Here is a 54,039-nt window from a genome sequence, read left to right on the forward strand (position 1 = left end):
ATCTTGCCCTCGCATATGCTCAGAAAGCCAATCAACTTGTCCTGACGGGGCGTCCCAAGGAAGCGCCTCCGCTGGTGTTGAAGGCGATCAGACTCAGTCCCCGCGATCCCGCCAGGAGTGTATTTTCCTGGGTCCTGGGGCGCGCGTACTTCGCGATGGGAAACTACGACGACGCAATTGTTTGGCTTCGAAGAGCGGTTGAGGAGAGACGCACGGTTTGGTTCAGTCGGGCGCATTTGGTGAGCGCCTTTGCGCTGGCCGGAAAGCAAACCGAAGCGGTCGACGCGTTGAATGATTTCAACGGCGCACTGCCGGGTTACACACTGGCGCGCATCCGCGACATCTATTCCCAGGAAATTCCAAATCAGCATCAAGCGTTTCAGAGTACATTGAATGAACTCTTCAAGGGATTGCAGCAGGCGGGGATGAAATAACCGCAGTCGATCGACAAGGTCGGCTCATGGGTACTCATTCTGCTCGCGGCGCTACGAGTGCCGTCCAGAGCAGCACCCGAGGGATGATTGCGGATAAGGTGCCGGGCTGACATCTCTGCATGTGGCCGCTGGTGCGGTGCTCCGCCGTATCAAGCCTGTACGCTCAGCTCAGCTCGAATTTGAGGATTTGATCAGCCGGTATCAGGAGACATTCAATGCTTCAGATATCATGTCGGAAACTTTGCATTGTCGTGTCAGTTGGGGCCTTGTGGGCAGTGTTCGCTTCGGCGCAACCAATCTCGTCGCCAGTGCATACGAAGACTCTCATCGCGGTGATGCATTCCGATCTGCGCATCCTGGACCCGGGCTTCACCGGCGCGTATATCACGCGCGATCACGGCTACATGATCTTTGACACTTTGCTCGCCACCGACTCCGACTTCAAGATCCGGCCTCAGATGGCGGATTGGAAGGTCTCGGACGACAAGCTCACCTACACCTTTACCCTCCGCGACGGACTGAAATGGCATGATGGCAGCCCGGTCACCGCGGAAGACTGTGTTGCGTCGCTCAAGCGCTGGAGCAAGAACGAGACCATGGGCCAGACGCTGATGGACTTCACGGCCAGCATTGAGGCCACTGACGACAGAACCATCACGCTGAAACTGAAAGAGCCTTACGGGTTAGTGCTGGAATCGATTGGAAAACCTTCATCGATTGTTCCGTTCATGATGCCCAAGCGTCTGGCCGAAACGCCGCCGGGCCAGCAAATCAAGGAGCAGGTCGGCTCCGGTCCCTTCAAGTTCGTTCAGTCCGAATTCCAGCCTGGCGTAAAGGCCGTCTACGAGAAAAACACGGACTACGTGCCGCGTAAGGAGCCGCCGAACTGGACGTCGGGCGGTAAGGTCGTGATGGTCGATCGGGTCGAATGGATCCGGATGCCAGATGCACAGACCGCCGTGAACGCGCTGGAATCCGGCGACATCGACTTCATGGAGAATATCCCCTTCGATCTCGTGACGAAGTTGGCAGCCAACAGGGACTTGAAGCTTGAGACCCTCGACAAGCATGGCTTCCAGGTCGTCGGACGCATGAATTTTCTTTACCCGCCGTTCGATAACGTCCTGGTGCGCCGCGCGGCGTTGCTGGCGCTGAACCAGAAGGATGTGCTGGACGCACTGGTCGGTAATTCAGAATACTACCGGCTGTGTGGCGCGGTTTTCGGTTGTGATACGCCGCTGGCCACCGACGCAGGCTCGGAATCGCTGGTGAAAGGCAATGGCATCGCACAAGCCGCGAAGCTGCTTGCCGAGTCCGGCTACGACGGTACGCCTGTTGTGATCATGGCGCCCGGCGACGTCCTGGTTTTCAAGGCACAACCGATCGTCGCGGCGCAACTGCTGCGTAGGGCTGGTTTCAACGTGGACCTGCAGGCGACCGATTGGCAAACAGTGGTCTCCCGTCGCGCCAGCCAGAAGCCGCCGAAAGAGGGCGGTTGGAACCTGTTTTTCACCAACTTCATCATTGCCGATGTGGTGGACCCCGTCGTCAACATATTGGTCAACGGTCGTGGCAGGAACGGTGGTTGGTTTGGTTGGCCGGAATCGGCCCGGCTCGAAGCGCTGAAAGACCAGTTCGTGCGTGCATCCACGCCGGCCGAGCAGCAGAAGATCGCCGCAGATATCCAGGCGGTCGTCTATGACCAGGTGATCTATGTCCCCCTCGGGCAATGGCGCGGGGTCAGCGCGTGGCGAAAATCGCTCTCAGGCGTGCTTGACGGCCCTGCCACGCCGATCTTCTGGAACGTCGACAAGTCGGAGTGAAGCGCGAATCTCATGGTTCATTCTTCGTTGTGCGATCAGGCAATTGAAGTGAGCTGTGGCCGTCGTTACGTGGGTGGTTGATCGAGGGCTGCAATGCATTCTATCTGGTAGGATGGATCGGATCGTGATCGTTCGCGTTCTCGACGGCCGCAGGGATATCGAACGAGAGTTTTCTAAATGACCTTACCCCATATCGACGGCGCGATCCGCGATGGCCGACACCACATGCAAGTCCGTGTCTATTACGAGGACACCGATTTTTCCGGCATCGTCTACCACGCCAATTACCTGCGCTTCATGGAGCGCGGCCGCACCAATCATCTCCGATTGATGGGCGCCGAACAGAACGCGCTGTTCGAGGAGGCGCAAGAGGAGACCGGCGGCTTCGCCTTTGTGGTGCGCTCGATGACGCTGGACTTCCTGAAGCCCGCGCGGATGGACGACATGCTCGATGTCGTGACCTGGCCGATCGCGGTGAGGGGCGCCTCCATCATGCTCGCGCAGGAGGTCAGGCGCGGCGATGACGTGCTTGTGAAGGCGCAGGTGCGCGTCGCCTTCGTCAGTCAGGGCCGGGCGCAACCGATTCCGAAGTCCATTCGTGCGTTGATGAAGGCCGATCTGGCTTAACTATTGGCCGATAGGAAACGCCCCATCGACTCTGCGCGGCACGGCGATAGATTTGCGCGTGACAAAACAACCGCGAGGGATCGCCGATGTCACGCCCGCCGCTGCCCCCCTTCACCCGCGAGACCGCCGCGCAGAAAGCGCGCATGGCGGAAGATGCCTGGAATTCGCGCGACCCGGTTCGGGTTGCCGGCGCCTATACCGAGGACAGCCGATGGCGTAACCGATCCGAGGTATTTCAGGGCCGCGAGGCGATCGTGGCCTTCCTGACCCGCAAATGGGAAAAGGAGCTGGAGTATCGCCTGATCAAGGATCTCTGGGCGTTCGACGGCAACCGTATCGCGGTGCGCTTCCAGTACGAATGGCACGACGCCGCCGGCAACTGGTTTCGCTCCTACGGCAACGAGCAGTGGGAGTTCGACGAGCACGGCCTGATGCGCCGCCGCGAGGCCTCGATCAACGACATTGCGATTGCCGAGAAGGACCGCCGCTTCCACTGGCCCGCGCCGGGCCCGCGTCCGGCCGACGTGCCTGGGTTAGGGCAGGAGCCGTTTTGACCGCTGGGTAGCCCGGATGGAGCGAAAGCGAAATCCGGGGGCGGTATCGCCGCGGAGCAGACTGCCCCGGATTTCGCTGCGCTTCGTCCGGGCTACAGAAAGCGTTTGCAGGCCTCGATGAGGACTGGTTTATGCTGGTCGGCGTTGCAACCTCACCGCTTCCGCCGGACCCATTCCATGCCGATTGAACGTTCTGCCGCCATCGCGCTCGCAGGCTACCTGTTTGCGACTGCCTTTGTCGCTGTCCCGATCCAGCCAAGTGCCGCGAAAGATAAAATGAGCGGACCCGAGACCTGGGGGGCGATGTTCACACATCAAGTCGAGAGGTGTTGGAGGAAACCAGCACGCGTCGGAAGCGATGCAGAAAACATAAAGGCTGAGTTCATGATCGACTTGACGCGAGAGGGCAAGCTCGAGGGGCAACCGGTGGTGCTGCCAGGGAATGGCCCGGCCACATCCGATTATGCTCGGGCCTACCAAGCGAGCGCGCTGCGAGCGATCACTGAATGCCAGCCGTACCATTTGCCGGCCGAATATTACGATCAATGGAAAAAATTCCAGCCAGTGTTCACGGAGCGACCGTTCGCTCCGACACCGGCGGCTGCGCCAGCCGGGGAGCCCGCAGACAAGCTATCCAACACTCGCGCGCTTTCGATTTGCAAAGGCTGCTGACCGCGGCATCCGTGGCTGCGCTGAAGGCGAGGCGCGAGCCGGGCCGTCGTGCTTCGAGACGCGCGTTCCGCGCTCCTCAGCATGACGGGGATGAGAATGAGTGTGCAGCTAGAGTTAAGTGCGCAGATTTTCGCTCCGTCACCCCTGCGCAAAGGCTTCGTCTTTGTCGCTGGAGGTGCGAGCGGAGCGAGCCTCGAAGGGTGGACGGCCCCGTGCTCGGGGGCCGCCACCTTATTGCATCTTACGCCGCCGCCTTGTGCCGCGCGATCTCGGCCTTGTAGAGCTCGAACTCCTCGGCGACCGCCTTGGCAACCGACGGCCTCGTGCGCAGGCGCTCGTAATAGGCCTTCAGCGCCGGCCATTTCGCGAGCTCGATCGGCGGCGTCGCCATGGTCCAGTTGATCACCGTGACGAGATAGGCGTCGGCGACGCTGAAATGATCGAGCAAATACTCGCGGCCCTTCAGGTGATCCTCGACATAGTCGAGCCGCGACACGTATTTCTCCAGCGCGTAGGCCTTGGCCTCGGGCGGCGCCTTCTTGTCGAGCAGCGGCAGGAACAGGCCCTTGTGCAGCTCGGTGCCGATGAAGCACAGCCATTGATGCAGCTTTGACCGCTCGGCGTTCGACGCGGTGCCGATGCCGGCCCGCGGGAACTGGTCGGCGACATATTGCAGGATCGCCGCATTCTCGGTCAGCACCACGCCATCGTCGGTGCGCAGCGTCGGCACGAGGCCAAGCGGGTTGACCTTGTTGAAGTCTGTGCCGTCGCTGCGCACCTGCTTGGTCTTCGGGTCGACCTCGAGATAGTTGGCCGGCTGGCCCGCTTCATAGAGCGCGACGCGGGTCGCCATCGAGCAGGCGAGCGGCGAGAAATAAAGGTCCATGGGTGCCTCCTTGGCGGTGTCCGGCGCGGGATGTCCGGCCGTTATTGATTTTTGTACTGTCTTGGATAATATTGGCGTCGTCAACGAATTAAATGCGAAATGGTACAAAAAAATAACAAGCCGCCATCTGCTGCCAAGATCGCAGCCCCCACGGCGCCGAAGCGCCGCGGGCGGCCGCGCGCCTATGAGCCCGAGGTCGCGCTCGGCAAGGCGCTCGATCTGTTCAGGCGCGACGGCTTTGCCGCGACCTCGCTCGATGATCTGAGTGCCGCGACCGGCATGAACCGGCCGAGCCTCTATGGCGCGTTCGGCGACAAGCGCGAGCTCTACATCAAGAGCTACCAGCGCTACCGCGACGACGCGCGCGCGGCGATGGTCGACATCTTCCGTGCCGACGCGCCGCTGCGCGAGCGGCTCGAGCGCATCTATCGCATTGCGCTCGACATCTATCTCTCCGGCGAGTCCGGCCCGCGCGGCTGCTTCACGGTGATGACCGCGGCGTCGGAAGCGGTGTCGGATCCGGGTATTCGCACCATGGTGGTGGAAGGGCTGACCGAGCTCGACAAGGCGTTCGGCATCTGCTTCCGCCACGCCAAGGAGCGCGGCGAACTGCCTGAGGGCGCAGATCCGGCGTCGCTGGCGCATCTTGCCTCCGCGACCATTCACACCATCGCGATCCGCGCCCGCGCCCGCGTGCCGCGCAAGGAGCTCGAGGCGATCGTGAAAGGCGCCCTCGACGTGCTGTGCGCGGCCAAATAGCGGCGGCGAATTTTCTTACTGATCAAATGTCGGGTGCTGTTTTTCCCGCCCGTCTTCCGTAAGGTCCCTCAACCTACGGAAGTGGAATATCATGGGAAAAGTCAGGACTTCGGCATTCTCGGTCTCGATCGACGGATTTGGCGCTGCGCCACGGCAGAGCCTCGAAAATCCATTTGGCGAAGGTGGCATGGCGCTGCCTGCCTGGTTCCTCGGGACGCGGACGTTTCGCCAGACCTTCGGCCAGGATGGCGGCAGCACTGGTCTCGATGACGAGATCGCGCGCAAATCGATGGAAAATATCGGTGCCTGGATTCTGGGCCGTAACATGTTCGGCCCGATCCGCGGGCCGTGGCCGGATCATGCCTGGAAAGGCTGGTGGGGCGACAATCCGCCGTATCACACGCCGGTGTTCGTGCTGACCCATTACGCGCGGCCTGACATCGAGATGGAAGGCGGCACGACGTTTCACTTCGTGACCTCAGGCATTGCCGAGGCGCTCGAGCGCGCGCGCGATGTCGCGCAGGGCAAGGACATCAGGATCGGCGGCGGCGTCTCGCTGGTGCGCCAGTTCCTGCAAGCGCGCCTGCTCGACGAGCTGCAATTGGCGCTGTCTCCAGTGCTGATCGGCTCGGGCGAGAATCTGTTCGCGGGCCTCGATCTGCCCACGCTCGGCTATGCCGTCGTCTCGCATGTCGCGAGCCCGAACGCCACCCACGTCACCTTCGCGCGCAAGTCCTAGAGCAACAGACTCCGCTTCACCTCGCCCCGCGTGCGGGGAGAGGTCGGAATGCATCGTCAGATGCATTCCGGGTGAGGGGGAGTTTCCGCGAGCACAGTGGCAATCGGATACGCGGAGGCAGCCCCTCACCCCAACCCTCTCCCCGTAAGAACGGGGAGAGGGAGTGAAAGGCCGTCGCCCCGCGTCAGCGGCCGAAATTGGCCGTTGACGCGATCGCTGTTCAGTCGTATTTAACCCATAGGTTATTTAACCGATGAGCTAAGTGAATGCCGCTCGACCCCCTCAGTTCGACCTTCGCGGCGCTGGCCGATCCGACCCGGCGCGCGATCCTGGCGCGGCTCGCGCTGGGTGAGACCTCGGTGATGGAGCTGGCAAAGCCATTCGACATGAGCCTGCCGGCGATCTCCAAGCACCTGAAGGTGCTGGAGCATGCCGGGTTGATCTCGCGCGGGCGCGAGGCGCAGTGGCGGCCGTGCCGCATCGCGCCCTCTTCGTTCAAGCAGGTCGACGGCTGGCTCGGGAATTTCCGCCGCTTCTGGGACGACAGCTTCAACCGCCTCGACGGCCTGCTCGAGGAGATGAAGGCGGAGGAGGCCGCGAAGGCCCCGCCGCGCAGCACTCGTAAAGTCAGAGTAAAAAAGGAGAAGCAACGTGGACGCACGCGTGGATAAGACGCTGAGGATCACGACCCCGTCGGATTTCGAGTTCGCCATGACGCGCCAGTTCGACGCGCCGCGGCGCTTCGTGTTCGACGCCATGACGAAGCCCGAATATCTGGTGCGCTGGCTCGGCTGCGAGCAGCTCACAATGCCGGTGTGCGAGATCGACCTGCGCGTCGGCGGCGCCTATCGGTTCGTGTTCCGGTCGTCCGACGGCGTCGAGCACATCCTCACCGGCACCTATCGCGAAGTGGTGCGCCCGGAGCGGCTGGCATTCGGCGAGACCTTTGCGATGCCGGGCTTCACCAGCGACGAATATCTGGTCACCTCGACCTTCGTCGAGGAAGGCGGCATGACCACGCTGACGACCACCATTCGCCATCCCACCAAGGAGGCGCGTGACGGCCATCTCAATTCCGGCATCGATAAGGGCGTCGAGCCCGCCTACGACCGGCTTGCGGAGGTGGTTGCCGAGATGGGTTGAGGCTGCGGCCTCTGGGCTGTTCTGCCGTGATGGACAGGCCCATCAATCTGGTCGTCCCTGCGAAAGCAGGGACCCATACTCCGCGGCCCCTCTTTGGGGCGCGCGGGGAGACATTCTGCTCAACAACAGTGTGTCGTGGTTATGGGTCCCGAGGCGCGCTTCGCTTGCCCGAGACGACACTGCCTTAGTACCCATCGCTTACGATCCACAAGGTTTTCCCGCTTCGTAGCCCGGATGGAGCGAAGCGCAATCCGGGAGCAGTCCGTCCGTTGCGAGGATCCCGGATTTCGCTTCGCTGCATCCGGGCTACGCGCTGGCCTCAATACCCCCGCTTGCGATCGACCAGGTTCTCCAGTGCGCCGCCTTGCTCGAAGCGCGCGATCTGCTGCGCGACGTATTTCGAGATCTCGTCGGCATCGGTGTCGGCGGCGTTGTGCGGGGTCAGCACCACCTTCGGATGGCTCCAGAACGGGCTGTCTTGCGGCAGCGGCTCGGTCTCGTAGACGTCGAGCGAGGCGGCGCCCAGCGTGCCGTCGTCGAGCGCGCGCAGGATATCCGCTTCGTTCTGCAAGCCGCCGCGGCCGGCATTGATGATGACGGGCGCGCCGAGCGGGCTCTCGCGGTTCAGTTTCGCGAACGCGTCGCGGTTCAGCACGTGCCGCGTGTCCGGCGTCAGCGGCAGCAGGCAGACCAGGATGTTGGTCTGGCGCAGGAACGCGTCCAGCCCGTCAGCGCCGTGGTAGCAGGCGATGCCGTCGATCCGCTTCTCGCTGCGGCTCCAGCCGACGACGCGGAAACCGAGCGCCCGGAGTGCTTTTGCCGAGGCCGCGCCAAGTGTGCCGAGCCCCATCACGCCGACGGTGATCGCGCTTGCCGCCCATTGATAGTCCGGCGCCCAGCGCTTCGCTCGCTGCGACTCGCGCAGGTAAAGCTCCTGGCGGTGATGCATCAGCACATGCAGCACGACATATTCGGTCATGCGGTCGGTGAGGTCGCCGACCGCGACCCGCACCAGCGGCACGTCGGGCAGCGAGCGGTCGGCCATCAGCGCGTCGACGCCGGCGCCGAGGTTGAAGATGACGCGCAGGTTCTTGAATGCCGCGAGCTCGCCCGGCTTCGGCTTCCACACCGCGGCATAGTGCACCTCGGCGGGATCAAGCGCGCCATCCGGCAGCAGCACCACGCGGCGGTCCGGGCAGACCGTGTCGAACCGCGCCTTCCAGCGCGCCGACGACCAGTTTTCCGAGCCGCCATTGATCAGCAGCGCCAGTGCGCCCTTACCCATCCGGATACCTCCAATTTCAATGTGACTGATATCACAGAGCGGGCATCGCCCACTCCCTAGTCTCCTGCCATCAACCGGGGAGAACTTCCATGCGCAAGCTGATCCTGATCGCGGCTTTCATCGCAGCCGCCGCCACCACCGCTCAAGCCGGCCAGAGCCGGGGCCTCGTGCTCGCAAACGCCGATGCACCCGCTCAGGCGCAACCGGCCGTTGCGCCGGCGCAGGCCGAGGCCCAGCCGGCCCCGTCGCAGGCCCAGCCGGCCGATGCCCCGCGGCCGCAGGCGTCGCGTCCGGTGAAGAGGAGCCAGGCCAGCCGCCGGGAGAGCGACGAGGCCAAGGCGCGCCGGATCGCCGCTCGTTACGGCGTCTATTGGTAGTCGCACTATGAACGTTGAGGCGATGGCATGACACGCCGTCGCCGCGGCCTAAGACATTGTCGGTCGCGGCGCGCCATGAAAGCGTCGGCTAAATCCATCGCCGGCATCCGGAACCTAAATTTCTTTCGCTCCGCCTGTCGGCAGCGGGCATAATCATTCGTTCTTGCAATGAACGGAGATGCCTTTTCGATGCTGTACGCCATCCTCTGCTATCATGACGAAGACATGGTCGGTTCCTGGAGCAAGGAACACGACGCCTCGGTCATGCAGAAATTGTCGGTCGTGCAGGACAAGCTCGCCAAGCAGGGCCGGCTCGGCCCGGTGGCGCGGCTGCTGCCGACCACCGCGGCGACCACGCTGCGCAAGGAAAACCCGCCGCTGGTGCTCGACGGCCCGTTCGCCGAAACCAAGGAGCAGCTGCTCGGCTTCTATCTGGTCGAGGGCAAGAACCTCGACGAGGTGCTCGACATCGCGCGCGACCTCGGCGAGGCCAATCCCGGCGGCACCTATGAGATCCGCCCGGTCGGCTATTTCAATCAGGGGGGCACGAAGGCGTGAGCATGACCGACACCGCCTGGATCGATGCCGCGCTGACGTCGGCGCGTCCCCAGGCGGTTGGCGCACTGCTGCGCTACTTCCGCAATCTCGATACCGCCGAGGAAGCTTTCCAGAACGCCTGCCTGCGGGCGCTGAAGAGCTGGCCGCAGAACGGCCCGCCGCGCGATCCCGCGGCGTGGCTGATCATGGTCGGCCGCAACGTCGCGATCGACGACATCAGGCGCAGCAAGAAGCAGGAGGCGTTGCCTGACGACGACCAGGCGATCTCCGACCTCGGCGACGCCGAGGAAGAGCTCGCCGAGCGGCTCGACGGCTCGCATTACCGCGACGATATCCTGCGGCTGCTGTTCATCTGCTGCCACAAGGACCTGCCGGCGACGCAGCAGATCGCGCTCGCACTGCGCATCGTCTCGGGCCTGTCGGTGAAGCAGATCGCGCGCGCCTTCCTGGTCTCGGAAGCCGCGATGGAGCAGCGCATCACGCGGGCCAAGACGCGCGTCGCCGATGCCAATGTGCCGTTCGAGACGCCGGGCGCGGTCGAGCGCAGCGAGCGGCTCGTTTCGGTCGCGGCGATGATCTATCTGATCTTCAACGAGGGCTATTCGGCGAGCGGCGACACCGCTCAAATCCGCTCGCCGCTGTGCGAGGAGGCGATCCGGCTGGCCCGCCTGCTGCTGCGGCTGTTCCAGAGCGAGCCGGAGATCATGGGGCTGACGGCGCTGTTGCTGTTGCAGCATGCCCGCGCCGCCGCGCGGTTCGACGCCGATGGCGCGGTGATCCTGCTCGACGACCAGGACCGCGGTCTGTGGAACCAGAAGCTGATCGCCGAAGGCCTCGCGCTGATCGACAAGGCGATGCGCCATCGCCGCAGCGGGCCCTATCAGGTGCAGGCCGCGATCGCCGCACTCCATGCCCGCGCGGAGAAGCCCGAGGACACAGACTGGACCCAGATCGACCTGCTTTATGGCGCGCTCGAGATCATGCAGCCGTCGCCGGTGATCACGCTCAACCGCGCCGTTGCGGTCTCCAAGGTGAAGGGGCCGGAAGCCGCGCTCGAGATGATCGAGCCGCTGGCCCCGCGGCTTTCCAATTATTTCCATTATTTCGGCGTGCGCGGCGCCTTCCTGATGCAGCTCGGCCGCAACGAGGAGGCCCGCGTCACCTTCGACCGCGCCATCGCGCTCGCCAACACCACCGCCGAAGCCGCCCATATCCGCATGCATATCGACCGCCTGATGCGCGACAGCCAGCCGCGCAATGTGAAGGCGAAGTAGTCAGCTTTCCTGGTGATGATTCGCTGATGCAGGGGCATCCTCGCTGCACCTCTCCCGCTTGCGGGGTCGAGACGAGCGAAGCTCGCTCTTAGGTCGACGCGCGACGAGCGACGCGAAGCGTCGTCCGGAGCGCGGCGGGTGGGGGCTCTTTCCACAATGTGACTCGCGGAGAAACCCCCACCCCAGCCCTCCCCCGCAAGCGGGAGAGGGGGCGTAGTCCCGCCGCGGTTGCAGTTCGACCCCATCCGTTCACTTCCGAAAAAATCTTGACCCGCGGTGTCGACCTTGCACCCCGCCGTTCGTCATGAAGGCAGAGCATCACCACCTCTTGGGGAGCAAGCCATGCCGACGATCGTCGACGCCGAAGTCTCAAAGCCCGCCCGCATCACCGGCCGCGTGATGAGCGGCGTGGTCATCCTTTTCCTGCTGTTCGATGGCGCGATCAAGCTGTTGCCGTTGCCTGTCGTCACCGAGACCATGGACAAGATGGGCTTTGGCGCGAGCGACACGCTGGCGCGCAGCCTCGGCATCATCACCATCGTCTGCACGCTGCTGTACTCGGTGCCGCCGACCTCGATACTCGGCGCCATCCTGCTCACCGGCTATCTCGGCGGCGCGATCGCGTCCCATGTGCGGATCGGCAGCCCGTTGTTCAGCCACACGCTGTTCGGGCTCTATCTCGGCCTGATGGTGTGGGGCGGGCTCTATCTGCGCGACGGCAATCTGCGCGCGCTGCTTCCGTTCCGCCGCTGAGCTATCATCCTAATTGATCTACCTGGAGACCATCATGTTCGAGACCATTGCCATCATCGCTGTCATCCTCGCGGTCGCGATTGCCGTCATCCTCGTCCTCGCGGCGACCAAGCCGAGCACGTTCCGCGTCACGCGTGCGACCAGCATCAATGCGCCGGCGGAACGGATCTTTCCGCTGATCGACGATTTCCGGCAGTGGACGGTCTGGTCGCCCTACGAGAACCGGGATCCGGCCATGAAGCGCACCTATGACGGCGCCGGGCGCGGGCAGGGGGCGGTCTATGCCTGGGACGGCAACAAGAATGTCGGCACCGGCCGCATGGAGATCCTGCAGTCGTCCGCGCCGTCGAAGATCGTCATCAAGCTCGACTTCCTCAAGCCGTTCGAGGGCCACAACACCGCCGAGTTCACAATGCTGCCGCAGGGAGATGCGACCAGCGTCACATGGACCATGTATGGTCCGGCCGCCTTCATGTCGAAAGTGATGCAGGTGTTCATGAACCTGGATCACATGATCGGCAAGGATTTCGAGGTCGGTCTCGCCAATCTGAAGAAGCTGACTGAAAAATAGCGAGCGTTTTCGAGCGAAGTGGTTACCGGTTCGCGTGAAGAAAACGCGTCAAAACGAACCCCAGGGAGCATGTGATGCAGGTCAACCCCTATCTCTCCTACGACGGCAATTGCGGCGCCGCGCTGGATTTCTACCAGAAGGTTCTCGGTGCCCGGATCGAGGAAACCTATCCCTACGGCGAGGGCAATGCGGAGATGCAGACGCCGCCCGGCTGGAAGGACAAGATCATGCACGCCAGGGTCTCGATCGACGGCGAGATCATCATGGCCTCCGACGCCCCGCCCGGCCACTTCCAGAAGCCGCAGGGGTTTCACGTCGCGCTGCAGGTCGAGGATCCCACGGAGGCCGAACGCCGCTTCAAGGCGCTGTCCGAAGGCGGCACGGTTACCATGCCGTTCGGCAAGACCTTCTTCTCCAACGGCTTCGGCATGTGCGTCGATCAGTTCGGCATCCCCTGGATGGTGAACTGCCCGCAGCAGATGTAACACGCGGGGCAACCCGATGAGCCGTCATCCTGAGGTGGCCGCTTCTTCAGCGGCCCTCGAAGGATCGATGGCCCCGCTGTTTCCCCGTGCGGGCTGAGCCATCCGGGCCGTGCATCCTTCGAGGCTCGCAAGGGCTCGCACCTCCAGCGACAACGGCGGAGCCGTTGCGCGGGGATGACGGGATCGATAGCTTGGGTTGTCGGGGCCGCGAAGGTCGCAGCCTACCGGCACCGCGGATAGATCGCGGCGAGCTCGCGGCCGCGCAGCAGCAGCAGGCGTGAGGTCAGCCCGCCGCGGCGCACGATCCAGCCGCGCACCGGTGCCGGATAGGCCTCCAGCACCGCCTCGGATGCTTCCGGCTCGGCATAGGTCCGGCCGCGCCGGTCGATCGAACGCGCGGCGTGGAAGCCGAGCACGGCGCGCCGCGTCACGCAGATGCGATCGCCCGGCACCATCGAGAGCACCAGCGTGCAGGCCGACAGGCACGGCCCGTCGATCACCACGCGCTCGCCGGACTCGCGCACCTTGTCGAACAGTTCGATGAATGGACCGACCTCCCCGCCGGGACTGGCGAGGATGCGGACGTCGGCCTGTGCGCAGCCAATCGTTGCGCAGAGGGCTGCCGCCGCGACAAACATTTTCATCAGCGCAATCCCTGCCGGCGATGCGGTCGAGGTCCCGCCGCATCCGAAGCCGCAAGGCTCGCGCCGGAATGGGGCATCGTCAAGACCGATGCCCCTTTCGCGATGACAGGCGGGATCAGGCTGCCCGGTTCTTGAGCGCGCCCACGATCGCCGTGAGCACAGCGCCCGCAACGCCGCCGCCGGCGACCTGTCCGATGATACTGCCGATGTCAGGCGTTGCGCCGGAATTGGCGAGCAGCGGGATCAGCATCCCCAGAAGCTGTCCGCCCGCGCCGCCGCCGATGGCGCCTGCGATGGTGTTTCCGAGCGTGCCGAGATCGATGTTCTTGGCTGCTCCGGCGGCGACATTGCCGCCGACGGCTCCGCTGATGACTTGAATGATCAGATTGATGAGGACTCCCGACATGACGCGATTTCTCCCCGGTATCTGGTTCAGCATGGCTGAGGCGCCGAATGGCGTCCCACCGGCGCAGACGTTAGGCCTCCGGCGCGCAGAGGTCATGCTGCGCACGCGAAGATTGCGGCCGATCCGGGCGGTATGCACCGGCTTTTTGGGGAGTTGTTCGGCTAACCCGCGCCGGAAACGCCGGCCTCTGCAAAGGTCGCCATGCCGCCATGACAGGCGAGCGCCGCGCGCAGCAGCAGGATCGCGACCCCCGCGCCGGAGGCTTCGCCGAGCCGCATCTCGAGATCGAGCAGGGGCGCGAGCTGCAGTTCGCGCAGCAGCTGGCGATGGCCGAGTTCGGCCGAGACATGCCCGGCGCGGCAATGCGCGAGGCTATCAGGCGCAAGCCGCGCCAGCGGCAGCACCGCCGAGGTCGCGACGAAGCCGTCGAGCAGCACCGGGATGGATCGTGCCCGCGCTGCCAGCACGGCGCCCGCGATGGCCGCGAGCTCGCGGCCGCCGAGCGCGACTGCGACGGCGAGCGGATCGTCGAGCAGGCTGCGATGCAGCTTCAGCGCGGTATCGATCACGGTGCGCTTGCGCAGCAGGCCGGCGTCGTCGACGCCGGTGCCGCGGCCGGCCCAGCGCGCGCCGCGCCCGCCCATCAATGCCGCGCACAGCGTCGCGGCGACTGTGGTGTTGGCAATCCCCATCTCGCCGACCACGAGCAGATCGCATTGCTCGGGCACCGTGCGCCAGCCGGTGTCAAAGGCGACGAGGAAATCGGCGCCGTCCATCGCCGGCGCCATCGTGAAATCGCGGGTCGGGCGTGCGAGCTCGAGCGGCTCGACGCGCAGCTCGGCCCCGGCAAGCCTGGCGATCTGGTTGATCGCAGCGCCGCCCGCCGCGAAATTCGCCACCATCTGCGCGGTGACTTCAGAGGGAAAGGCGGAGACGCCGCGCTCGGCGATGCCGTGATTGCCGGCGAACACGGCGATCATGACCTGGTCGAGCCGGGGGATCTCGCGCCGCTGCCAGCGCGCGAGCCAGATCGCGACCTCTTCCAGCCGGCCGAGGCTGCCCGGCGGCTTGGTCAGGTTCTGCTGGCGCAGCGTGGCGGCCGCGGCGCTCGCATCGTCGCCTTGGGGCAGGTCGCGACAAAAGCTGCGGATGTCGTCTAGAGTACTGAACTGCATGCGATTCCCTCGTCGAGCGGGCCGCAAACTAAAGCATGATCCGGAAAAGTGTGAAGCGGTTTTCCGACAAGATCATGCTCAAACAAGAAGCTAAAGCGCGATGAGATTCAGCCCGATCTCATCGCGCTTTAGTTCAATTTCCAGGCCTTCACCATGAATCAATGGCTCGACGATCTCAGGACCGCCATCGCCTTTCTGACCCGCCTGCCGACGCCGCATCCGGATGGCGCGCGGCCGGAAGGCTTTGCCCGGGCGCAGCGGCTGTTTCCCCTGGTCGGGGCCGGCATTGGGGCGGCGATCGGCCTGTTCTGTCTGCTGCTGCGGACGATCGGCGTGCCGGACCTTGCCGCGGCGGCGCTGGCGCTCGGCGGCGGGGCGCTGCTGACCGGCGCGCTGCATGAGGACGGGCTCGCCGATGTCGCCGACGGGTTCGGTGGCGGCCGCGATGTAGCCGCCAAGCTCGAGATCATGCGCGACAGCCGGCTCGGCACCTACGGCGCGCTGGCGCTGGTGGTGAGCTTTGCCACCAGGCTCGCGGCGCTGGCGGCGCTTCCCAATGGCATGGTGATGCAGAGCCTGATCGTCGCGCATGCGCTCGGCCGCGGCGTGCTGCCGTGGATCGCGATCAGCCTGCCTTACGCGCGCAAGGATGGGCTCGCGGCCAATGCCGGCCGGCCCGATGGCACGATTGCGGCGGTCGCGTCAGCTATCGCGCTGGTGATCGCACTCCTCGCACTTCCCTTCGGCAGCGCGCTGCTGGCGGCGATCGCGGCCGGAGCGAGCGCATTAATCATCGCGCTGCTGGCAAAGCGGCAGATCGGCGGCCAGACCGGCGATGTGCTCGGCGGCGCGGAGCAGGTTGCGGAGACCGCGATCCTGGTGCTGCTCGCGGCGCGATTCGGTTAGAACGTTTCGAGCGAAGCGGATACTGGTTCGCGTGAAGATGATGCGATCCCATGCAACAGCCGGCGCGAAATTCAGCCATCGGCCAGAACTGGAAGCCGCGCCCATCGAGGCGCTGTTGCGTGACAAGACATCGATGAGCATCGCATCGACCATCACCATTCGTCGTAGAGCCACTCCCTGGGGATTGGACGCCGCGCTCTTGCATACGGGGGCTGAGACGTCCGCTCGGGCTTGCGCACACCCGGAGCCGGCGGCATCGGAAGCGGTAACGGCTTCGGCTCGGAGACCTTCGCTAGCGTCCGTTTCATTTCTTCCTGGCTCGCCTTGAGTTCCTCAATGGCTTTGGAGTTCGCGCGGGCCATCTGTTGCTGGTCCGCCTTGAGCTGCTCGATACTTCGCTCCACATTTTCGAGGTTGCGGGCGATCGTTTGCAGCAGCTGCGCCTGGTCGGGAAGAGCTGTATTGGCTGTCGGCGCGGCGTCCTGCGGCGGTGCGGTCTGAACCGGGGGCGTCGCTTGGGGCGGAGCGGCGTCTGCCGCTGCGACCTGAACGGTGGGTGGAGCGGGCTGCGCCGCAAGCGGCGGATTATCCGCGGGCAATGATGGAGTTGAAACGAGCTGAGGCACCCAACGGGCGACAACCTGCTTGGCTCCTCTGCCATACGACGACTGCAAGGCCAGTGCAGCGACAACGATACATGCTGCCAGCGACAAGGCGGCGAGAGCGCGGAATCCCGGCATTCGGCGCGGCGATCGCGAGCGGGGACCGGAAGAGGTAGGGCCAGGCTCGGAAGCGGCAGGGTTGGGTCCGACCGAAGGCGGGGCAGGTTGCGCCGGAGCTGGGGACGCGGCATCGCGCTCCATTCTTGCAAGCTGTTCACTCAAACGCGCGAGCTCTTCATTGGCGCGCGTGATCTGCTTGTGGGTTTCTGCGAGTCTTTCGTCGCCGCGCGTGGCCAGGCCATCGTTCGATTCGACTGGGTTCGGGGTGGGGTTGGAGTTCACTGGCGCTTCCCTTTCCATCCAATGTCACCCAAGCGTGCCGACTCGGATATCCGTTAGGGTCGATCAGCCTCCAGCACTTCCGTCAGCCTTGTCCAAAAAAATGGCCGGATGATAGCGGGCTTGAGGTCTCGTGATAATGGAAGAGGGACCAGCTCGTGCCGAGCACGTTGACGCATTTCCGCCTTGCCCGATGAATCAGGTATCAACTGTCCATGAGTACACGCCCTGGTCAGAATGGAAGGGCTCCTGCAGTGATGGACCGCGAAACGCATCTCTGGCTGATCCGCCACGCGCCGGTCGACGGTCCGCGCGGCGTGATCCATGCGCCGGATGCGCCCGCAGACCTTGGCGATGCCGCGGCCTTCGCCGCGCTGCAGGCGCGGCTGCCGGCTGACGCTGTCGCGGTCTGCAGTCCGGCGCGGCGCACAAGCGAGACCGCAGCAAAGCTTGGCCTTGCGGCAACGGAAGACGACGCCTTCCGCGAGCAGGATTTTGGCGACTGGACCGGCCGCCGCCACAGCGAGATCGAGGCCGAGCTTGGCGCGGCGGCCTATCGGGCGTTCTGGCAATCGCCGGCGACCAACCGGCCGCCCGGCGGCGAAAGCTTCGCCGATCAGGTCACGCGTGCGCGGGCAGGGCTGGCGCGCCTGCCGGCCGGCGATGTCGTGCTGGTCATGCACTCCGGCACCATCCGCGCAATCCTCGCGGTCGCGCTCGAGCTGGCGCCGGAGCTTGCGCTGCGCTTCGTCATCGATCCGCTGTCGCTGACGCGGATCGACCGGCTTGAGAATGCCTGGCGTGTTGTTGCAGTGAACCTGCCGCCGCCACCAACCCCGTCACCCTGAGGTGCGAGCGCAGCGAGCCTCGAAGGATGCACGGCCACAGTCGGGCCGTCGACCCTTCGAGACGGCCGCTTCGCGGCCTCCTCAGGGTGACGGGGGGATTGCTCAGCTTGCTCAGTGTCATCACCCGCGCATGCGGGTGATCCAGTATCCCAGAGACCGCGGTGCTTGAGCCGAGAGGTCGCGGCGTACTGGATCGCCCGGTCAAGCCGGGCGATGACAGCGGTGGACGAGGATATAGCCTCACATCCTCTCAGGGTGACGGGGACGGCATGTGCGGGTGCTTCTACCCATTCCGCCGCTCACCTCGCAGGGTCGGCAGGCCGATGCCGGCGGCGTCGAAGCCGCCGTCGACGGCGAGGATCTGGCCGGTGATGTAGCTGGCGCGATCCGAGCACAGGAAGAAGATGGCTTCCGCCAGCTCCTCCTCCAGGCCGTAGCGGTTGAGCGGGATGGCGTCGTGGTAGTCGGCGCGGATCTCCGGCGTGTGGACAGCCTTGGCCATCGCGGTCTCGACCGGCCCGGGCGCGACGCCGTTGACGCGGATGCCGAGCGAGGCGAGTTCGACCGCGAGTTGCTTGGTGAGGTGCGCGAGCGCGGCCTTGCTGGTGCCGTAAGCGGAGCGCAGCGTCGAGGCGCGCACCGCCGAGATCGAGGTGATGTTGACGATCGCGCCGCCGCCATGCTCGCGCATCACGGGCGCGGCCGCCTTGGTGCACAGGAACGGGCCGGTGAGATTGACCGCCATGATCCGGTTCCAGTCGGTGTCCGAAGTCTCCAGCACCGGCGTGAACACGGCGATGCCGGCGTTGTTGACCAGCGCGTCGAGCCGGCCGAAGCGGCCCGTGATCGCCGCGATCGCGGCTGCCACGCCATCGGCATCCGATACGTCGCAGGTCAGCGCCAGCGTGGTGTCGGGCTGCTGCAATGCCGCGACCGCGGCGCGCAGCAATTCACCCTCGATGTCGAGCAGCGCGACGCGCCAGCCGTCAGCGAGAAAACGTTTCGCTGCGGCAAGCCCGATGCCGCGCGCGGCGCCGGTCACGAGTGCGACTTTGGGGGAAGACGAGGTCATGAGGCGAGTCCAGCTGTTGGGCGAACGGTATCTGCTTGTGACGAAAGCAGCGTCTGCGACCTTTGGTTCACCATGTCAACCGGTCCCTGTTTCCCGTCACCCTGAGAGCCTGTGACCCTAATGAGCCAGGGCGGGGTTATTAGGCGCAATGGAACGACGTCGACTGTTTCACGGATCGATTCAGCACCGCGATTCGTGTCCTCGGCGAATGCGCGCCGCGTCGATGCCTGCTCTCAGTGCCGGGCGACGGGCGAAATAATTTCCGGACGAGATGTCGGCCGCGCGGTCTCCGGTTCGTCCTCCGAATACTTGTTTCATGATGGAGTTCTGATGTCACTGACCCTGCATTACCACCCGCTGTCCTCGTTCTGCTGGAAGGCGCTGGTCGCGCTCTACGAGAACGGCGCGCCGTTCACGCCGAACATGGTCAATCTCGGCGATCCCGCCGAGCGCGCGGCGCTGCTCGCGCTGTGGCCGGTCGGCCGCTTTCCCGTGCTGCGCGACGAGGCGCGCGGCGAGACGGTACCTGAATCGAGCATCGTCATCGAATATCTCGACCGGCACTATCCCGGCACCGCCAGGCTGATTCCTGACGACCCGGAGCTTGCCTTGCAGACCCGGCTGCGCGATCGCTTCCTCGATCTCTATGTCCATCTGCCGTTGCAGAAGATCGTCGGCGACCGGCTGCGTCCGGCGGACAGCAAGGATCCGCGTGGCGTCGCCGAGGCGCGGGCCCAGCTCCGCAGCTCCTATGCCATCCTGGATCAGCAGCTCGCGCATGGCGGCTGGATGATGGGCGAGCAGGTCTCGCTGGCCGACTGTGCCGCCGCGCCGGCGCTGTTCTACGGCAACAAGGTCGAGCCGATCGGGGAGGACCATCCGCATCTGGCGGCCTATCTCGAGCGGCTGAAGGCACGGCCGTCCTTCGCACGCGTCCTCAAGGAGGCCGAGCCGTATTTCGGCATGTTCCCCAAGGGGGACTGAAGGAAATCTGAAAAAGGGAACCTGAGGTCCGGTCAGGATCCCGAAAATAAATCGCGGCGCGATGTCGTTTTCGCGCCGCCCCGTTCGTCATCTCCCTGAAGCCCGGGTTCTGGAGCGCCGGTCGCGCCCCGGGGCTCGGGCGACATCTGTGTGGAGATGACATGGCTGCAGTTGGCAACAGGGCGGAGATCATCCGCGGGATCTTCGCCGCCTATCTCGCCAATGACCGCGCGAGCGTCGAGGCCGCGTTCGCGGAAGATTTCCGCTTCTCGACGCCCTATGGCGAGAACATCGACAAGCCGCGCTATTTCGCCGAGTGCTGGCGCGATTCTGGCTGGATCGGCTGTCACGAGATCGAGCGCATCATGGTCGACGGCGTTGAGGCCTACGTCACCTATCGCTGCGTCGCCCGCGACGGCAAGAGCTTCCGCAACACCGAGTTCTTCGTGTTCGACGGCGACAAGGTGTCGCGCATTGACGTCTATTTCGGTCCGTCGCATCAGGACGGCGAACTTGTCAGGCAGGATCGATAAGGCAGCCCCGGTGATATCGCTCGCTCGATCGTCGCAGGCGAGCACGAATTCTGCGAAGGAAACCTGGAAAATGTCCATTGCGAGTGAGAGCAGCGGCCTATCGCTGGCACGGCTCGGACGCATGCGCGAGGTGCTGGCACGCCATGTCGAAGACGGCAATATTCCGGGCCTCGTGGCGCTGGTCAGCCGCCGCGGCGAGATCCGTGCCGATGTGCTTGGCCGCATGGCTGTGGATGGGCCGCCGATGCAGCGCGACACCATCTTCCGCATTGCCTCGATGACCAAGCCGGTGACGGCGGTCGCCGCGATGATTCTGGTCGAGGAATGCCGGCTCAAGCTCGACGATCCGATCGATCGCTGGCTGCCCGAGCTCGCCGATCGCAAGGTGTTGCGCGGCATCGAATCCGAGATCCACGACACGGTGCCGGCCAAGCGCGCGATCACGCTGCGGGACCTCCTGACCTTCCGTCTCGGGCTCGGCATGATCCCGGTGTTTCCGGCGCGCTATCCGATCCAGATGGCGATCGCGGATGCCGGCTTCGCGCCCGGGCCGGTGTTTCCGTCGTTTCCGCCGGACGAATTGCTGCGCCGCTACGGCACGCTGCCGCTGGCCTATCAGCCCGGCGAACGCTGGCTCTACGACGCGGGGAGCCAGATCCTCGGCGTCTTGATCGCGCGTGTTGCCGGAACCTCGTTCGCCAGCTTCCTGCAGGAGCGGATCTTCGGGCCGCTCGGCATGAACGATACGGCTTTCCATGTGCCGCAACACAAGCTGTCGCGGTTTGCGACGTGCTATGGCGGCGATCATGCGACCGGCACGCTGAAAGTGTTCGACGCACCGGCGACCGGCAAGTACGCGGCGCCGCCGGTGTTCGAGAACGGCAGCGCCGGGCTGGTGTCGACCGCGGATGATTTCAACGCCTTCGCGCAGATGATGCTCAATGGCGGGCGGCTCGGCACCGAGCGCATTCTGTCGCGTCCTTCCGTAGAGTTGATGACCTCCAACCAGCTCACGCCGGAACAACAGCTTGGCTCCGAGCTGTTGCTCGGTGCTGCGAGCGGCTGGGGTTTCGGGCTGTCGGTCGTCACCGCGCGCGACGATCTCTGTCATGTGCCGGGTCGCTACGGCTGGGACGGCGGCTATGGCACCTCCTGGTATTCCGATCCGCGCGAAGCGATGACCGGAATCCTGCTGACCCAGCGCATGATGGATTCGCCGCAGCCGCCCGCGGTGTTCGCCGATTTCTGGACACTCGCCTATCAGGCGATCGATGACTAGTGTCCCGAATCCGAAGTTCGTATCATTCCCCGCACCTTCGGAGCGAACTTCGGATTCGATAAGGACACTAGCAAACTTATGATTCTAGTGTGCTTTATGAATGCGAAGTTCGTGAAAGCGGCCGCCGCGAAATCGCACGAACTTCGCATTCAGCACACTAGCGCGGAGCGCGCGTCAATGACCGCGAGAATAATTTCAAACGCCGTGTCGGGATCGCAAACTCCGCATCGTCTTGCAATCGAGCGCCGGTGCTGTGATCGGCTCAGAGACAACGGAGCAGGGCGATGAAGTTCATGGTGATCGTGAAGGCGAACAAGGATACCGAGGCCGGCGTGATGCCGAGCACCGAGATGCTCGCCGCGATGGGCAAGTTCAACGAGGAGATAGTCAAGGCCGGCGTGATGCAGGCCGGCGAGGGCCTGCATCCGACCAGCAAGGGCGCGCGCGTCAAATATGCCGGCGGGCAGAGCACCGTGAGCCACGGACCGTTCAGCCCGGCCGCCGGCGATCTGGTCTGCGGCTTCTGGCTGATCGAGGCCTCCTCGCTCGACGAGGCGATCGACTGGATGAAGCGCGCGCCGTTCGACAGCGGCTCCGAGATCGAGATCCGCCAGGTGTTTGCCGCGGAGGATTTCGGCGAGGCGCTGACGCCCGAGCTGCGCGAGCAGGAAGAGCGCCTGCGCGCGCAGGCCGGAACGAAGTAATATTCGACCGTCATTCCGGGGTCGTGCTTCGCGCGCCCGGAATGACATCAAACCAAAGGATGCCATTCAAATGCGTTTCATGATGCTGATGATCCCGCTCGGCTACGAGTCCGCACCGGCCAAGCTCGAGCTCGACCCGGAACGGGTCGCCGCGATGATGCGATACAATCAGGCGCTGAAGGATGCCGGCGTGCTGATCACGCTGGAAGGCCTGCATCCGCCGGCGTCGGGCGCGCGCGTCAAGTTCAACACCGGCGAGCCGATCGTGGTCGACGGCCCCTTCACCGAGGCCAAGGAAGTGATCGGCGGCTTCTGGATGATCGAGGTCGCCTCGCGCGCCGAGGCGATCGCATGGGCGAAGCAGTGCCCGGCCTCCGCCAACGAGATGATCGAGATCCGTCAGGTGCAGGAGATGGCAGATTTCTCCGAGGAAGTGCAGCAGGCGGCCGCGACCTTCGAGCATCCGCAGGGCGGCTGGGGCAAGGCGCTGCGCTGAATTTCAAACGAGACGCGATGCCGCCGCAAAGCGGCATCGCGCGACCGACCGATCGTCAAACCACCACAACGGAGAAGCACAATGAGCACCAACACTTTCCTCGCGGTCTATCTCGGCGGCGGCAAGACCGGCGCGCGCATGGCAGCCTGGAACGCGCTGCCGGAGGCCGAACGGCGTGCCAAGGAGCAGCAGGGCATGGCCGCCTGGGGCGCCTGGGTCGAGAAGCACCACGACGTGATCGTCGAGATGGGCGGACCGCTCGGCAAGACCAAGCAGGTCGGCGCCGGCGGCACCTCCGACATCGCCAATCTGATGACCGGCTTCACCGTGGTGCGCGCGCCGTCGCACGAGGCGGCGGCAAAGCTGTTCGAGAACCATCCGCATTTTTCGATCTTCCCGGGCGAAGCCGTGGAGATCATGCCGGTGCTGCCGATCCCGGGCCGCTAGTGCCCGAGCCGTTAGTGCCCGGGCCGCTAGTGCCCGGTCGCCAGGCCCGCATAGCGAGCGGGGTCCGTTAATCTTGATGACCCCGTGATCCCGCCGCTAGTGACCTTTACCGCCGGCTCATGTAAAAGCCGTTCACATGAGCTGGCGCAAGGACCAAGGCCGCGCCGAGCGCGGCTATCATCACGGCAATCTCAAAGAGGCGTTGCTGCAGGCAGCCCTCGACCTGATCTCGAAGAAGGGGCCGGCCGGCTTCACCTTCGCCGATGCCGCGCGCATGGCCGGCGTCAGCCCCGCCGCGCCCTACCGCCATTTCCGCGACCGTGACGAACTGATCGCCAGTATCGCGCAGCGCGGCTTCGAGCAGTTCGAGTCGCTCTTGACGCAGGCCTGGGACGACGGCCGCCCCGACACCGTCTCGGCGTTCGAGCGGGTAGGCAAGGCCTATCTCGCCTTTGCGCGCGAGGAGCCCGCGTTCTACTCCGCGATGTTCGAATCCGGACTGCCGGTCGATTCCAATCCGACCTTGATGGCGGCAAGCGAGCGCGCGTTTGCGATCATCCGCGCTGCCGCCGAGCGGCTCGCGGCACTGGCGCCGCCCGGCACACCGCGCCCGCCGGCGATGATGATGGCGCTGCATATCTGGTCGATGTCGCACGGCGTCGCGTCGCTGTTCGGCCGCGGCGATGCCGCGCGGCGCAAGCTGCCGATGTCGCCGGAGGATCTGCTCGAGGCCGAAGTGCTGATCTATCTGCGCGGCCTTGGCTTCCTCACCGATCGCAGGCCGGGAACCGCTGCAGCCGACGACGAGCCGGCCGGCGACAGATCCGGCCCGTGGGGGAAGCCGAAATAAGGTTCAACGGCGAAGTCAAAAATAATCCGAGGGGTGCGTCATCTGCTCTGCTTGACTTTCCCGAGGGCTCGGCTATCTATGTAAATGTTATTTACATTCACAACGGCGTGATGCCGTCATGGAGAAGGAAATGGCCTACACCGCTGATGTCAATCGCTGGCGCGGCCCCGTCGAAGAGCCCTACCGTCCGCACTTCTACGCGACGCCCTGGCATCCCCTGAAGATCGCCGGGATCATCCTCGGCTTCATGATCTGGTGGCCGATCGGCCTCGCCCTTCTCTTTTTCACACTCGGGAGCAGAAAAATGGCCTGTTGGAGTCACTACGATCAGGATCGCTGGGCGAACAAGATGGAGCGCATGCAGGACAAGATGGAGCGGATGAAGAGCCGCATGGAGCGCCGCGGCTTCCCGTTCGGCGGCTTCGGCCCGCCCTCCAGCGGCAACCGCGCCTTCGACGAGTACCGCCAGGACACGCTGCGCCGGCTCGAGGAAGAGCAGGTCGAGTTCAAGAACTTCCTCGATCGCCTGCGCCACGCCAAGGACAAGGAAGAGTTCGACGCCTTCATGGCGCAGCACAAGACCCGTCCGACCCCGCCGAACGATCAGCCGCCGCAGAGCTGATCACGCGAGGCAAGCACTGAGCCTTCAGGCGATGTGCCCCCATAGCACCTGATGGCCTGAGCCGCCCGTTTGCGACAAGCAAGCGGGCGGTTTGCGTTGTGCGGCAGCCATGCCCATTCTATCGTCCTGAGGCGGGGCGATGAGGTGATCATGGCGGCATTTGCGACGGCGAGTCCTGACGATCTCTGGCTTGCGATCCGGCGCGAGGCGGAAGCTGCCGTCGTCGCCGATCGCTTTCTCGAGGCGTCGGCTGCCTTCATCCTCGACCAGGGCGATCTCGGCGGCGCGCTCGCCTTCCTGATCGGCCGGGCTATCTGCCGCGCCGAGGCCGATCGCGCGCAATTCACGCGGACCGCCCGCGAGGCGTTCGCGGCCGAGCCCGCGCTGGTCGATGCCGCGGCCATTGATCTCACAGCCATCGTGCGCCGCGACCCGGCGATCACCGGCTTGCTGGTGCCGTTGTTGAACTTCAAGGGCTACGTCGCGCTGCAGGCCTGGCGGGTGTCGAACTGGCTGTGGCGCCACGATCGCCCCGACCTTGCGCTGTTGATGCACGGTGCGGCGGCGGACCAGTTGCAGATCAGCATTCACCCGTCGGCCCGGATCGGAACGGCGGTTTTCCTCGATCACGGCACCGGCATCATCATCGGCGCGCTGGCCTCCGTCGGCGACGAGGTCACGATCCTGCAGAACGTCACCATCGCGCGGCATCAGGACGATCCGCGCCATGCCCCGACGATCGGCCGCGGCGTGCTGCTCAGCGCCGGCGCAACGGTGATCGGAGATCTCACTGTCGGCGATTTCGCCAAGGTTGGCGCCGGTGCGCTGGTGACGTCGGATGTGCCGGCCGGCTGCACCGCCGTCGGCGTCCCCGCGCGGCTGACCAATTGCGCAGAGGCAGGTGCACTTTCGTGAGATGAGTGCACCGACCGAGCCCCTCGCGCCGCTACGCCGGCACGAGCATGTCGGCGAGTTGCGTAAAGCTGTCCGCGTGGAGGTCGATCCAGCTTTCCGGCGCGACGTCGACCTTCGCCGCCGGCCCGAACTCCAGCGGGCGGGCGACGAACGCGGTACGCATGCCGAAGGCGCGGGCCGCCTTCAGGTCGTATTTGTGGCAGGCGACCATCAGGATTCTGCCGGCGGGATAGCCGAGGTAGTCGACTGCGAGCTGATACACCGCGGGTGACGGCTTGTAGCTGCGCGCAAGCTCCGCGGTCAGCACGGCGTCGAAGGGGAGCTTGGCGTGCTTGACCACCGCCACCACCGCGGCCATGCCGGCATTCGACAAGGTCGAGGTCACGAACCGGCTGCGCAGGCGCGCAAGGCCCTCGACGCTGTCGGGCCATGCGTCGAGCTTGCTCCATACCGAGTTCAATTCGTCGCGCTCGTTGCTCGAGAAGACGCGGTGACGATAGTCGGTGAACTCGGTGAAGCGGTGCAGATAGCGCCAGACGGTCTCGGAATTGGTATGGAAGATATGCGTGCCGTAGCGGTGCACCTCGACGCCGCTGTCGGAATCGACCTCCGAATAGGCGTTGCCGCCGATATGCGGACGGCGGTCGAGCACGCAGACGGAACGGCCGAGCCTGTTCGCCACCTGCTCGGCGATCACGGCGCCGAAGAAGCCGGCGCCCACCACGACGACATCGAAACTATCAAGCTGCATGTGGCCCCCGCCCCGCGCGGGCCCGGGCGGTAGCCCGCCGCGACATCCCGTCGGAGCTTCAACGGCGCTGCGGCCGACTTCCGGCGAAGATTTTGGTTAAGGCCGCGATAATTCCGAGCCCGGAACCGCGGGCTCGGCCGTTGAACGAGAAGCATGCGAGGCGCTGGATTTCTCCGCGTGCAGCAACAGCATCATGCGCGGAGGCCCCATGTCCGTAATCTGCGTCCTTTATTCCAGCAACACGACCTATGATTCGCTGCGCGGCATCCTCGCGATGGCGGCCGCCGAGCTCGACCGGCTCGGGCATGAGGTCAAGATGCTCGACCTGCTGGCGCCGGATTTCTCGGCCCGGCTCAATGCGCTGTTGCCGCGAAAGACCGAGACCATGGCGCTCGGCTTCTCCGGCATCGGGCTCGATATTCATACCAAGGACGGCCGGCTGTTCTGGGACGTCGCCCAGATCCCGGTCTTCACCTGGTTTTGCGATCACCCCTGCTATTTCGCCAAGCGGCACGGGCTCGAGAGCCGCTATGCCGCGCACGGCTACGTGTTTCCGGACCACGCCGCGTTCAACCGCGATCATCTGGGCGCCAACGGCGCCGTGTTCGCGACCCATATGGGTATCCCGGATCCCGGCTTCTTCGGCGGCCTGCCGCCCGAGCAGCGCAACGGCCGGCTGATCTTCGCCAAGTCCGGATGGAATCCGGTGGCGCTCGAGCGCGGCTGGCGCAAGACGATGCCGCCAAAACTGTTCGCACTGCTGTTTGATGCGATCGCCGAGGCGCGCGGCAAGACCTGCGGCGCGTTTCCCCGGATCATCGTCGACGTCGCCGAGCAGCATCTCGTCTATCTGAAGCCGGGCGGCGACCTGTTCAACGTGATCCTGACCCGGCTCGACAATTACACCAGAGGCGTGCGCACCCGCGAGGTGGGCGCGGTGCTGTCCGACTATCCGGTCGATTTCGTCGGGGGCGGCTGGAGCGATCTGGACGTCAGCGGACGCCCGGCCCGCGTGCTCGGCGCGATGACCTTCGATGCGATGCGCGAGGGCCTCGGCAGCTATCTCGCCGCGGTCTCGCTCAATCCCAATATCGACCTGTCGGTGCATGACCGGGTGTTCTTCGCGCTCGGCGCCGGCACCGTGCCGGTGTTCGACGCCAACCGCTTCTCGGCCGCGGAGATGCCGCATCTCGCCCGCTACAGCTTCGGCAAGGACGCGACAAGCATCGCCGGCGCCGTCGAGGCGCTGCTGGCCGATCCCGGCGCGGCGCAGGCGGCGACCGCCACCACGATGAGCGAGCTCTATCCACGCTTCTCGATGCAGCGGTCGGTGCAGGACATCCACGAGATCACGATGTCGATCGCGGGCGCTGCCGGCGCCAATCTGTTACCGGCCGAGCCGGTGCCGGCAGGCGTCTGGACGCCGAAACAGGCAGCCTGATCGCGTGTCGTTGGCATGACTGCGCCAGGTGCCGCACCGCGCGCGACGCGGACCGCCGCAGGCTTCGCGACCCGCTCATAAATCCAGTTGCCCCGTCGCCGGATAGACCACCGTCCCATCGCTCTGCACGATGGCGCCTTCGGTGAGGCGGGCGGGCTCGAGGCGGCGCTCCCCCATGAGGTGAACGACGGTTTCGCCGGACGCAATGAGATAGTCGGCGACGATGCGGCGGTGGCAGCGCCACCACACGGCTTCCGAGCACATGATCGCGCAGCGCAGCCCGCGGCCCTCGTCGCGCAGATGCTGCAGGCTCGCGTGAAACTGCGGCGACAGCGCATAGTCGGCGTAGTTGTGGAAGCTCTCGTTGCTCCAGAATCCGTTGACTGAAGGCGGCACGCCTCGCGCCTTGCCGCGCAGCCCGCCGAGATCGGCCAGATGTTCATAGGAGATGCCGGCGGCCGCCAGCGAATCGGGGAGCGTGTCCCTGTTGAACTGCGGATTGGTGCGCGACCGCGGCACCGTTCTGATATCGACGACACGGTCGATCCTCGCCGCAGTGAGCAGGATGATGAAATCCTCGAGACTGCGGTTGGAATGGCCGACCGTGAAGAACGGAAGCGCTACGCCTTCGCTAGGCATGATGGAGCGCGCTGCCCTTGTGCGCCGCGACGTGGTCGGTCTTGTCGCTCTTGATCTCGTATTCACGTCACGCTTATCGGCGCCGCCGCATTCTTGTTTTCGGCATTGGGCATGGTGATGCTGGTCCGCACCTTCATGGCATGAGAGTCGTGAAAAGCGCGTTCCTGCACAAGGCCACCGCACATGGACCCTTGCCGAGGCGAGAGATTCGGCCACACCAAATGCTTTCGGTTGGGCCGATGATATCACACCGCGAGAAGCGTGATGTCTACGTCCTAAGTTGGACGCGGCTTCGCTTGACCGCGCCCCGGACCGCAAGCAACAATAATAGATAACGTTGATGGGGATGGAGTCCCCCGACAACTGCCAAAGAGGCTGATGACTCCTACCGGGCACTTGCGCCGGTAGGATTCTCCATGTCCCTGCCGCGACGCCCGCATATGAGGGTGCGCGATGGGACAATACACTCAAGCTCAGCTGTATCGACAGGACGGCTGCGGCTTTCGGCAGCTGTCACTGCGACTTCCCGAAAACTCAAATCACGCGCCTGCGCGGCCGCTGTTTGTGGCCGTTCAGGGCGACCTTCAATCATGCCTCAAGCAAGGGGGCAGAAGACAATGACAAGCATTCCGGATTTGGGGCATCGACCAATCGCAACGGCAGGACTTCTCGACCGCAAACGCACGATCGCAGGATCACAATTCAATCGCTGGCTGGTACCGCCTGCGGCGCTTGCGCTTCACCTGTGTATCGGCATGGCTTACGGATTCTCGGTCTTTTGGCTGCCGATGAGCCGCTTGCTGCCCAACGTCAGCGCCGCGGCTTGCACGAACCAATCGTTTTTCGCTGAGCTCGTGACGACGACATGCAACTGGTCAGTGCCGGCTGTCACGCATATCTTCGAGGTCTTCATTGCCGTGCTCGGCATATCCGCCGCGATCTGGGGCGGCTGGCTCGAACATGCCGGCCCACGCAAGGCGGGCCTGATTTCAGCTCTGTGCTGGGGCGGAGGCCTCGTCCTGGCAGGGATCGCGGTCTCGGTTCATCAGCTCTGGCTCGTCTACGTCACGGCAGTCATATGCGGCATCGGTCAGGGATTGGGATACATCACACCGGTCTCGACTCTGATCAAATGGTTCCCCGACCGCCGGGGAATGGCCACCGGCTTCGCAATCATGGGCTACGGCGGCGGCGCAATGGTCGGCGCGCCCTTGGCGGTCTGGCTCATGTCTTACTTTGGTGAGCACGGTGTGCCGGGCGTCTCTTGGACGCTAATCACGATGGGCATCATCTACTTCATTGGCATGGGCATCGCCGCGTTTGGTTTCCGTGTCACCCCGACAGGGTGGAAGCCCGTCGGATGGACGCCACCCGCCCCGCGCACCAACGCGATGATCACGCCCCATCATGTCCATCTTCACCAGGCGTGGCGCACACCGCAATTCTGGCTCATCTGGGGCGTTCTCTTACTCAATGTCACAGCTGGTATCGCCGTCATTTCGATGGCAAGTCCAATGCTTCAAGACGTGTTTGGGGCAAAGCTGCTCGGGGTCGATTCGATGGATACCATCTCCTCCGCGCAACGCGCCGCAATTGCCGCCGCCGCTGCTGGCCTTGTTGGTCTCGTGAGCCTGTTCAACAGTGTCGGCCGGATTTTCTGGGCATCGCTCTCGGACAAGCTCGGTCGCAAGAATACCTACTACGCGTTCTTCCTGCTCGGCATCGCGCTCTACTGTGCCCTTCCGACCTGGGGCCACCTGGGCCTGCCAGCTCTGTTCGTGCTTTCAATTTGCATCATTCTCACGATGTATGGAGGCGGCTTCGCTACCGTGCCTGCATATCTCGCCGACATATTCGGTACGCAGATGGTAGGCGCGATCCATGGCGCCCTCATTACGGCATGGTCCGTCGCCGGCGTCATCGGCCCCGCGATTATCGCCGGTCTTCGTCAAGTCCAGCTGGATCATCACGTGCCAGCCAATCTGGTTTACGACCGCACGCTCTATCTGATGGCCTTTCTTCTGTTCTGCGGTTTCGTCTGCAATTTCTTCGTCAGACCTGTCGACAAGAAGTACTGGATGACCGACGAACAATTGGCTGCGGAGCGGTCGCTCCAGCATGAGGACCTTGCCGCCAGTGATTCCGAAACCGCCGCGCGTGGCGCTTTCGGTCTTACGGGGGCGCTCGCCTGGATCGCCGTCGGCGTTCCCTTCGGGATTGGATTGCTTATCGCGTTGCAGAAGGCCGTGGTCCTGCTCTAACGGCCATGCAAGCAAGACGCGCCGGCCGCCCCCCACGGCCGGCGCGTCTCGGCTTCCGACCGCTTAACTTAATCTCCGCTGGCGACTTCGCGTTCGAAGACGCGATCCATGGCGGCGGTGCGGTTGAAGTAGGGAAAATGCCCGTACCGGAAGGACAGCTGGCGCGCGGCATCTGACGCCCGCACTTTTGCAACCAGATACTGATCAAGAGCAGCCGCTAGCCCCGTACGATCGGCGCCCGACCTGCAGTGGATCAGAATGGGGCGCGGCGCGTCCCGGAGCAGGACGAGCAGGCGCTGACGTTCGTCCTCCGTCAGCTCGCGTCGCGCGGACAGCGCAAGATCGGCATGGATTGCACCGGCAACTCGCGTCGCTTCGATCTCCTTGTCGTACCACGGATCGCTCACATGCTCGCCCCGCAGGTTGATTACGGTGCGGATGTGGTAACGTTCAATGGTTTCCTTCAGATGGTCCCCGCTCATCTGCGCCGATCGGTACAATTGACCTTCCCGCACCACATGGAAATTGTCGGTCAGTTGAAGAAGGCCAGCCCAACCAAGCGCACCTGCGACGCAAAGGCCACAAGCCATCGCGACACTGCGGATGATGCGGCGGACAGTCGAAAGAACAGTATCGCGTTTCAAACGACTTGACCTACGGACGATTGGGATTAGCATAAGTACCATCGATGGGGATGGAGTCCCCCGATAACCGCCGCAAGGCTGATGACTCCTACCAACGCAACGCGTCGGTAGGAGCTCGTTCCTCCCAGCGCAAGCCCTTATACGCGCCATTCTTGCCGGGAGTCCAATAATGAACTTGAACGCACTCAAGGCGGGTCCACACGCCCCCGACGAGGTCAACGTCGTGATCGAAGTCCCTATCGGCGGGGAGCCCATCAAATATGAATTCGACAAAGCGTCGGGGGCTCTCGTTGTCGATCGATTCCTCTATACGCCGATGCGTTATCCCGGAAACTACGGTTTCATTCCCACGACATTGTCGGAGGACGGAGATCCTTGCGATGTTCTGATTGCCAATACGCGCGCGCTGCTTCCGGGGGCCGTGATCGCGGTCCGGCCGATCGGCGTGTTGATCATGCAAGACGAAGCAGGACCGGATGAAAAGATTATCGCTGTGCCTATCTCGCGCGTGACGAAGCGCTACGAGGACGTTCATGAGGCGACCGAGTTGCCACTTTTAACGCTCCAGCAGATCGAACATTTCTTTAAGCACTACAAAGATCTGGAAGGTGGCAAATGGGTCAAGGTGCTTCGATGGGGCGACACAGCTGAGGCCAAGGAACTTATTTCGAGGGCTCTGGACCGCCACAAAAGTTCGGCCGCGAAGTAGCCCGCGCATCGCTTGGCGCTGGAAAGAGGCTGAGCGACAATCGGGCACGAAGGCGGCTTATTACCCGCAGCGTGATCAGGTCGTTCTGCCGCCCTACTCGTGGTTTGAAAGCCCCGAGGAGTTCTATGGCGTGGCCTTTCACGAGGTCATCCATGGGACCGGGCACAAGGACCGGCTCAACCGTAACCTCTCCACACGGTTCGGCTCACACGCCTATGCGTTCGAAGAATTAGTTGCCGAACTGGGAAGTGCCTTCCTCTGTGCACACGCCGGCATCCCTGGAGCCGGCAACAAAGCGCAGCGACCATGGCCAGAGCCGCGATCTACGCCCGATACTCATCGGACCTGCAGAATCCTCGCTCGATTGAGGATCAGGCAGCGTTGTGCCGTCGTTGGTGCGAGCGTGAAGGCCACGAAGTCACTGAGGTCTTTTCTGATGCCGCGCTTTCTGGTGCTTCGATCCACGGCCGTGCCGGCCCGGCAAGACGGCAGCGATGCCGTGCAGGGCGCCGCGAATATTGACGTCGATCATCCGGTCCCACTCGTCGACCTTGAGCGAAGCGAGCGGCGAGAGCGGCATGACGCCGGCGTTGTTGACCATCACGTCGACACGCCCGAACTGCTCCTTGGCGTAATCGACGAAGGCTTGCGTGTCCTGGCGGCTGACGACGTCGAGGGCACGCATGCGCCCCGGCGACACCGCCGCGCGCCGCCGCGCCTTGTCGCCTCTGCCGGCGTGATCTAAGCCTGCCGGAGCGGGCTGCGAATTCATAACAATCGCCCGCGGTCCCGGTGAGGAAACAATGAGAACGATCGCCATTGCCGCGGCTGCCGCCGCCACATGTCTTGCCTTCAACATCGCCCATGCCGCGCCGCCGCTCCCGGAAGCTTCGGCGCATCAGGCTGGTTTCTCGGATCAGGGACTGGCGCGGCTCGATGAGTTCTTCGCGCGCGAGATCGCGGCCAAGCGCGTGCCCGGCGCCGTGGTGGCGATCGCGCGCGACGGCCGCCTCGTGCACTACAAGGCCTATGGCCAGCTCGATCCGGTCAAGGGCACGCCGATGCCGATCGATGCTGTGTTCGCGCTGGCCGCCCCGTCCGACCGAGCGCCGTTCGCTCCGCCCGGTAGAATGCATCCGCCGCAGGTCCGCTATGCTTTTTCGGCTATAACGGCCACGTAGCTGTAAGAACAGGGGGCTTCGGAAAAGGAAGCCCGCCGACCGGGGCGGGCAAGGTCTCAGGGAGGAAAACGCTCTGACAAGGGAGCGTGAAGCCAGTCTCCTCGATTCGATGGCGGCTGCGAAGATCGTATAACTACTGTCATCAGGCCCGGCATTATGCGAATGCTGCCACGGGCCCGGGCCGGCGGGCAACGCGCGAATATAACAGGGGAAGTTCATGAGCACGTCTGGAGTTTTTGCCCGCGTCGTCGCGGCGATCGGGGCCGGCGCCGTGGCGTGGCGGCGGATGCAGGGCGCCGAGCCCGCACCGGCCTGGGGCACCGCGCCGCAAATCCCGGCGGCGAAGTCGCAGGACGCGATCCCGACGCTGAAGATGCCGACGGCACGCGGCTGGGACAAGGGCCAGCTTCCGACCGCAGCAGCAGGGCTCAAGGTTAACGCCTTCGCCGCCGGGCTCGATCATCCGCGCTGGATCAACGTGCTGCCCAACGGCGATGTCCTGATCGCGGAGGCGACGCAAATCGCAGGAACCCCGCGCAGCGTCTTCCACTATGCGATGCAGGCGACGATGCGCCGCGCCGCCGCCCTCGGCGTCAGCGCCAACCGCATCACGCTGCTGCGCGACCGCGATGGCGACGGCGTCGCCGAAAGCAGCAGTACCTTCATGGAGGGGCTGCGCCAGCCGTTCGGCATGGCGCTGATCGGCGACACCTTCTATGTCGGCAACACCGACGGCGTGGTCGCATTTCCCTACACAGCGGGCGCGGATCGCATCACGGCGGAGGGACGCAAGCTCGTCACCTTCAAGCCCGACGGGCACTGGACCCGCAGCCTGCTGCCGAGCGCCGACGGCAAGAAGCTTTATGCCGGCGTCGGCTCGCTCAGCAACATCGCCGAGAACGGCATGAAGGTCGAGGAAGGCCGCGCCGCGATCTATGAGCTCGATCTCGCGGCCGGCACCAGCCGCATCTTCGCCGGCGGCCTGCGCAACCCGGTCGGGCTCGCATGGGAGCCGACCACCAATGTGCTGTGGACCGTCGTCAATGAGCGCGACGGCATCGGCGACGAGACGCCGCCGGACTATCTCACCTCGGTGCGCGACGGCGGCTTCTACGGCTGGCCCTACTGCTACTGGGGCAAGACGGTGGACGATCGCGTGCCGCAGGATCCGGCGATGGTCGCCAAGGCGATCCAGCCGGACTACGCGCTCGGCGGCCACACCGCCTCGCTCGGCCTGTGCTGGATGCCCGCAGGCACGCTGCCGGGTTTCCCCGATGGCATGGCGATCGGCCAGCACGGCTCGTGGAATCGCTCGACACTGTCGGGCTACAAGGTGGTGTTCGTGCCGTTTACGAACGGCCGTCCCTCGGGTCCGGCGCGCGACATCCTGTCGGGCTTCCTCGCGCCCGACGAGAAGGTGTCGTATGGCCGCCCGGTCGGCGTCGCGGTCGGCCCCGACGGCTCGCTGCTGGTGGCTGACGATGTCGGCAACGTGATCTGGCGCGTGACCGGGGCATGAGCGGCGGGCGAGCTAGTTCTTCTGCGGCGTGTAGCCGTCCGTAAGCGTTTGCATGAACGCGACCAGGGCATCTTCCTCCTGGTCGGTGAGGCCGAGATGGCCGGTCTTGCTGGTGTTCATGTTGTCGGTGGTTTCCGGCGCAGGCCAGCAGCCGGTGCCTTCACGCGGGTCGTGCGCGGCGCAGCGCGGCAGCACGTCGCGCGTGTTGTAGAAGTGGACGATCTCCTTCAGGCTCTTGAAGTAGCCGTTATGGCCGTAGGCCTTGACGAAGTCGGGCGAGGGCCGTTTGTCGACGTTGCGCAGTGTCGGCACCTGGAATCGGCCGCGGGTTTGCGACGCCAGCGGCTTCCAGCGCGCGTCGACGGCCGAGGGCTGGCTGAGCGGATGGCCGCTCGCCAGGAAGGCGCCGACCCCGCCATCGACGAACGCAGTGCCATCCTTGTTCGCGACATAGCCGCGATCGTCCGGCACGTTCTCTGCGTAGAAGGGCAGCTCCGGGTTCGCCGGCGTTCCGATATTGCTTGCGGTGAAGTCGGTGAACAGCGGGTCCTCTCCGGGCCCGCCGTCGCGATGACATTCGTTGCAGCGGCCTTTGCCGCGGAAGACCTCGTATCCCTGCTGCTCCAGCGGCGCGAAGGTGGCCTTGCCGGCCTGCACCGCATCGTATTTCGAGGAGAACGCCGTGACCTCGTGCGAAGCCTCATAACCCGCGATCGATTGCGCCATCTGGTCGAAGGTGGCTGCGGCGCGGCCGCGATCCAAATTGCTGAGATGCACCGGCAGCGGATCGCCGGCGGGGGGTGGTCCGGGGGTGTTGCAGACTGTCTCGACGTCGGCGGGCCAATTGATCGCGAAGGCCTGTGCGCCCCACAGAGCTTCGAACAGGCCGCGGTAGGGGCGCTGCGAGGCGCGATACACCGCGCAGGCGATATCGGGCAGGCCCATCTCGACCGGATTGGTCGGCGGTCCTTCGGCCTGCTCGGCGGCGGGATTGCCGAGGCGCCGCCCCGTCGCGCGCATGTCCCAGAAATTGCCGCCGACCAGATCGCCCTGGCCTTCGTTGTAGTGCAGGACCGGCGACAGCGGCGCGTAGGTATGGGTCTGGGGCTTGCGTTCGCTGAAGCGGGTGCGGACCGAGCCGGGATAGGAGCCGGTGGTCCGGTTGATCTCCGAGATCGGTCCGGTGAAGCCGGTCTCCGGCATGTGGCAGAAGGCGCACGCTTCGTTGCGGTTTACCGACAGCTGCTTGTCGAACAGCAGCAGCTTGCCGAGCAGCTCGATCTGTTGCACCTGATTGTCAGGAGCAGCCGCCAGGCGGGTCAGCGTATCGGCTTCGATCCGGTCGATCTCCGCTTCGACGCGGGCGATGTCGGCAAGCGTGGCCGGCGACAGCGGGTCCGTGCCGTCGCGCGCGAGCAGGATCGGGATCGCCGAACATGTGGCCGCGACCGCGACGGCGACGCCGGCCAGAATTCGAAATCTCATCTCGCCCCCCTGGACGCGGTCTTCCTGGACACGGTCTTGGCGTTGCAAGCTGCCCGCGCGGTCGGCGGCAGGGCCGGCAGCGTACAAGTCACGTCTGCCGCACTCAATGGGCTCTGATCGGTTACTCGTAGTCCGACCGGGTCAGGACGTATCTGCCGTGTACCTTCGCGAAAGTCTGATGAAGACAACCGGACGCAGTGCAGAGCCTTGGCTGGTTGCCGCATTGCAGGGCCGAATAGTCGAGGTGGATGACGGTGGCACTGTTTGCGAAGGTCGCGAAATAGTGACCGGCCTCAGGTCCTGCGGCGCATCTCGGTGCTCCAGACCGGGTCGACAGCGGCGACCGCCGTTGCGTTCGCGGCGAGGGCATGTCCAATAAGAACTGCGCCTGTCGCCAATGCCGGTAATGCTCTCATGGGACTCCTCTCGAGGCCTGAAACGGCGTCGCGCCATGCGAACGCACTGTCGATTGAGGAGCTAGTTTGACGAACGGTGGAAGATTAGTTGGCCAGGACTGGATGGACGATCCGGTCTGGCTGTAAAATGCGGCCGGGCACCATCAGGCGCAGGCCCGGTCGCGGCTCCATCTTGCGCACCGTCTCGCACACCGAGGCCAGCGATGGCCCGCAGGCGCTTCAACGCCGCCCGGTGATCGACTGCATGAAAACGCGATCCGCTTCCGGCAGCGCGTCGGTCCACGCCGGCTCGTCGCCGGGCTCGGGCAGCACATGGCCGAACTCGATCATCTGCCGTGGCTGCAACTCGTTGAGATAGACCCAGACCGCGCGCTTGCTGTCGACACTGGCGGCGGCTCCGACCGCGTCCGCCATCAGTTTGATCATTCGCGTCTTGTCGACGGCGGCGCGTCCGGAACGGATATGGCCGTAGACGAAGATGTGGTCATGGGCGACCGGGACGCCGCCCATGAACCAGTTGCCAGGCGCGACCTCGCTGAAGATCACCTGCGCGAAATAGCTCGGTGCGCCCGTCACCTCGGCGTGGATCCGGGTGATCTCGTTCGCGATCCGGCCCTTCTGTTCCGCGCTGAGGCGGCCTTGCGCGCTGGTGCAGTAATAGGTTGGCATCTGCGTGACCTCGCTCGAATATCGATTCGGTCCAGCTTCCGCACAACTATCCGCTCTGATCAAGCGGCCGGGGAACGATGTTCTTGGGGTCGGTCCTCAGCCGCAGGTGGTCGGAGACAGCTGATCCGCCGTTACGGCGCCAAAGGGTAACGTCTGCTGACAGATCTCACGGCGGAGGGGAAGTCAAAAGCCCCGCGAGGCCCGATAGCTCGGAAGCGCATAAAACCGGAATGAAATCCATAGCGGATTTCAACCATGCCCCTTGAGCCTTCCTCAACCTCCCCGGCCGATGCTTTGCCCGTCGCACAGGACCGACCAGGGATCGACAAGGAGCTTGAGCATGGCACGAACGACCGGACGAGCCACCGCGAGCAACGCCACCGCGCAATCGCGCGAGGATATCCTGAACGCGCGGGCCATCAGCACGCTGGGCGCCGGCGTCGTCAACGCGATGAGCGCAGTCGGCGCCGCCGTCATCAAGAAGCACAAGCCGGCGCTCGGCAAGAGCCCGGATTGGTTCTGGCACGTGTTCGCGAAATGCGAGGCCAAGGCCGCGCGAGTCGCCGAGCAGGCCGCGCGCGATCCGGAGGCCTGCGGCGATGCCACCTTCATCGAGGTCTATGCCGCGCAATTGCCGAAGCTGATGGCATCCGCACTCGAGAACCACGACAAGGCGCTCAAGGCGAAGTGAGGTCGGGTCAGGAGAAGCTGACAACGGCGATCGGGCCGTTGTCGTTCCCCCGATCTCTCTGCCGCGTCGCTGCGCAGAGCAGCCATGCAGCGGAAACCACAACCCGTCGCTGTTCGTATCCAACGGGTGGCGAAGCCCGCACTCGCGGGCTTCGGATTTTTCAATCCGGGACGGTTGATGGTGAAGCACCTTATTTCCGATGAAGAGAAGTGCGACGCGTGTAAAGGGACCGGCTTTCCAGAGGTGAAACAGCCGGGCGAGCCGGGGCGGAAGATCTATCCCGAGCCCTGCAAGCAGTGCGGCGGCAAGGGGCGGATCAGGAAGGCGACGTGGGGCAAGTAGCCGACTGAAGCAATCAGCATTTTAGGGCGGGTTAGCGTCAGCGTAACCCGCCATTGCTTCATCGCATGGGGTTGCGGCGGGTTACGGCTTCGCCTAACCCGCCCTACGTCTCGGCCTGCGCGGAAGTGCGACCGCATGTGACGCGCGTCACGGCGGGAGCCGGCGCCGCGAGCCATTGATAGCGCCATGAACGGGCGGTCTCCCGTCAATCATGGAGCTGAAAATGACGTCTGCCCTTGCGATCAGCGTTTCCGATGACGGCCTTGCTCTGGTGCCGGAGCACGATCAGGCCGCCGCGACCCTCGTCCCCGCCGATGCGGCAAGCGTGCCGCAGCGCCAGTTCTGGGAGACCGAGCACACCCGCCCGGATTTCCAGCCCTCCAACGAAGCCGCGCCCGAGCTGGTCGCGGCCACCGCAAACTATCTCGGCGAATGCATGCGGCATCCCTATCTGCCGGTGTCGGAAATCCGCGCGCGGCAGTTCGCCCGGATCAAGGAGCTGGTCGAGCTCGCCTACCGGGACATTCCGGTCTACCGCGCCAAGTATGATGCGGCCGGCTTCAAACCGGAACATCTGCGCGACTATGACGACATCCAGAAGATCCCGGTCATCACCAAGCCCGAGCTGGTCGCGGCCTTTCCGGACCAGTGCGTCAACAAGAAGTACAAGCCGGAAAACCTGTTTCCGACGCGCTCGTCGGGCTCGTCCGGCCAGACGTTGCTGATCCGCGTCGACTATGACGCCGTCATCACCGACACCATCCAGGGCGTCCGCCAGTTCGCGATGCAGAGCGGCGGCAATTACCGCGCCGAGGACCTGCTTGCCCATGTCTACACCGTGCCGTGGTGGTTCGATTCGATCGGAGGCGACTATCCGACCGCGTTCATCTCGAACCTGATCCCGCCGGCGCGCGTCGCCCAGCATCTGCGCTATCTCGGGCCGAAGATCCTCTCGCTCTATCCGTCGAGCCTCGATGCGCTGATGCCGCATGTCGACGAGTTCCGCTCCTCGCTCAATCTCGCGGTGACGCATTCGGAATATTCCTCGCGCACTGCTCGTGCGGAATGGTCGCGCCAGCTCGGCGTCCCCGTGCTCGACGAATATTCCTCCGAGGAGGCGACGCGGATCGCGCTCGAGATGCCAAACGGCCAGTATCACGTCTGCGAGGACACTGTGCATCTCGACGTGCTCGACCCCGTCACGATGGAGCCGCAGGCTGCCGGACAGTCCGGCATCGCCGTGATCACCAACCTGCTCAACGAGGCGATGCCGTTCATCCGCTACGTGCAGGGCGACTACATCACCCAGCCGGCCAATCCAGTGCCGTCTGACATCAACTGGTCGCAAATCGCCAGCATCGACGGCCGGCTCAACGATGCCTTCGTCAACCGCGACGGCCGTAAGGTGCCGGCCGGCAGCATTCTCGACGCGACTTATCGCTGGATGTTCGACTGCAATCTGCATTTGGCGCAGTTCGAGATCGTGCAGCGCGGCGTCGACCTCGTCGAGGCGCGCGTCGTGCTCGGCCAGGATACGCCGATGTCACGGCTGCGCGGTTCGGTCGCGCATTTGGAGGATCTGCTCGCGGCTTGCCTCGAGCATCCGGTCCGGGTGCAGGCCAACGCGCTGCTCGTGTTTCCGCCCAAGGTCGGCAAGCGCCGCCCGATCCGCCGCGAGATCGACTGATGCCGGCCGCACGGGTGGATGCCATGACACAGTCATTGAACCGCATCGCCGCCATGACGGCGCGCTATTACTACATCCTGCGCTCGTCATGGCTCCGGCTGCTCGAGATCGTCTACTGGCCGGCGATGCAGATGCTGGTGTGGGGATTCCTCTACACGTACCTCTATCAGAGCAAGTCGGCGATGGCCTCCACCGCCGGCCTGCTGCTCGGCGCCGTCCTGCTCTGGGACGTTCTGTTTCGCGGCCAGCTCGGCTTCACCTTCACCTTCCTGGAGGAGATCTGGTCGCGCAACCTCGCCAACCTGATGATGAGCCCGTTGCAGCCTTTCGAGCTTGCGGCCTCGCTGATGCTGATGAGCCTGATCCGGCTGGTGATCGGCACGCTGCCGGTGACATTGCTGACGCTGCTGCTGTTCGGCTTCAATGTCTATGCGATGGGACCGGGGTTGATTGCGTTCTTCTTCAACCTCGTGCTGACCAGCTGGGCGATCGGGCTCGTCGTCGCCGGCCTCGTGATCCGCCAGGGCCTCGGCGCCGAAAGCCTCGCCTACTCGATCATGATCGTGCTGCTGCCGCTGTGCTGCGTCTACTATCCGGTCGAGGCGCTGCCTCTCTGGTTGCATCCGGTCGCCTGGTCGTTGACGCCGACCTACGTGTTCGAGGGCATGCGCGCCGTGCTGCTCGACGGCACCTTCCGCACCGACCTGATGATCGAATGCCTCGCGCTCAACGCCGTCTATCTCGGCACGGGCTTCGCCACATTCGTTGCCCTGCTGCAGAGCGCCCGCCACAAGGGCGGCCTGCTCACCATGGGCGAGTAAGGGAGACATCCATGAGCCGCATCGAACGCTTTTTGCCCCGCAGACATCTGACACCGGTGTCGCCAAACACCACGCCCGCGCAGGACAATGCGCGTGTTAGCCTCGGTATCGATGAGGCGCCGGCCATCGCGGTCGAGGACCTCTGCAAGAAGTACCGCACCCATTGGGCCGTCGACGACGTGAACTTCAACGTGCCGAAGGGCTGGACCGTCGGCCTGCTCGGCGGCAACGGCGCCGGCAAGACCACCACCATTGCCATGATCATGGGCCTGGTGGTTCCAAGTTTCGGCCGCGCCATGGTGCTCGGCCACGACATGGCGACCGAGCGTCACAAGGTGCTCAGCCGGATGAATTTCGAAAGCCCCTATGTCGCGTTGCCGGGCCGGCTCACCGTGCGGCAGAACCTGACCGTGTTCGGGCGGCTCTATGGTGTCGCCAATCTCAAGGCGCGGATCGAGGAACTGATCGAGGATTTCGAGCTCGGCGACGTGCTCGACCGCGTCACCGGGCGGCTCTCGGCCGGGCAGAAGACCCGTGTCGCCGTCGCGAAGGCGCTGATCAACGACCCGGACGTGCTGCTGCTCGACGAGCCGACGGCATCGCTCGACCCTGACCGTGCCGAGTGGGTGCGCAGCCGGCTGCGCGCCTATCAAAAGCGCCGCGGCGCCACCATCCTGCTGTCCTCGCACAACATGACCGAGGTCGAGCAGCTCTGCGACTTCGTCGTGATCATGAGCCACGGCCGCGTCGTCGCGATGGGACGTCCGGGCGAACTCGCCGAGCGCTTCAAGTGCCGGGACCTCGACGAGGTCTTCATCTATCTGGCGAGGGTTGCATGATGCCCTCATTTGGTTCTCCGAACGACAAACCGGTTGCGATCCGTCAGGAACGCCGTTCGGACGTGGCGGCGCGAGACAGTCTGCTCGACGCTGCATTCGGTCCTGGCCGCTTCGCCAAGACCTCGGAGCGGCTGCGCGAGGGCCGCAAGCCTGCGCGCGGCCTCGCGTTTGTCGCGCGCCGTGGCGGCCACCTGGTCGGCACATTGCGGCTGTGGCCCGTCGTGACCGGTACCGGTCACGCCTGCCTGCTGCTCGGCCCGCTCGCGGTGGCGGAGGAGGCGCGGTGTCTCGGCATCGGCGCCACGCTGATGCGGCAGGCCTTGCAGCGGGCGCATCGGCTCGGTCACCGCGCCGTCATCCTGGTCGGCGATGCCGCCTATTACAGCCGCTTCGGGTTCTCGGCCGAGAAAACCGGTATGCTTCGCATGCCCGGCCCATATGAGCGCGACCGCCTTTTGGCCTGCGAACTCGTGCCGGGCGCGCTGACCGCCGCGCGGGGCACGATTGCCGCAGCCGGCCCGTCGCCATCACGGCTGTCCGGATTGATCGACCGGATCGCCGGCAGCCAGCCCCCGATCGGGCAACCGGCCTGATCCGCGGCTTTTTCCGCTGCGGGGGCATGGCGGTTTGGTCGTTCTTGGCGTAAAGCAGCCGAAATCGTCATGCGGCTGTGCCGCCTGCCGGGTACGCAGCCTCAGGTCGTCCCGCTCGACGTTCTGCACCCGGACCAATCAAGGTTTCCCATTCCGTGCCCTTTCCGACCACAAGTTCGCCGCTCGCCCGCGCCTTGGCTGAGCGCAACTACGATCAGCCGACCCCTGTCCAACTCGCCGTGCTCGCGGACGACGCCGTCGACCGCGATCTGCTCGTTTCGGCCCAAACCGGCTCGGGCAAGACCGTTGCCTACGGATTGGCCATGGCAAAGGACCTGCTCGACGGCGCCGAGCGGTTCGAGCCCGCGGCCGCACCGCTGGCGCTGATCGTCGCCCCGACCCGCGAGCTCGCCTTGCAGGTTCAGCGCGAGCTCGCATGGCTCTATGAGCATGCGGACGGTCGCGTCGTCTCCTGCGTCGGCGGCATGGACCCGCGCCGCGAGCAGCGCGAGCTTGCCGCGGGCGCTCACATCGTGGTCGGCACGCCCGGCCGGTTGTGCGACCATTTGCGGCGCGGCCGTCTCGACATTTCGGGCTTGCGGGTCGTCGTTCTCGACGAGGCCGATGAGATGCTCAATCTCGGCTTCCGCGAGGACATGGAATTCATCCTCGAGACCACGCCGGACACCCGCCGAACCCTGCTGTTCTCGGCGACGTTTCCGCGCGGCATCGTCGCGCTGGCCAAGCAGTATCAGCAGCAGGCGTTCCGGATCGAGGTCGCCGGCGACGAGGGCGGCCATGCCGATATCGAGTACCGCGCCATCCGGGTGGCCGCCGACGATGTCGAGCACGCGGTCGTCAACCTGCTGCGCTTCCATGAGGCGCCGAGCGCGCTGGTGTTCTGCAACACAAGGGAAGCGGTCAGGCATTTGCAGGCGGCGCTGCTGGAGCGCGGGTTCTCTGTGGCCGCGCTGTCGGGCGAAATGACCCAGAACGAGCGCACCCAGGCGCTGCAGGCACTGCGCGACGGACGGTCCCGGGTTTGCGTTGCGACCGACGTGGCGGCGCGCGGCATCGACCTGCCGAGCCTCGATCTCGTCATTCATGCCGATCTGCCGAAAGATCCGGAGGTCATGCAGCACCGCTCGGGCCGCACCGGCCGCGCCGGCCGCAAGGGTGTCAGCATCCTGCTGGTGCCGCCGGCACGGCGGCGGCGCGCCGAATTGCTGCTGGATCACGCCGGCATCGATGTGGTCTGGGGCTCTGCGCCGCAGGCGGACGAGATCCGCAAGCTCGACCATGACCGCCTGCTGCAGGACGCGGTGTTCTCCGAGGAGGTGACCTCCGAGGATCAGGTGCTCGCGCAGGCCTTGCTTGCCGAACGGTCGCCCGAGGCGATCGCCGCGGCGCTGGCCCGGTTTTATCGCGCGCGGCTGCCTGCGCCCGAAGACATTCTCGATCCCGGCGAGGGCCGGGGCCGCGACCGCGACGATCGCCGCGGCGAGCGCACCTCGCGCCGCGAGGATCGTCCCGCCGGGCCGCGATCGAAGGCCGGCAAGGTCTCCCCGCGTCACGGCATGGAGGAGGCCACCGTCTGGTTCCGCGCCTCGATCGGACGCAGAAAGAATGCCGAAGCCCGCTGGCTGTTGCCGATGATCTGCCGTCGTGGCGGCATCGACAAGCACGACATCGGCGCCATCAAGATCTCGGATACGACCACCGAGTTCGAGATCGCCGCGCGGGTCGCGGATTCCTTCGCCGTCAAGATCAAGCGTCCGGACAAGGAAGACACCATCCGCATCGAGCCGCTGGCGGACGCCCCGCAGCGGCAGGCCCCTTCGGACAAGCCGGCGCGCAAGCCCAGGCCCGATGCTTGGCGCGACAAGGATGACGGCGGCCACAGCGCACCGCGCCGCGACGAGCCGCGTGACGATGCGGCCGCAAAGCGACGCGGCAAGCCGGACCGCGAGGCGCGAGCGTTTTCGAACGAAGGCGCGGGCCGTTCGCGTGAAGACTACGCGCCAAAACAGGAATCGAGAGCCGCGTTCCGCTTCGACCGGGACGGCAAAGGCGCGAAGCCGAAATCCGGCGACGAGCCAAGGTTCGGAAAGAAAAAGCAGCATCGGAACAAGTCCGGCCAGGCTGGACACTGGCCAGACGTGTCGCCGGCGAAACCGAAGTTCGGCAAGAAGCCAAAGAAGAAGCATCGCGGCTGAGTTGGCGGGCGATGCGGCGCAGCGTTTCAGAACTGCGTCCCCACCAACACCCGTCGTCGCCTGGCTTGACCGGGCGATCCAGCACGCCGCGGCGTTTCGGCTCAAGCACTGGCGTCTCTGGAATACTGGATCACCCGCATGCGCGGGTGATGACACCGAATATGCTAATTGACAGTTCAATCCGAACTCAGCCCCGTCATCCTGAGGAGCCCGCGCTTGCGGGCGTCTCGAAGGATCGACGGCCCGGCTGGCGGCCGTGCATCCTTCGAGACGCGCTACGCGCTCCTCCAGCGCCAAAGGCAAGCCTTTGCGCGGGGATGACGGTTGTGAAAGTTTTCGCAAGGAGATGCTCTGAGGGGATGCGCGAGTGAAGCTACGCCACCAGCGCGATCTTCGGCACGGTGGCGAGCACCGACTGGTTGCGGCCGTTGGCCTTGGCGGCGTAGAGCGCCTTGTCGGCGGCTTCGATCAGGTCGGACCATTGCTGGCCGGCGAGCGGCCGCATGCTGGCGACGCCGATGCTCACCGTCGTGATCAGCTCGCCCTCGCACCATTGCTGGACCTTGTTGCGGATCGTCTCCGCCAGATTGAAGGCCTCGAGCGCGGTCATGTTGGGCAGCAGCACGGCAAATTCCTCGCCGCCGAAACGCGCCGGGCAGTCGCCGGCGCGGCGCACCGCATCCGAAATGCAGATCGCGATTCCCACCAGCACCTGATCGCCGGCCTGATGCCCATAGGTGTCGTTGTAGGCCTTGAAGTGATCGGCATCGATCATCAACAGCGCAACTGGCTGGCCGTACCGGCCGGCACGGCGCCATTCGCGGTCGATCTCTGCATCGAATTTGCGCCGGTTCTTCAGGCCGGTGAGGGCGTCGGTGGTCGCGAGCTCCTCGAGCTTGTCCTCGGCGTCGGCGCGGCGGACGATCTCGCGGGCGAGCACCAAGGTCGCGCTGAGCACGAACAGCACCAGAAAGGCCATGATCGCGCCGATCCTGATCGCCTCGGTGCGCCAGAGACTGAAGACGGCTTCGAGCGGCTTGCCGACCACGACGTAAAGCGGCCCGCCGCTGCTGCTGCGCCTCACATAGAGCCGCGGCGTGTCGTCGACCGGGCCCTTGCCGGAGAACGCGCCGCCCATCTTCGGGTTCTCGGACCTCCAGTCCAACTGCTCGGCGAGGTTCTTGCCGATCACGTCGAGATCGAACGGCGTCCGCATGATGATGGTGCGGTCGTTGCGCAGCACGGTGATGGTGTCGCCCGGCGTGAGGTTCAGCCGCCCGAACAGATCGTGGAAGTAGCTGAAGCGGATCGAGCCGACCACGACGCCGAGGAAGCGGCCGTCCTCACCGGTGATGCGCCGGCTCAGCACGATGGCGTAGGCGCCGCGATGCAGCATCGGCCGGCTGACATACAGCCCGGTGTCGGGATGGTCGCGCTGGATGGCGAAATACTCCTCGTCGCTGCGGTTCTCCGGTTGCGGATCGAGGCTCGCGGCGTCGATGGTCAGATTGCCCTTGACGTCGAACACCTGGATCGCGCCGAAATGCTTTGCGGTCGCGGCGTGATCGAACAGGATCAGCTGGCGCAGTTCCTTGCTGACGCCGCGGATCTCGGGCATTTCCAGATTGCTGGCGACCGCGCGCAGCGACAGGTCGTAGAGCTCGACGTTGCGGCTGATGTCGGCCTCGATGCCTGACGCCAGATTCTCCAGGGTCCGGCGGGCCAGCTGTTCCTCGCCGCGGCGCATGTCGAACATCACGCCGGCGCAGACCGCGGAAAAGCCGAGGACGGTCGCAACGGACGCTGCGATCAGCAGCTTTGCCGATAGCCGCCAGCGCCGCCTTGCGTCATTTCCCCGTCGAAATGGCATGTCCCGCTCCAAAGCGCCGTCATGCAACGGGAAATCTTGTTGTCGCCTTAAATGGCGACAGCGGCCGCCGAATGGGTTAACGGGTGGTTGCCGGACCCTGATTTTTTATCGAGGATGTTGTGAACGTCTACGACGCGCTGCGGGATTATCTGAAGAAGCAGCATTTGCCCGAATTCGTGCTGACCTTCGAAGAGATCGAGGCGATCATCGATGCGGCGCTGCCGCGCGCCGCGCACCGGGCGTCGTGGTGGGAAACCCTGCGCAGCCCGCAGGAGAAGATGCCGCAGCGCGAAGCGTGCCTCGACGCCGGCTACATCGCCACGCGCCAAGCCGACGGCAAGAGCGTCAGGTTCAAGCGCATGCCGAAGCCGCGCTAGCTCGCGGCTTCCAGCCGTTCCTCGGTGAGCAGGCGCGTCGCGGCATCCGCGTCCATCGGCTCGCCGAAGGCAAAGCCCTGCGCGTATTCGCAGCCGAGCTGGTAGAGCTCGACGGCGTCCGAATCCGTCTCGGCGCCCTCCGCCACCACTTCCATGCCGAGATCGTGCGCCAGCGCGATGATCGATTTCAGGATCACCGGGCGGGTGCCGCGGCTGGTGGTGCGGACGAACGACTGGTCGATCTTGATGGTGTCGAACGGGAAGCGCTGCAGATAGGACAGCGAGGAATGTCCGGTGCCGAAATCGTCGAGCGACAGCCCGGTGCCGAGCTCGCGGATCCGCGCCAGCATCTGGGCGGCGTGCTCCGGATTCTCCATGACCAGCGATTCCGTCAGCTCCAGCTTCAGCGTGCCGCGCGCCACCGAGGAGCGCGACAGCACGGTGCGGATGTCGTGGATCAAATCGTGGCGCAGCAATTGCCGTGACGACACGTTGACCGACGCGAAGATCGGCTCGCGGGCGCGCATCGCGCGCTGCCACACCGCGAGCTGGCGCGCGGTCTGGTCCATCACGAACATGCCGAGATCGACGATCAGGCCGGTCTCCTCGGCGACGTTGATGAATTCCGACGGCGACATCCGGCCGAGCTTGGGATGGTCCCAGCGCGCCAGCGCCTCGAAGCCCGCGATCGCGCGATCTTCCAGCCGCACGATCGGCTGGTACAGGATCGTGATCTCCTGCCGCTCGATGGCGCGGCGCAGGTCGCTCTCGAGGGTCAGGCGGTCGGTCTTCCGCGCCCGCATCGCCGGCTTGTAGACGTCGATGCGGTCGCCGCCGATCCGCTTCGAATGATACATCGCAAGCTCGGCGTCCTTGATGATCTCGTCGGTCAGCGGCGCGGCCGGGTCGGACAGCGCAAGGCCGATCGACGCGGTCAGGAAGATCTCGCGGTCGTTGAAGGCGATCGGGGCGCGGATGGTCTTGCGGATGGTCTCGGCGAAATTGGTGATCCGCGCCGGGTCCTGCTCCGACAGCAGGATGAGGCCGAACTGGTCGCCGGCCATGCGCGCTAGCGTGTCCTGCGGCTTGAGGATGCGGGTGAGGCGGCGTGCCAGCGTCAGCAGGATGGAGTCGCCGACCGCAATGCCGACGGAATCGTTGACCTGCTTGAAGCGGTCGAGGTCGATCACCATCAGGGTTGGCCGCAGGTTCGGCATGGTCTTGGCGAGGTTCGCCACCGCGCCGAGGCGGTCCATGAACAGCCGGCGGTTCGGCAGGCCGGTCAGGTTGTCGTGCACGGAGTCGTGCAGCATCCGCTCTTCGGAGTTCTTGAACTCGGTGACGTCGGTCAGGGTGCCGACCACGCGCGAGACCTCGCCGTCCGAGCCGACCACCGGCCGCGCCTTCAGCGCGAACCACATGAAGTGGCCGTCGGGCGTGCGCAGCCGGAAGTCCTGCACCAGGCGGCCGCGACGCTGGTCGAGCACGCTGTCGAGTGCGGCGCGGAAGCGGTCCTGGTCGAGCGGGTGCAGCACCTCGAGCCATTTCGCGGCCGGGCCTTCCAGCGTGCCGCGCTTGAGGCCGAGCAGCGCCTCGGTCTCCGGGCTGGTGAACACCTTGTCGGCGGAGACGTCCCAGTCCCAGATCAGATCGCCGGAGCCGGTCAGCGCCAATGCGCGGCGCTCGACATCGGAGACGACGCCGGTGGTGGCGCCGCCGCCGGCGAAGGCGTGCTGCATCACCGTAAATCCAATGAGCATCACGATCAGCACCAGGCCGCCGAGCAGCGCCGGGCCGACGATGTCGTTGGTGACGGAACCCGCGACCGTCATGCCGGCCGCGACCACCCAGACCACCAGCAGGAACCAGGTCGGGATCAGCAGCACCGCGCGGTCGAAACCGTGGGTCGAGAGATAGACAATCAGCGCGAAGCCGGCGAAGGCGATCATCACCAGCGACATCCGCGCGATGCCGGAGGCGACCGCGGGGTCGAACAGCGCCAGCGCCACCAGCGAGCCGAGGAAGACCAGCCAGCCGATCGTGATGTGCGAGTAGCGGACATGCCAGCGACTGAGGTTGAGATAGGCGAACAGGAACACGAGCAGCGTCGCCGCGAGGATCGCCTCGCCCGCCGCGCGCCAGACGCGCTCGGCGTTGTTCGACATGTCGAGCACCTTGCCCCAGAAGCCGAAGTCGACGCCGATATAGACCAGCACCGCCCAGGCCAGCGCCGCGGCGGCCGGGAACATGATGCTGCCCTTGACCACAAACAAAATCGTGAGCACGAGCGCAAGCAGGCCCGAGATGCCGATCACGATGCCCTGGTACAGCGTGAACGAGTTGACCTTGTCCTTGTAGGCGTCGGGTTCCCACAGATAGAGCTGCGGCAGCTTGTCGGTGCGCAGTTCCGCGACATAGGTGACGACAGCGCCGGGATCGAGCGTGATGCGGAACACGTCGGCGGTCGGGCTCTCCTGCCGCTCGGGACGATCACCGACCGACGGCGTGATGGTGGCGATGCGCGACAAGCCGAGGTCGGGCCACAACAGGCCGGACGACACGATGCGATAGTGCGGCGCGACGATCAGGCGGTCGAGCTGGTCGTCGGTGTTGTTGGCGAGCGCGAACACCACCCAGTTCTGGCCGCCTTCGCGGGCGCGAACTTCGATGCGGCGCACGATGCCATCGGTTCCAGGTGCAGTGGAGACCTGGATGCGGTCGGTTTCGCTGCGCTGATGGTCGAGAACCGCGGTGAGGTCGATCGCCGGCGCATCGCTGCGCACGCTGACCGCGTCGATCGCATACGCGTCAGGCGCAGCGGCAAACATCATGAGGCCCAGCGCCAGCAGCGCAAGGCACCTGATCAGACGCAATGTCAGTACTCCGCGATCGACAAACTGCCCGGGCCCGGCGACCGGCCCGGAGGTGGCGCGATAAATGACACGAAAGCGAAGGGAATCAAAGGGTTTCCGCCCCTGCTTCCGCTGCGAGAGTTAAACCACCAACACAATTTTGCCAATATGTTCGCTGGTCTCCATGCGGCGGTGCGCGTCGGCGGCCTTTTCCAGCGGGAATGTGCTGTCCATCAGCGGTTTGACGCGGCCTTCGCGCAGCAACGGCAGCACCTTCGCCTCGATTGCGGCGACCATCGCCGCCTTGTCCGCATTACTACGGGGGCGCAGGGTCGAACCGGTGTGGTGCAGCCGCTTGACCATCAGCTTGGCGAAATTGGCCGTGGCCTTCGGTGTTCCCGACAGGAACGCGATCTGGACGATGCGACCCTCGACCGCGGCGGCGTCATAGTTCCGGACGATATAGTCGCCGCCCACCATGTCGAGGATGACATCGGCGCCGTTGCCGCCGGTCGCCTTCTTCACCGCTTCGACGAAATCCTCGGTCTTGTAATTGACCGCGTGATCGGCGCCGAGCTTGAGGCAGGCGTCGGCCTTGTCCTGCGAGCCGACGGTGACGATCACCTTGGCGCCGAACGCCTTGGCGAGCTGGATCGCCATCGTGCCGATGCCCGACGAGCCGCCGTGAATCAGCAGCGTCTCGCCGGCCTTGAGCGCGCCGCGTTCGAACACATTGTGCCACACGGTCATCAGGGTTTCCGGAATTGCGCCGGCTTCCCGCATCGACAGCGAGGGCGGTACGGTCATCGCCTGCGCGTCCTGCGCGATGCAATATTGCGCGTAGCCGCCGCCGGCGACGAGCGACATCACCTTGTCGCCGATGTTGTGCTTTGCGCCTTCGCCGAGCGCGACCACTTCGCCTGCGATCTCGAGGCCGGGCAGGTCGCTCGCGCCGGGCGGCGGCGGATAGGAGCCGGAGCGCTGCGCGACGTCGGGGCGATTGACGCCGGCGGCCGCGACCTTGACCAGGATTTCGCCGGGACCCGGCACCGGCAGCGCGCGGGTCTCCGGCACCAGCACCTCCGGGCCACCTGGCTTGCTGATGGCAACGACGGTCATTTGTGCGGGCAGGTTTGGCATGGTTCGTCCCTGGTCAGTGAAGAGGATTGGCTTGTGGCATACCGCCTTTTCCAACGAAGCGAAACGCCATTAAGTCCCGAACCGCCTCGTCAGATGGTCGGCTTTTTCGGGGCTGATTTTCTCGACCAGCGGGCCGAGCCTCGCGACCGGCGTGCCGGCGCCACTGTCCAGCAGCGGAATGAGTGGGCCGTTGGGCCAGCGCGGGATCACATCGTCGCGACCGAATGAGCCGAGCACGCGCGCCGCGAGGTGAGGAACGATGCTCCACGCCAGCGTCGCGCAGAGTGCGACAAGGTTGAGGCCCGTGCGGGTGATGATCGCCGCGCGTGCGGGATCGGACTTGATCGCCGTCCATGGTGCGGTGTGTTGCAGGTAGGCGTTCGCGGTATCCCAGATCGCGCGGGTCGCGGACGCTGCGGCGCGAAATTCCAGCGCCGTGTGATGGCCGTGGAGCGCTGCGATGCGCTGCTCCAGATCAGACGCGAGTTGCCGCTCGGCGTCGCCGGGAGCGCCGCCGTCCGGGATGCGGCCGTCGAAGGCGCGATGCGCAAAGCTGATGATGCGGTTGGCGAGATTGCCGAAGATATCGGCGAGATCCTTGTTCACATCGGCAACGAACCTGGTGACGGCAAAATCGGTGTCGGCGCTTTCGGGCGCGTTGGCGATCAGCCACCAGCGCCAGAGATCGGCCGGCAATTCCTCCAGCGCCGCGTCGGTGAAGATGCCGCGCTTCCTGCTGGTCGAGAACTTGCCGCCCTCGTAATTGAGCCAATGAAATCCCTTGATCACATCGGCGGTCTTCCACGGCTCGCCGGAGCCGATCAGCGTCGCCGGAAAGCTCACGGTGTGGAACGGGATGTTGTCCTTGCCGAGAAACTGGATGTAGCTGACCTCATTGGCCTGCCACCACCATTGCCGCCAGTCGCGGCCGGGCGCAGCGGCCGCCCATTCCTGTGTCGCCGCGATGTAGCCGATCGGTGCGTCGAACCAGACGTAGAACACCTTGCCGTCAAAACCCTCGCGCGGGACTGCGATGCCCCAGGCGAGATCGCGCGTGATGCAGCGGTCGCGCAGCTCGGCATTGAGCCAGCTCTTCGCGGTCGACACCACGAAGGGCGGCCATCCGGTGCGGCTGTCGATCCATGCGCCAATGCTGTCGACAAGCTGCGACTGGCGCAGGAACAGATGACGGCTGTCTCGGATCTCGAGCGCGCGGTCGCCTGATAGCGCCGAGCGCGGATCGATCAGGTCTGGCGGGTCGAGCAGCGTGCCGCAATGGTCGCATTGATCGCCGCGCGCGTTGGGATCGCCGCAATGCGGACAGGTGCCGAGCACGTAGCGGTCGGGCAGGAAGCGCCGGTCGGCCGGCGACCACACCTGCCGCGCCGAGCGCGCCTCGATCAGCCCGGCTGCGTCGAGCCGGCGATAGAAGTGCTGCGTCAGTGCGTGGTTGTGGGGCGAGCTGGTGCGCCCGAAATGATCGAAGGAGAGACCGAAGCGCCGGTAGATGTCGGCCTGGACGGCGTGCTGCGCATCGCAGAATTCCCTGATATCTTGCCCTGCCTCGATGGCGCCGAGCTCGGCCGGCGTGCCGTGCTCGTCGGTCGCGCAGATGAAGAGCACGTCGCAGCCGGTCTGCCGGCGGAAGCGGGCGTGGACATCGGCGGGCAGCAGCGAGCCGATCAGATTGCCGAGATGCTTGACGCCGTTCACGTAAGGAAGGGCGCTGGTGATGAGAATTTTGGTCATGGTTAGGGGTCTTTCGCGTTCGGTGATGCCGACCCCCAAGAAAAATTTCGACGAAATCAAACCGGAAAATCAAAAAGCCCTCCCGCGTGATCGGAAGGGCTTGGGGTCGGCTCATGCCTGGCGCGCAGGCGCACTATCCCGTCCGGTCAGACTCCTTGCGGTCGGGCCGGGGCATTCGCGTCAGATGTTGCGCGCACACGAAAGTCACTGCAAAATTCTCCTGCACGACGACATTTACCATCTCTGGACGCACGGCGCCAGACAGCATCGCGGGGAGGACACATGCCGATTGAGGATGAGGACCGGCCGCGGAAGAAGATCACCCACGAGATCGGACAGGATCTCTCCCTGCTCTCGGTCGAGGAATTGACCGAGCGCATCGCGCTGCTCAATGCCGAAGTCGATCGCCTGAAAGAGGCGATGACCAAGAAGCGCGCGTCGAAGGATGCCGCGAACGCGTTCTTCAAGTCGTAGCGCTGCGACATTACTCGGCCCCTCGTAGCCCGGACGAAGCGAAGCGCAATCCGGGGCGCGCTATCCGCGGATGAACCGTCCCCGGATTTCGCTGCGCTCCATCCGGGTTACGCCACTGCTATTCGAAGCCGCCCTCAATCCGTCATCCCCGCGCAAAGGCTTCGCCTTTGTCGCTGGAGGAGCCGCGAAGCGGCGTCTCGAAGGATCGACGGCCACGGGCCGGGCCGTGCATCCTTCGAGACGCGCTACGCGCTCCTCAGGATGACGGATTACGTTCGCGCGACCTGTTGGCTCCATCCGGACTGCGTGTTCGTGTGCAACCCCTGTCCCAAACTAGGTCAATGGCCGACATGGCAAACAAAGCCTGAAGAAATCCGTTCATTTACGATCGGTTAAGCTTTCTCGATTATGACTGCATTGTCCTCGTTTGGACACCGAGTGGCTCCTGTCCACTCTGTTTGACGCCTCCCTGTTATCAACTTCAAAAGCCGCCGGAAACGGCGGCTCTTTTTTGTGCGTCCTATCCGTTGGAAACCATAAATCCGGTTGCGGCTGGACTCTTCGGCGCGCCCGCGCAATGATTTGTTCATCATAAGCTGGCGCGTCAGATGCCAGCGGGCGTTACGATGGTGTGAGGGCGTTAACCATGGCCGATCGTTCCCAGAACGAAGCCGGGCTTGTGCTGTTCAGTGAACGGCTGACCAATTCTGCGGCATTTGGCGTGCTGTTCCGGGAAGGCATGGACCTGGTCGAGCAGACCGCCGCCTATCTCGACGGCGACGGCCGTGCCGAGGCCAAGGCGCTGGAACGCTCCGTCAGCCTGACCTATGCCACCGAGAGCATGCGCCTGA

At 64.9% G+C, this 54,039-nt stretch carries 57 protein-coding genes, 3 pseudogenes and 2 riboswitches (2 of these 62 cut by a window edge); of the genes and pseudogenes, 43 read left to right on the forward strand and 17 right to left on the reverse strand.

Annotation, left to right across the window (positions count from 1 at the left end):
• The 5 genes from ACE10Z_RS05840 to ACE10Z_RS05860 form a co-directional block, all read left to right on the forward strand.
• Positions 1-434: the final stretch of an adenylate/guanylate cyclase domain-containing protein gene (locus tag ACE10Z_RS05840; RefSeq protein ID WP_375787089.1), read on the forward strand. It extends 1,459 nt beyond the left edge of the window; 434 of the gene's 1,893 nt are visible here — the last part of the coding sequence; its start codon lies beyond the left edge, outside the window; it ends in the stop codon at positions 432-434.
• A 335-nt stretch (positions 435-769) separates the two neighbouring features.
• Positions 770-2,257: an ABC transporter substrate-binding protein gene (locus ACE10Z_RS05845; protein WP_375787090.1), complete on the forward strand. Its 1,488-nt coding sequence runs from the start codon at positions 770-772 to the stop codon at positions 2,255-2,257.
• Between the two features lie 177 nt (positions 2,258-2,434).
• Positions 2,435-2,884: a tol-pal system-associated acyl-CoA thioesterase gene (gene ybgC, locus ACE10Z_RS05850; protein ID WP_375787091.1), complete on the forward strand. Its 450-nt coding sequence runs from the start codon at positions 2,435-2,437 to the stop codon at positions 2,882-2,884.
• Between the two features lie 86 nt (positions 2,885-2,970).
• Positions 2,971-3,438, forward strand: coding sequence for a DUF1348 family protein (locus ACE10Z_RS05855; protein ID WP_375787092.1), 468 nt, complete (start codon positions 2,971-2,973; stop codon positions 3,436-3,438).
• Positions 3,439-3,615: 177 nt separating this feature from the next.
• Complete coding sequence (locus tag ACE10Z_RS05860; RefSeq protein WP_375787093.1) at positions 3,616-4,110, forward strand: hypothetical protein; 495 nt, start codon at positions 3,616-3,618, stop codon at positions 4,108-4,110.
• A 241-nt stretch (positions 4,111-4,351) separates the two neighbouring features.
• On the opposite strand, the gene ACE10Z_RS05865 is transcribed toward ACE10Z_RS05860, so the two are convergent.
• A complete protein-coding gene (locus tag ACE10Z_RS05865; RefSeq protein ID WP_375787094.1) occupies positions 4,352-4,996 on the reverse strand; it encodes a glutathione binding-like protein in 645 nt (214 codons plus the stop codon).
• Positions 4,997-5,095: 99 nt separating this feature from the next.
• Between ACE10Z_RS05865 and ACE10Z_RS05870 the strand changes: the two genes are divergently transcribed.
• The 4 genes from ACE10Z_RS05870 (at position 5,096) to ACE10Z_RS05885 (ending at position 7,637) form a co-directional block, all read left to right on the forward strand.
• The gene (locus ACE10Z_RS05870; protein ID WP_375787095.1) at positions 5,096-5,755 is read left to right on the forward strand and encodes a TetR/AcrR family transcriptional regulator; all 660 of its coding nucleotides are present in this window, start codon (positions 5,096-5,098) and stop codon (positions 5,753-5,755) included.
• 91 nt (positions 5,756-5,846) lie between these two features.
• The gene (locus ACE10Z_RS05875; protein ID WP_375787096.1) at positions 5,847-6,494 is read left to right on the forward strand and encodes a dihydrofolate reductase family protein; all 648 of its coding nucleotides are present in this window, start codon (positions 5,847-5,849) and stop codon (positions 6,492-6,494) included.
• 266 nt (positions 6,495-6,760) lie between these two features.
• Positions 6,761-7,165 (forward strand): ArsR/SmtB family transcription factor, encoded by a 405-nt coding sequence (locus tag ACE10Z_RS05880; protein ID WP_375787097.1) that lies wholly within the window; start codon positions 6,761-6,763, stop codon positions 7,163-7,165.
• The gene (locus ACE10Z_RS05885) at positions 7,158-7,637 is read left to right on the forward strand and encodes an SRPBCC family protein (RefSeq protein WP_375787098.1); all 480 of its coding nucleotides are present in this window, start codon (positions 7,158-7,160) and stop codon (positions 7,635-7,637) included. The genes ACE10Z_RS05880 and ACE10Z_RS05885 overlap by 8 nt, the downstream gene beginning before the upstream one ends.
• A gap of 319 nt (positions 7,638-7,956) precedes the next feature.
• Here the strand turns inward: ACE10Z_RS05885 and ACE10Z_RS05890 are convergent, their stop codons facing one another.
• On the reverse strand, positions 7,957-8,922 hold the full coding sequence (locus tag ACE10Z_RS05890; RefSeq protein ID WP_375787099.1) for a 2-hydroxyacid dehydrogenase: 966 nt from the start codon (positions 8,920-8,922) through the stop codon (positions 7,957-7,959).
• Between the two features lie 89 nt (positions 8,923-9,011).
• On the opposite strand from ACE10Z_RS05890, the gene ACE10Z_RS05895 reads away from it, so the two are divergent.
• The 6 genes from ACE10Z_RS05895 to ACE10Z_RS05920 all read left to right on the forward strand — a co-directional run bounded on the left by ACE10Z_RS05895 (position 9,012) and on the right by ACE10Z_RS05920 (position 12,940).
• Entirely contained in the window at positions 9,012-9,299 is a 288-nt protein-coding gene (locus ACE10Z_RS05895; protein WP_375787100.1) for a hypothetical protein, read from the forward strand.
• A gap of 189 nt (positions 9,300-9,488) precedes the next feature.
• Positions 9,489-9,857 (forward strand): YciI family protein, encoded by a 369-nt coding sequence (locus ACE10Z_RS05900; protein WP_157347862.1) that lies wholly within the window; start codon positions 9,489-9,491, stop codon positions 9,855-9,857.
• Positions 9,854-11,131, forward strand: coding sequence for an RNA polymerase sigma factor (locus tag ACE10Z_RS05905; RefSeq protein ID WP_375787101.1), 1,278 nt, complete (start codon positions 9,854-9,856; stop codon positions 11,129-11,131). The genes ACE10Z_RS05900 and ACE10Z_RS05905 overlap by 4 nt, the downstream gene beginning before the upstream one ends.
• Positions 11,132-11,473: 342 nt before the next feature.
• Positions 11,474-11,884, forward strand: coding sequence for a DoxX family protein (locus ACE10Z_RS05910; protein WP_375787102.1), 411 nt, complete (start codon positions 11,474-11,476; stop codon positions 11,882-11,884).
• Between the two features lie 34 nt (positions 11,885-11,918).
• Positions 11,919-12,455, forward strand: coding sequence for an SRPBCC family protein (locus ACE10Z_RS05915; RefSeq protein ID WP_375787103.1), 537 nt, complete (start codon positions 11,919-11,921; stop codon positions 12,453-12,455).
• A gap of 74 nt (positions 12,456-12,529) precedes the next feature.
• On the forward strand, positions 12,530-12,940 hold the full coding sequence (locus ACE10Z_RS05920; RefSeq protein WP_375787104.1) for a VOC family protein: 411 nt from the start codon (positions 12,530-12,532) through the stop codon (positions 12,938-12,940).
• A 221-nt stretch (positions 12,941-13,161) separates the two neighbouring features.
• Here ACE10Z_RS05920 and ACE10Z_RS05925 read toward each other — a convergent pair whose 3' ends face one another.
• The 3 genes from ACE10Z_RS05925 to cobT all read right to left on the reverse strand — a co-directional run bounded on the left by ACE10Z_RS05925 (position 13,162) and on the right by cobT (position 15,165).
• Positions 13,162-13,584 (reverse strand): hypothetical protein, encoded by a 423-nt coding sequence (locus ACE10Z_RS05925; RefSeq protein WP_375787105.1) that lies wholly within the window; start codon positions 13,582-13,584, stop codon positions 13,162-13,164.
• A gap of 115 nt (positions 13,585-13,699) precedes the next feature.
• Positions 13,700-13,990 carry a hypothetical protein gene (locus ACE10Z_RS05930; RefSeq protein WP_016842535.1) on the reverse strand — a complete coding sequence of 97 codons (291 nt, stop codon included), beginning with the start codon at positions 13,988-13,990 and terminating at the stop codon, positions 13,700-13,702.
• A 161-nt stretch (positions 13,991-14,151) separates the two neighbouring features.
• Complete coding sequence (gene cobT, locus ACE10Z_RS05935) at positions 14,152-15,165, reverse strand: nicotinate-nucleotide--dimethylbenzimidazole phosphoribosyltransferase (protein WP_375787106.1); 1,014 nt, start codon at positions 15,163-15,165, stop codon at positions 14,152-14,154.
• Positions 15,166-15,318: 153 nt separating this feature from the next.
• On the opposite strand from cobT, the gene cobS reads away from it, so the two are divergent.
• Positions 15,319-16,071 carry an adenosylcobinamide-GDP ribazoletransferase gene (gene cobS / locus ACE10Z_RS05940; RefSeq protein ID WP_375787107.1) on the forward strand — a complete coding sequence of 251 codons (753 nt, stop codon included), beginning with the start codon at positions 15,319-15,321 and terminating at the stop codon, positions 16,069-16,071.
• Positions 16,072-16,223: 152 nt separating this feature from the next.
• Here cobS and ACE10Z_RS05945 read toward each other — a convergent pair whose 3' ends face one another.
• Entirely contained in the window at positions 16,224-17,075 is an 852-nt protein-coding gene (locus ACE10Z_RS05945) for a hypothetical protein (protein ID WP_375787108.1), read from the reverse strand.
• 254 nt (positions 17,076-17,329) lie between these two features.
• Between ACE10Z_RS05945 and ACE10Z_RS05950 the strand changes: the two genes are divergently transcribed.
• A complete protein-coding gene (locus ACE10Z_RS05950) occupies positions 17,330-17,920 on the forward strand; it encodes a histidine phosphatase family protein (RefSeq protein ID WP_375787109.1) in 591 nt (196 codons plus the stop codon).
• Between the two features lie 283 nt (positions 17,921-18,203).
• On the opposite strand, the gene ACE10Z_RS05955 is transcribed toward ACE10Z_RS05950, so the two are convergent.
• Complete coding sequence (locus tag ACE10Z_RS05955) at positions 18,204-18,992, reverse strand: SDR family NAD(P)-dependent oxidoreductase (protein WP_375787110.1); 789 nt, start codon at positions 18,990-18,992, stop codon at positions 18,204-18,206.
• 330 nt (positions 18,993-19,322) lie between these two features.
• Here ACE10Z_RS05955 and ACE10Z_RS05960 point away from each other — a divergent pair, with 330 nt between their 5' ends.
• From ACE10Z_RS05960 to ACE10Z_RS06000, 9 genes are all read left to right on the forward strand, one after another.
• Positions 19,323-19,976, forward strand: a complete 654-nt coding sequence (locus ACE10Z_RS05960; protein WP_375787111.1) for a glutathione S-transferase family protein — start codon at positions 19,323-19,325, stop codon at positions 19,974-19,976.
• Between the two features lie 161 nt (positions 19,977-20,137).
• Positions 20,138-20,509 (forward strand): nuclear transport factor 2 family protein, encoded by a 372-nt coding sequence (locus ACE10Z_RS05965; RefSeq protein WP_375787112.1) that lies wholly within the window; start codon positions 20,138-20,140, stop codon positions 20,507-20,509.
• Between the two features lie 70 nt (positions 20,510-20,579).
• Positions 20,580-21,788 (forward strand): serine hydrolase domain-containing protein, encoded by a 1,209-nt coding sequence (locus ACE10Z_RS05970; RefSeq protein WP_375787113.1) that lies wholly within the window; start codon positions 20,580-20,582, stop codon positions 21,786-21,788.
• 284 nt (positions 21,789-22,072) lie between these two features.
• Complete coding sequence (locus ACE10Z_RS05975; protein WP_375787114.1) at positions 22,073-22,492, forward strand: YciI family protein; 420 nt, start codon at positions 22,073-22,075, stop codon at positions 22,490-22,492.
• Between the two features lie 70 nt (positions 22,493-22,562).
• Positions 22,563-22,988: a YciI family protein gene (locus tag ACE10Z_RS05980; RefSeq protein ID WP_375787115.1), complete on the forward strand. Its 426-nt coding sequence runs from the start codon at positions 22,563-22,565 to the stop codon at positions 22,986-22,988.
• An 81-nt stretch (positions 22,989-23,069) separates the two neighbouring features.
• The gene (locus tag ACE10Z_RS05985) at positions 23,070-23,435 is read left to right on the forward strand and encodes a hypothetical protein (RefSeq protein ID WP_375787116.1); all 366 of its coding nucleotides are present in this window, start codon (positions 23,070-23,072) and stop codon (positions 23,433-23,435) included.
• Between the two features lie 136 nt (positions 23,436-23,571).
• Complete coding sequence (locus ACE10Z_RS05990) at positions 23,572-24,285, forward strand: TetR/AcrR family transcriptional regulator (protein WP_375787117.1); 714 nt, start codon at positions 23,572-23,574, stop codon at positions 24,283-24,285.
• A gap of 130 nt (positions 24,286-24,415) precedes the next feature.
• Entirely contained in the window at positions 24,416-24,907 is a 492-nt protein-coding gene (locus tag ACE10Z_RS05995; protein ID WP_097676724.1) for a DUF2852 domain-containing protein, read from the forward strand.
• 150 nt (positions 24,908-25,057) lie between these two features.
• On the forward strand, positions 25,058-25,822 hold the full coding sequence (locus ACE10Z_RS06000) for a serine acetyltransferase (protein WP_375787118.1): 765 nt from the start codon (positions 25,058-25,060) through the stop codon (positions 25,820-25,822).
• Between the two features lie 31 nt (positions 25,823-25,853).
• Here the strand turns inward: ACE10Z_RS06000 and ACE10Z_RS06005 are convergent, their stop codons facing one another.
• Positions 25,854-26,573 (reverse strand): HAD-IA family hydrolase, encoded by a 720-nt coding sequence (locus tag ACE10Z_RS06005; RefSeq protein WP_375787119.1) that lies wholly within the window; start codon positions 26,571-26,573, stop codon positions 25,854-25,856.
• Between the two features lie 208 nt (positions 26,574-26,781).
• Between ACE10Z_RS06005 and ACE10Z_RS06010 the strand changes: the two genes are divergently transcribed.
• Positions 26,782-28,014, forward strand: coding sequence for a hypothetical protein (locus tag ACE10Z_RS06010; RefSeq protein WP_375787120.1), 1,233 nt, complete (start codon positions 26,782-26,784; stop codon positions 28,012-28,014).
• 75 nt (positions 28,015-28,089) lie between these two features.
• On the opposite strand, the gene ACE10Z_RS06015 is transcribed toward ACE10Z_RS06010, so the two are convergent.
• Positions 28,090-28,653, reverse strand: a complete 564-nt coding sequence (locus ACE10Z_RS06015) for a DUF488 family protein (protein WP_375787121.1) — start codon at positions 28,651-28,653, stop codon at positions 28,090-28,092.
• A 333-nt stretch (positions 28,654-28,986) separates the two neighbouring features.
• Positions 28,987-29,048: riboswitch (Fluoride riboswitch) on the forward strand.
• A 222-nt stretch (positions 29,049-29,270) separates the two neighbouring features.
• Here ACE10Z_RS06015 and ACE10Z_RS06020 point away from each other — a divergent pair.
• Positions 29,271-30,914 (forward strand): OFA family MFS transporter, encoded by a 1,644-nt coding sequence (locus tag ACE10Z_RS06020; RefSeq protein ID WP_375787122.1) that lies wholly within the window; start codon positions 29,271-29,273, stop codon positions 30,912-30,914.
• Positions 30,915-30,982: 68 nt separating this feature from the next.
• Here ACE10Z_RS06020 and ACE10Z_RS06025 read toward each other — a convergent pair whose 3' ends face one another.
• The gene (locus tag ACE10Z_RS06025; RefSeq protein ID WP_375787123.1) at positions 30,983-31,558 is read right to left on the reverse strand and encodes a tyrosine-protein phosphatase; all 576 of its coding nucleotides are present in this window, start codon (positions 31,556-31,558) and stop codon (positions 30,983-30,985) included.
• A gap of 37 nt (positions 31,559-31,595) precedes the next feature.
• Positions 31,596-31,656, forward strand: a riboswitch (Fluoride riboswitch).
• 71 nt (positions 31,657-31,727) lie between these two features.
• Here ACE10Z_RS06025 and ppa point away from each other — a divergent pair.
• The 3 genes and pseudogenes from ppa (at position 31,728) to ACE10Z_RS06040 (ending at position 32,789) form a co-directional block, all read left to right on the forward strand.
• The gene (gene ppa, locus ACE10Z_RS06030; protein WP_375787124.1) at positions 31,728-32,267 is read left to right on the forward strand and encodes an inorganic diphosphatase; all 540 of its coding nucleotides are present in this window, start codon (positions 31,728-31,730) and stop codon (positions 32,265-32,267) included.
• Positions 32,167-32,487: pseudogene (locus ACE10Z_RS06035) on the forward strand (zincin-like metallopeptidase domain-containing protein); the annotation flags it as partial. The gene ppa and the pseudogene ACE10Z_RS06035, both read left to right, overlap by 101 nt.
• Positions 32,488-32,573: 86 nt before the next feature.
• Positions 32,574-32,789, forward strand: coding sequence for a recombinase family protein (locus ACE10Z_RS06040; RefSeq protein WP_375787125.1), 216 nt, complete (start codon positions 32,574-32,576; stop codon positions 32,787-32,789).
• Here the strand turns inward: ACE10Z_RS06040 and ACE10Z_RS06045 are convergent.
• Positions 32,719-32,952 (reverse strand): annotated as a pseudogene (locus ACE10Z_RS06045) (SDR family oxidoreductase); the annotation flags it as partial. The gene ACE10Z_RS06040 and the pseudogene ACE10Z_RS06045 sit on opposite strands and share 71 nt — an antisense overlap.
• A gap of 118 nt (positions 32,953-33,070) precedes the next feature.
• Between ACE10Z_RS06045 and ACE10Z_RS06050 the strand changes: the two are divergent.
• Positions 33,071-33,361, forward strand: a pseudogene (locus ACE10Z_RS06050) (serine hydrolase); the annotation flags it as partial.
• 304 nt (positions 33,362-33,665) lie between these two features.
• A complete protein-coding gene (locus tag ACE10Z_RS06055; protein ID WP_375787126.1) occupies positions 33,666-34,967 on the forward strand; it encodes a PQQ-dependent sugar dehydrogenase in 1,302 nt (433 codons plus the stop codon).
• A gap of 12 nt (positions 34,968-34,979) precedes the next feature.
• On the opposite strand, the gene ACE10Z_RS06060 is transcribed toward ACE10Z_RS06055, so the two are convergent.
• Together ACE10Z_RS06060 and ACE10Z_RS06065 are read right to left on the reverse strand one after the other, a co-directional pair.
• Positions 34,980-36,452: a cytochrome-c peroxidase gene (locus ACE10Z_RS06060; protein WP_375787127.1), complete on the reverse strand. Its 1,473-nt coding sequence runs from the start codon at positions 36,450-36,452 to the stop codon at positions 34,980-34,982.
• A 635-nt stretch (positions 36,453-37,087) separates the two neighbouring features.
• On the reverse strand, positions 37,088-37,537 hold the full coding sequence (locus ACE10Z_RS06065; protein WP_375787128.1) for a tautomerase family protein: 450 nt from the start codon (positions 37,535-37,537) through the stop codon (positions 37,088-37,090).
• 340 nt (positions 37,538-37,877) lie between these two features.
• Between ACE10Z_RS06065 and ACE10Z_RS06070 the strand changes: the two genes are divergently transcribed.
• From ACE10Z_RS06070 to ACE10Z_RS06100, 7 genes are all read left to right on the forward strand, one after another.
• Complete coding sequence (locus tag ACE10Z_RS06070; protein WP_375787129.1) at positions 37,878-38,228, forward strand: hypothetical protein; 351 nt, start codon at positions 37,878-37,880, stop codon at positions 38,226-38,228.
• An 84-nt stretch (positions 38,229-38,312) separates the two neighbouring features.
• On the forward strand, positions 38,313-38,570 hold the full coding sequence (locus ACE10Z_RS06075; RefSeq protein WP_375787130.1) for a hypothetical protein: 258 nt from the start codon (positions 38,313-38,315) through the stop codon (positions 38,568-38,570).
• A 223-nt stretch (positions 38,571-38,793) separates the two neighbouring features.
• A complete protein-coding gene (locus tag ACE10Z_RS06080) occupies positions 38,794-40,257 on the forward strand; it encodes a phenylacetate--CoA ligase family protein (protein ID WP_375787131.1) in 1,464 nt (487 codons plus the stop codon).
• Between the two features lie 23 nt (positions 40,258-40,280).
• A complete protein-coding gene (locus ACE10Z_RS06085) occupies positions 40,281-41,078 on the forward strand; it encodes an ABC transporter permease (protein ID WP_375787132.1) in 798 nt (265 codons plus the stop codon).
• Positions 41,079-41,089: 11 nt separating this feature from the next.
• The gene (locus ACE10Z_RS06090) at positions 41,090-41,917 is read left to right on the forward strand and encodes an ABC transporter ATP-binding protein (protein ID WP_375787133.1); all 828 of its coding nucleotides are present in this window, start codon (positions 41,090-41,092) and stop codon (positions 41,915-41,917) included.
• On the forward strand, positions 41,914-42,510 hold the full coding sequence (locus ACE10Z_RS06095; RefSeq protein WP_375787134.1) for a GNAT family N-acetyltransferase: 597 nt from the start codon (positions 41,914-41,916) through the stop codon (positions 42,508-42,510). The genes ACE10Z_RS06090 and ACE10Z_RS06095 overlap by 4 nt, the downstream gene beginning before the upstream one ends.
• 155 nt (positions 42,511-42,665) lie before the next feature.
• The gene (locus ACE10Z_RS06100; protein WP_375787135.1) at positions 42,666-44,726 is read left to right on the forward strand and encodes a DEAD/DEAH box helicase; all 2,061 of its coding nucleotides are present in this window, start codon (positions 42,666-42,668) and stop codon (positions 44,724-44,726) included.
• Between the two features lie 373 nt (positions 44,727-45,099).
• Here ACE10Z_RS06100 and ACE10Z_RS06105 read toward each other — a convergent pair whose 3' ends face one another.
• Positions 45,100-46,596, reverse strand: a complete 1,497-nt coding sequence (locus ACE10Z_RS06105) for a diguanylate cyclase (RefSeq protein ID WP_375787136.1) — start codon at positions 46,594-46,596, stop codon at positions 45,100-45,102.
• Between the two features lie 119 nt (positions 46,597-46,715).
• On the opposite strand from ACE10Z_RS06105, the gene ACE10Z_RS06110 reads away from it, so the two are divergent.
• The gene (locus tag ACE10Z_RS06110; RefSeq protein WP_375787137.1) at positions 46,716-46,973 is read left to right on the forward strand and encodes a hypothetical protein; all 258 of its coding nucleotides are present in this window, start codon (positions 46,716-46,718) and stop codon (positions 46,971-46,973) included.
• On the opposite strand, the gene ACE10Z_RS06115 is transcribed toward ACE10Z_RS06110, so the two are convergent.
• From ACE10Z_RS06115 to metG, 3 genes are all read right to left on the reverse strand, one after another.
• Positions 46,970-49,846: an EAL domain-containing protein gene (locus ACE10Z_RS06115; RefSeq protein WP_050422740.1), complete on the reverse strand. Its 2,877-nt coding sequence runs from the start codon at positions 49,844-49,846 to the stop codon at positions 46,970-46,972. The two genes, ACE10Z_RS06110 and ACE10Z_RS06115, sit on opposite strands and share 4 nt — an antisense overlap.
• Before the next feature lie 120 nt (positions 49,847-49,966).
• Positions 49,967-50,965: an NAD(P)H-quinone oxidoreductase gene (locus tag ACE10Z_RS06120; RefSeq protein WP_375787138.1), complete on the reverse strand. Its 999-nt coding sequence runs from the start codon at positions 50,963-50,965 to the stop codon at positions 49,967-49,969.
• A 69-nt stretch (positions 50,966-51,034) separates the two neighbouring features.
• Positions 51,035-52,714: a methionine--tRNA ligase gene (gene metG, locus ACE10Z_RS06125; RefSeq protein WP_375787139.1), complete on the reverse strand. Its 1,680-nt coding sequence runs from the start codon at positions 52,712-52,714 to the stop codon at positions 51,035-51,037.
• Positions 52,715-52,996: 282 nt separating this feature from the next.
• On the opposite strand from metG, the gene ACE10Z_RS06130 reads away from it, so the two are divergent.
• Together ACE10Z_RS06130 and ACE10Z_RS06135 are read left to right on the forward strand one after the other, a co-directional pair.
• Entirely contained in the window at positions 52,997-53,188 is a 192-nt protein-coding gene (locus ACE10Z_RS06130; protein ID WP_139486805.1) for a DUF1192 domain-containing protein, read from the forward strand.
• Between the two features lie 646 nt (positions 53,189-53,834).
• Positions 53,835-54,039 carry the start of a DUF1465 family protein gene (locus tag ACE10Z_RS06135; protein ID WP_092123179.1) on the forward strand. It continues 308 nt past the right edge of the window, so the window shows 205 of its 513 coding nt (coding positions 1-205); the start codon lies at positions 53,835-53,837; its stop codon lies off the right edge, out of view.

Source organism: Bradyrhizobium sp. Pha-3 (assembly GCF_042258615.1).
In the GTDB taxonomy this organism is placed as follows: Bacteria; Pseudomonadota; Alphaproteobacteria; order Rhizobiales; family Xanthobacteraceae; genus Bradyrhizobium.

Excerpts from the sequence above, each read along its gene's own strand:
- ACE10Z_RS05845 (WP_375787090.1), top strand. The coding sequence starts at position 770 with ATGCATTCCGATCTGCGCATCCTGGACCCGGGCTTCACCGGCGCGTAT.
- ybgC (WP_375787091.1), top strand. The coding sequence starts at position 2,435 with ATGACCTTACCCCATATCGACGGCGCGATCCGCGATGGCCGACACCAC.
- ACE10Z_RS05855 (WP_375787092.1), top strand. The coding sequence starts at position 2,971 with ATGTCACGCCCGCCGCTGCCCCCCTTCACCCGCGAGACCGCCGCGCAG.
- ACE10Z_RS05860 (WP_375787093.1), top strand. The coding sequence starts at position 3,616 with ATGCCGATTGAACGTTCTGCCGCCATCGCGCTCGCAGGCTACCTGTTT.
- ACE10Z_RS05865 (WP_375787094.1), bottom strand. The coding sequence starts at position 4,996 with ATGGACCTTTATTTCTCGCCGCTCGCCTGCTCGATGGCGACCCGCGTC.
- ACE10Z_RS05870 (WP_375787095.1), top strand. The coding sequence starts at position 5,096 with ATGGTACAAAAAAATAACAAGCCGCCATCTGCTGCCAAGATCGCAGCC.
- ACE10Z_RS05875 (WP_375787096.1), top strand. The coding sequence starts at position 5,847 with ATGGGAAAAGTCAGGACTTCGGCATTCTCGGTCTCGATCGACGGATTT.
- ACE10Z_RS05880 (WP_375787097.1), top strand. The coding sequence starts at position 6,761 with ATGCCGCTCGACCCCCTCAGTTCGACCTTCGCGGCGCTGGCCGATCCG.
- ACE10Z_RS05890 (WP_375787099.1), bottom strand. The coding sequence starts at position 8,922 with ATGGGTAAGGGCGCACTGGCGCTGCTGATCAATGGCGGCTCGGAAAAC.
- ACE10Z_RS05895 (WP_375787100.1), top strand. The coding sequence starts at position 9,012 with ATGCGCAAGCTGATCCTGATCGCGGCTTTCATCGCAGCCGCCGCCACC.
- ACE10Z_RS05900 (WP_157347862.1), top strand. The coding sequence starts at position 9,489 with ATGCTGTACGCCATCCTCTGCTATCATGACGAAGACATGGTCGGTTCC.
- ACE10Z_RS05910 (WP_375787102.1), top strand. The coding sequence starts at position 11,474 with ATGCCGACGATCGTCGACGCCGAAGTCTCAAAGCCCGCCCGCATCACC.
- ACE10Z_RS05915 (WP_375787103.1), top strand. The coding sequence starts at position 11,919 with ATGTTCGAGACCATTGCCATCATCGCTGTCATCCTCGCGGTCGCGATT.
- ACE10Z_RS05920 (WP_375787104.1), top strand. The coding sequence starts at position 12,530 with ATGCAGGTCAACCCCTATCTCTCCTACGACGGCAATTGCGGCGCCGCG.
- ACE10Z_RS05925 (WP_375787105.1), bottom strand. The coding sequence starts at position 13,584 with ATGAAAATGTTTGTCGCGGCGGCAGCCCTCTGCGCAACGATTGGCTGC.
- ACE10Z_RS05930 (WP_016842535.1), bottom strand. The coding sequence starts at position 13,990 with ATGTCGGGAGTCCTCATCAATCTGATCATTCAAGTCATCAGCGGAGCC.
- cobT (WP_375787106.1), bottom strand. The coding sequence starts at position 15,165 with ATGCAGTTCAGTACTCTAGACGACATCCGCAGCTTTTGTCGCGACCTG.
- cobS (WP_375787107.1), top strand. The coding sequence starts at position 15,319 with ATGAATCAATGGCTCGACGATCTCAGGACCGCCATCGCCTTTCTGACC.
- ACE10Z_RS05950 (WP_375787109.1), top strand. The coding sequence starts at position 17,330 with ATGGACCGCGAAACGCATCTCTGGCTGATCCGCCACGCGCCGGTCGAC.
- ACE10Z_RS05955 (WP_375787110.1), bottom strand. The coding sequence starts at position 18,992 with ATGACCTCGTCTTCCCCCAAAGTCGCACTCGTGACCGGCGCCGCGCGC.
- ACE10Z_RS05960 (WP_375787111.1), top strand. The coding sequence starts at position 19,323 with ATGTCACTGACCCTGCATTACCACCCGCTGTCCTCGTTCTGCTGGAAG.
- ACE10Z_RS05965 (WP_375787112.1), top strand. The coding sequence starts at position 20,138 with ATGGCTGCAGTTGGCAACAGGGCGGAGATCATCCGCGGGATCTTCGCC.
- ACE10Z_RS05970 (WP_375787113.1), top strand. The coding sequence starts at position 20,580 with ATGTCCATTGCGAGTGAGAGCAGCGGCCTATCGCTGGCACGGCTCGGA.
- ACE10Z_RS05975 (WP_375787114.1), top strand. The coding sequence starts at position 22,073 with ATGAAGTTCATGGTGATCGTGAAGGCGAACAAGGATACCGAGGCCGGC.
- ACE10Z_RS05980 (WP_375787115.1), top strand. The coding sequence starts at position 22,563 with ATGCGTTTCATGATGCTGATGATCCCGCTCGGCTACGAGTCCGCACCG.
- ACE10Z_RS05985 (WP_375787116.1), top strand. The coding sequence starts at position 23,070 with ATGAGCACCAACACTTTCCTCGCGGTCTATCTCGGCGGCGGCAAGACC.
- ACE10Z_RS05990 (WP_375787117.1), top strand. The coding sequence starts at position 23,572 with ATGAGCTGGCGCAAGGACCAAGGCCGCGCCGAGCGCGGCTATCATCAC.
- ACE10Z_RS05995 (WP_097676724.1), top strand. The coding sequence starts at position 24,416 with ATGGCCTACACCGCTGATGTCAATCGCTGGCGCGGCCCCGTCGAAGAG.
- ACE10Z_RS06000 (WP_375787118.1), top strand. The coding sequence starts at position 25,058 with ATGGCGGCATTTGCGACGGCGAGTCCTGACGATCTCTGGCTTGCGATC.
- ACE10Z_RS06005 (WP_375787119.1), bottom strand. The coding sequence starts at position 26,573 with ATGCAGCTTGATAGTTTCGATGTCGTCGTGGTGGGCGCCGGCTTCTTC.
- ACE10Z_RS06010 (WP_375787120.1), top strand. The coding sequence starts at position 26,782 with ATGTCCGTAATCTGCGTCCTTTATTCCAGCAACACGACCTATGATTCG.
- ACE10Z_RS06015 (WP_375787121.1), bottom strand. The coding sequence starts at position 28,653 with ATGCCTAGCGAAGGCGTAGCGCTTCCGTTCTTCACGGTCGGCCATTCC.
- ACE10Z_RS06020 (WP_375787122.1), top strand. The coding sequence starts at position 29,271 with ATGACAAGCATTCCGGATTTGGGGCATCGACCAATCGCAACGGCAGGA.
- ppa (WP_375787124.1), top strand. The coding sequence starts at position 31,728 with ATGAACTTGAACGCACTCAAGGCGGGTCCACACGCCCCCGACGAGGTC.
- ACE10Z_RS06040 (WP_375787125.1), top strand. The coding sequence starts at position 32,574 with ATGGCCAGAGCCGCGATCTACGCCCGATACTCATCGGACCTGCAGAAT.
- ACE10Z_RS06055 (WP_375787126.1), top strand. The coding sequence starts at position 33,666 with ATGAGCACGTCTGGAGTTTTTGCCCGCGTCGTCGCGGCGATCGGGGCC.
- ACE10Z_RS06060 (WP_375787127.1), bottom strand. The coding sequence starts at position 36,452 with ATGAGATTTCGAATTCTGGCCGGCGTCGCCGTCGCGGTCGCGGCCACA.
- ACE10Z_RS06065 (WP_375787128.1), bottom strand. The coding sequence starts at position 37,537 with ATGCCAACCTATTACTGCACCAGCGCGCAAGGCCGCCTCAGCGCGGAA.
- ACE10Z_RS06070 (WP_375787129.1), top strand. The coding sequence starts at position 37,878 with ATGGCACGAACGACCGGACGAGCCACCGCGAGCAACGCCACCGCGCAA.
- ACE10Z_RS06075 (WP_375787130.1), top strand. The coding sequence starts at position 38,313 with ATGCAGCGGAAACCACAACCCGTCGCTGTTCGTATCCAACGGGTGGCG.
- ACE10Z_RS06080 (WP_375787131.1), top strand. The coding sequence starts at position 38,794 with ATGACGTCTGCCCTTGCGATCAGCGTTTCCGATGACGGCCTTGCTCTG.
- ACE10Z_RS06085 (WP_375787132.1), top strand. The coding sequence starts at position 40,281 with ATGACACAGTCATTGAACCGCATCGCCGCCATGACGGCGCGCTATTAC.
- ACE10Z_RS06090 (WP_375787133.1), top strand. The coding sequence starts at position 41,090 with ATGAGCCGCATCGAACGCTTTTTGCCCCGCAGACATCTGACACCGGTG.
- ACE10Z_RS06095 (WP_375787134.1), top strand. The coding sequence starts at position 41,914 with ATGATGCCCTCATTTGGTTCTCCGAACGACAAACCGGTTGCGATCCGT.
- ACE10Z_RS06105 (WP_375787136.1), bottom strand. The coding sequence starts at position 46,596 with ATGCCATTTCGACGGGGAAATGACGCAAGGCGGCGCTGGCGGCTATCG.
- ACE10Z_RS06120 (WP_375787138.1), bottom strand. The coding sequence starts at position 50,965 with ATGCCAAACCTGCCCGCACAAATGACCGTCGTTGCCATCAGCAAGCCA.
- metG (WP_375787139.1), bottom strand. The coding sequence starts at position 52,714 with ATGACCAAAATTCTCATCACCAGCGCCCTTCCTTACGTGAACGGCGTC.
- ACE10Z_RS06130 (WP_139486805.1), top strand. The coding sequence starts at position 52,997 with ATGCCGATTGAGGATGAGGACCGGCCGCGGAAGAAGATCACCCACGAG.